At 61.4% G+C, this 53,508-nt stretch carries 45 protein-coding genes and 1 pseudogene; 21 read left to right on the top strand and 25 right to left on the bottom strand.

Annotation, left to right across the window (positions count from 1 at the left end):
• From BLJAPNOD_RS35805 to BLJAPNOD_RS20750, 5 genes are all read left to right on the top strand, one after another.
• A partial coding sequence (locus tag BLJAPNOD_RS35805; RefSeq protein WP_206750050.1) for a hypothetical protein occupies nucleotides 1-196 on the top strand: 196 nt, incomplete at its 5' end.
• A gap of 198 nt (nucleotides 197-394) precedes the next feature.
• Nucleotides 395-3,382 (top strand): autotransporter domain-containing protein, encoded by a 2,988-nt coding sequence (locus BLJAPNOD_RS20775; RefSeq protein ID WP_115420999.1) that lies wholly within the window; start codon nucleotides 395-397, stop codon nucleotides 3,380-3,382.
• A 101-nt stretch (nucleotides 3,383-3,483) separates the two neighbouring features.
• Nucleotides 3,484-3,822, top strand: coding sequence for an I78 family peptidase inhibitor (locus BLJAPNOD_RS20770; RefSeq protein ID WP_244610983.1), 339 nt, complete (start codon nucleotides 3,484-3,486; stop codon nucleotides 3,820-3,822).
• Nucleotides 3,823-4,952: 1,130 nt separating this feature from the next.
• Nucleotides 4,953-5,867, top strand: a complete 915-nt coding sequence (gene yghU / locus BLJAPNOD_RS20755) for a glutathione-dependent disulfide-bond oxidoreductase (protein ID WP_115420997.1) — start codon at nucleotides 4,953-4,955, stop codon at nucleotides 5,865-5,867.
• A 10-nt stretch (nucleotides 5,868-5,877) separates the two neighbouring features.
• A complete protein-coding gene (locus tag BLJAPNOD_RS20750) occupies nucleotides 5,878-6,255 on the top strand; it encodes a hypothetical protein (RefSeq protein WP_115420996.1) in 378 nt (125 codons plus the stop codon).
• Nucleotides 6,256-6,372: 117 nt separating this feature from the next.
• Here the strand turns inward: BLJAPNOD_RS20750 and BLJAPNOD_RS20745 are convergent, their stop codons facing one another.
• Nucleotides 6,373-6,579, bottom strand: a complete 207-nt coding sequence (locus BLJAPNOD_RS20745; RefSeq protein WP_147294564.1) for a hypothetical protein — start codon at nucleotides 6,577-6,579, stop codon at nucleotides 6,373-6,375.
• Between the two features lie 171 nt (nucleotides 6,580-6,750).
• On the opposite strand from BLJAPNOD_RS20745, the gene BLJAPNOD_RS20740 reads away from it, so the two are divergent.
• A complete protein-coding gene (locus BLJAPNOD_RS20740) occupies nucleotides 6,751-7,404 on the top strand; it encodes a glutathione S-transferase family protein (protein ID WP_115420994.1) in 654 nt (217 codons plus the stop codon).
• A 128-nt stretch (nucleotides 7,405-7,532) separates the two neighbouring features.
• Here the strand turns inward: BLJAPNOD_RS20740 and BLJAPNOD_RS20735 are convergent, their stop codons facing one another.
• The 8 genes from BLJAPNOD_RS20735 to BLJAPNOD_RS20700 all read right to left on the bottom strand — a co-directional run bounded on the left by BLJAPNOD_RS20735 (nucleotide 7,533) and on the right by BLJAPNOD_RS20700 (nucleotide 16,636).
• Nucleotides 7,533-8,336: an ABC transporter ATP-binding protein gene (locus BLJAPNOD_RS20735; RefSeq protein ID WP_115420993.1), complete on the bottom strand. Its 804-nt coding sequence runs from the start codon at nucleotides 8,334-8,336 to the stop codon at nucleotides 7,533-7,535.
• Entirely contained in the window at nucleotides 8,333-9,316 is a 984-nt protein-coding gene (locus BLJAPNOD_RS20730; RefSeq protein ID WP_115421400.1) for an iron chelate uptake ABC transporter family permease subunit, read from the bottom strand. The genes BLJAPNOD_RS20735 and BLJAPNOD_RS20730 overlap by 4 nt, the downstream gene beginning before the upstream one ends.
• A gap of 125 nt (nucleotides 9,317-9,441) precedes the next feature.
• Nucleotides 9,442-10,419, bottom strand: a complete 978-nt coding sequence (locus BLJAPNOD_RS20725) for an iron chelate uptake ABC transporter family permease subunit (RefSeq protein ID WP_199565972.1) — start codon at nucleotides 10,417-10,419, stop codon at nucleotides 9,442-9,444.
• Nucleotides 10,420-10,541: 122 nt separating this feature from the next.
• On the bottom strand, nucleotides 10,542-11,351 hold the full coding sequence (locus BLJAPNOD_RS20720) for a siderophore-interacting protein (protein ID WP_244610982.1): 810 nt from the start codon (nucleotides 11,349-11,351) through the stop codon (nucleotides 10,542-10,544).
• Nucleotides 11,351-12,202, bottom strand: coding sequence for an iron-siderophore ABC transporter substrate-binding protein (locus BLJAPNOD_RS20715; protein ID WP_244610981.1), 852 nt, complete (start codon nucleotides 12,200-12,202; stop codon nucleotides 11,351-11,353). Before BLJAPNOD_RS20715 ends, BLJAPNOD_RS20720 begins: the two co-directional genes overlap by 1 nt.
• Nucleotides 12,203-12,420: 218 nt before the next feature.
• Nucleotides 12,421-14,880: a TonB-dependent siderophore receptor gene (locus BLJAPNOD_RS20710; protein WP_115420991.1), complete on the bottom strand. Its 2,460-nt coding sequence runs from the start codon at nucleotides 14,878-14,880 to the stop codon at nucleotides 12,421-12,423.
• Nucleotides 14,881-15,100: 220 nt separating this feature from the next.
• Nucleotides 15,101-16,036: a FecR family protein gene (locus BLJAPNOD_RS20705; RefSeq protein WP_115420990.1), complete on the bottom strand. Its 936-nt coding sequence runs from the start codon at nucleotides 16,034-16,036 to the stop codon at nucleotides 15,101-15,103.
• A 90-nt stretch (nucleotides 16,037-16,126) separates the two neighbouring features.
• The gene (locus BLJAPNOD_RS20700) at nucleotides 16,127-16,636 is read right to left on the bottom strand and encodes a sigma-70 family RNA polymerase sigma factor (RefSeq protein ID WP_077502747.1); all 510 of its coding nucleotides are present in this window, start codon (nucleotides 16,634-16,636) and stop codon (nucleotides 16,127-16,129) included.
• An 822-nt stretch (nucleotides 16,637-17,458) separates the two neighbouring features.
• Here BLJAPNOD_RS20700 and BLJAPNOD_RS20690 point away from each other — a divergent pair.
• A complete protein-coding gene (locus BLJAPNOD_RS20690; protein ID WP_077502750.1) occupies nucleotides 17,459-18,337 on the top strand; it encodes an aldehyde dehydrogenase family protein in 879 nt (292 codons plus the stop codon).
• Nucleotides 18,338-18,663: 326 nt separating this feature from the next.
• Here BLJAPNOD_RS20690 and BLJAPNOD_RS20680 read toward each other — a convergent pair whose 3' ends face one another.
• The 7 genes and pseudogenes from BLJAPNOD_RS20680 to BLJAPNOD_RS20645 all read right to left on the bottom strand — a co-directional run bounded on the left by BLJAPNOD_RS20680 (nucleotide 18,664) and on the right by BLJAPNOD_RS20645 (nucleotide 24,139).
• The gene (locus BLJAPNOD_RS20680) at nucleotides 18,664-18,861 is read right to left on the bottom strand and encodes a hypothetical protein (RefSeq protein ID WP_077502751.1); all 198 of its coding nucleotides are present in this window, start codon (nucleotides 18,859-18,861) and stop codon (nucleotides 18,664-18,666) included.
• 278 nt (nucleotides 18,862-19,139) lie between these two features.
• On the bottom strand, nucleotides 19,140-19,541 hold the full coding sequence (locus BLJAPNOD_RS20675; RefSeq protein WP_115420989.1) for a CopG family transcriptional regulator: 402 nt from the start codon (nucleotides 19,539-19,541) through the stop codon (nucleotides 19,140-19,142).
• Complete coding sequence (locus BLJAPNOD_RS20670) at nucleotides 19,538-19,855, bottom strand: type II toxin-antitoxin system RelE/ParE family toxin (protein WP_077502752.1); 318 nt, start codon at nucleotides 19,853-19,855, stop codon at nucleotides 19,538-19,540. The genes BLJAPNOD_RS20675 and BLJAPNOD_RS20670 overlap by 4 nt, the downstream gene beginning before the upstream one ends.
• Before the next feature lie 3 nt (nucleotides 19,856-19,858).
• Nucleotides 19,859-20,125 carry a type II toxin-antitoxin system ParD family antitoxin gene (locus BLJAPNOD_RS20665; RefSeq protein WP_077502753.1) on the bottom strand — a complete coding sequence of 89 codons (267 nt, stop codon included), beginning with the start codon at nucleotides 20,123-20,125 and terminating at the stop codon, nucleotides 19,859-19,861.
• A gap of 537 nt (nucleotides 20,126-20,662) precedes the next feature.
• A pseudogene (locus BLJAPNOD_RS20655) lies at nucleotides 20,663-21,776 on the bottom strand (IS66 family transposase); the annotation flags it as partial.
• A 469-nt stretch (nucleotides 21,777-22,245) separates the two neighbouring features.
• Nucleotides 22,246-23,328 carry an AI-2E family transporter gene (locus tag BLJAPNOD_RS20650; RefSeq protein ID WP_199565971.1) on the bottom strand — a complete coding sequence of 361 codons (1,083 nt, stop codon included), beginning with the start codon at nucleotides 23,326-23,328 and terminating at the stop codon, nucleotides 22,246-22,248.
• Between the two features lie 97 nt (nucleotides 23,329-23,425).
• On the bottom strand, nucleotides 23,426-24,139 hold the full coding sequence (locus tag BLJAPNOD_RS20645; RefSeq protein ID WP_077502755.1) for a TetR/AcrR family transcriptional regulator: 714 nt from the start codon (nucleotides 24,137-24,139) through the stop codon (nucleotides 23,426-23,428).
• Nucleotides 24,140-24,324: 185 nt separating this feature from the next.
• On the opposite strand from BLJAPNOD_RS20645, the gene BLJAPNOD_RS20640 reads away from it, so the two are divergent.
• The 5 genes from BLJAPNOD_RS20640 (at nucleotide 24,325) to BLJAPNOD_RS20615 (ending at nucleotide 31,769) form a co-directional block, all read left to right on the top strand.
• Nucleotides 24,325-25,392, top strand: a complete 1,068-nt coding sequence (locus BLJAPNOD_RS20640; protein WP_115420988.1) for an efflux RND transporter periplasmic adaptor subunit — start codon at nucleotides 24,325-24,327, stop codon at nucleotides 25,390-25,392.
• Between the two features lies 1 nt (nucleotide 25,393).
• Complete coding sequence (locus tag BLJAPNOD_RS20635; RefSeq protein WP_115420987.1) at nucleotides 25,394-26,494, top strand: efflux RND transporter periplasmic adaptor subunit; 1,101 nt, start codon at nucleotides 25,394-25,396, stop codon at nucleotides 26,492-26,494.
• Nucleotides 26,491-29,541: an efflux RND transporter permease subunit gene (locus BLJAPNOD_RS20630; RefSeq protein ID WP_115420986.1), complete on the top strand. Its 3,051-nt coding sequence runs from the start codon at nucleotides 26,491-26,493 to the stop codon at nucleotides 29,539-29,541. The genes BLJAPNOD_RS20635 and BLJAPNOD_RS20630 overlap by 4 nt, the downstream gene beginning before the upstream one ends.
• Before the next feature lies 1 nt (nucleotide 29,542).
• A complete protein-coding gene (locus BLJAPNOD_RS20625) occupies nucleotides 29,543-30,841 on the top strand; it encodes an alpha/beta hydrolase (RefSeq protein ID WP_115420985.1) in 1,299 nt (432 codons plus the stop codon).
• Nucleotides 30,842-31,154: 313 nt separating this feature from the next.
• Nucleotides 31,155-31,769 (top strand): glutathione S-transferase N-terminal domain-containing protein, encoded by a 615-nt coding sequence (locus BLJAPNOD_RS20615; protein ID WP_115420984.1) that lies wholly within the window; start codon nucleotides 31,155-31,157, stop codon nucleotides 31,767-31,769.
• A 106-nt stretch (nucleotides 31,770-31,875) separates the two neighbouring features.
• Here BLJAPNOD_RS20615 and BLJAPNOD_RS20610 read toward each other — a convergent pair whose 3' ends face one another.
• The 4 genes from BLJAPNOD_RS20610 to BLJAPNOD_RS20595 form a co-directional block, all read right to left on the bottom strand.
• Nucleotides 31,876-33,585 (bottom strand): cation:proton antiporter, encoded by a 1,710-nt coding sequence (locus BLJAPNOD_RS20610; protein WP_115420983.1) that lies wholly within the window; start codon nucleotides 33,583-33,585, stop codon nucleotides 31,876-31,878.
• Nucleotides 33,586-33,980: 395 nt separating this feature from the next.
• The gene (locus BLJAPNOD_RS20605) at nucleotides 33,981-35,336 is read right to left on the bottom strand and encodes an EAL domain-containing protein (protein WP_115420982.1); all 1,356 of its coding nucleotides are present in this window, start codon (nucleotides 35,334-35,336) and stop codon (nucleotides 33,981-33,983) included.
• A 15-nt stretch (nucleotides 35,337-35,351) separates the two neighbouring features.
• Nucleotides 35,352-36,047, bottom strand: a complete 696-nt coding sequence (locus tag BLJAPNOD_RS20600; RefSeq protein ID WP_206750049.1) for a response regulator transcription factor — start codon at nucleotides 36,045-36,047, stop codon at nucleotides 35,352-35,354.
• A gap of 110 nt (nucleotides 36,048-36,157) precedes the next feature.
• Nucleotides 36,158-36,544, bottom strand: a complete 387-nt coding sequence (locus BLJAPNOD_RS20595; RefSeq protein ID WP_139353958.1) for a hypothetical protein — start codon at nucleotides 36,542-36,544, stop codon at nucleotides 36,158-36,160.
• Between the two features lie 204 nt (nucleotides 36,545-36,748).
• Here BLJAPNOD_RS20595 and BLJAPNOD_RS20590 point away from each other — a divergent pair, with 204 nt between their 5' ends.
• The 8 genes from BLJAPNOD_RS20590 (at nucleotide 36,749) to BLJAPNOD_RS20555 (ending at nucleotide 48,665) form a co-directional block, all read left to right on the top strand.
• Complete coding sequence (locus BLJAPNOD_RS20590) at nucleotides 36,749-39,580, top strand: PAS domain-containing sensor histidine kinase (RefSeq protein WP_158556143.1); 2,832 nt, start codon at nucleotides 36,749-36,751, stop codon at nucleotides 39,578-39,580.
• Nucleotides 39,581-39,712: 132 nt separating this feature from the next.
• Nucleotides 39,713-40,579, top strand: a complete 867-nt coding sequence (locus tag BLJAPNOD_RS20585; protein WP_115420979.1) for an AraC family transcriptional regulator — start codon at nucleotides 39,713-39,715, stop codon at nucleotides 40,577-40,579.
• Between the two features lie 91 nt (nucleotides 40,580-40,670).
• Entirely contained in the window at nucleotides 40,671-43,646 is a 2,976-nt protein-coding gene (locus tag BLJAPNOD_RS20580) for a molybdopterin cofactor-binding domain-containing protein (RefSeq protein ID WP_115420978.1), read from the top strand.
• Complete coding sequence (locus BLJAPNOD_RS20575) at nucleotides 43,643-44,470, top strand: FAD binding domain-containing protein (protein WP_115420977.1); 828 nt, start codon at nucleotides 43,643-43,645, stop codon at nucleotides 44,468-44,470. The genes BLJAPNOD_RS20580 and BLJAPNOD_RS20575 overlap by 4 nt, the downstream gene beginning before the upstream one ends.
• Entirely contained in the window at nucleotides 44,458-44,970 is a 513-nt protein-coding gene (locus BLJAPNOD_RS20570; RefSeq protein WP_077502769.1) for a (2Fe-2S)-binding protein, read from the top strand. The genes BLJAPNOD_RS20575 and BLJAPNOD_RS20570 overlap by 13 nt, the downstream gene beginning before the upstream one ends.
• Nucleotides 44,963-46,480 (top strand): AMP-binding protein, encoded by a 1,518-nt coding sequence (locus tag BLJAPNOD_RS20565; RefSeq protein ID WP_077502770.1) that lies wholly within the window; start codon nucleotides 44,963-44,965, stop codon nucleotides 46,478-46,480. The genes BLJAPNOD_RS20570 and BLJAPNOD_RS20565 overlap by 8 nt, the downstream gene beginning before the upstream one ends.
• 38 nt (nucleotides 46,481-46,518) lie before the next feature.
• The gene (locus tag BLJAPNOD_RS20560; RefSeq protein WP_077502771.1) at nucleotides 46,519-47,325 is read left to right on the top strand and encodes an enoyl-CoA hydratase/isomerase family protein; all 807 of its coding nucleotides are present in this window, start codon (nucleotides 46,519-46,521) and stop codon (nucleotides 47,323-47,325) included.
• Nucleotides 47,326-47,402: 77 nt separating this feature from the next.
• On the top strand, nucleotides 47,403-48,665 hold the full coding sequence (locus BLJAPNOD_RS20555) for a benzoate/H(+) symporter BenE family transporter (protein WP_115420976.1): 1,263 nt from the start codon (nucleotides 47,403-47,405) through the stop codon (nucleotides 48,663-48,665).
• A 448-nt stretch (nucleotides 48,666-49,113) separates the two neighbouring features.
• On the opposite strand, the gene groL is transcribed toward BLJAPNOD_RS20555, so the two are convergent.
• Both groL and groES read right to left on the bottom strand, forming a co-directional pair.
• The gene (gene groL, locus BLJAPNOD_RS20550; protein ID WP_115420975.1) at nucleotides 49,114-50,742 is read right to left on the bottom strand and encodes a chaperonin GroEL; all 1,629 of its coding nucleotides are present in this window, start codon (nucleotides 50,740-50,742) and stop codon (nucleotides 49,114-49,116) included.
• 57 nt (nucleotides 50,743-50,799) lie between these two features.
• Nucleotides 50,800-51,114, bottom strand: coding sequence for a co-chaperone GroES (gene groES, locus BLJAPNOD_RS20545; protein WP_077502784.1), 315 nt, complete (start codon nucleotides 51,112-51,114; stop codon nucleotides 50,800-50,802).
• A gap of 277 nt (nucleotides 51,115-51,391) precedes the next feature.
• Here groES and BLJAPNOD_RS20540 point away from each other — a divergent pair, with 277 nt between their 5' ends.
• A complete protein-coding gene (locus BLJAPNOD_RS20540) occupies nucleotides 51,392-51,664 on the top strand; it encodes an aspartate-semialdehyde dehydrogenase (protein WP_115420974.1) in 273 nt (90 codons plus the stop codon).
• A 110-nt stretch (nucleotides 51,665-51,774) separates the two neighbouring features.
• Here BLJAPNOD_RS20540 and BLJAPNOD_RS20535 read toward each other — a convergent pair whose 3' ends face one another.
• From BLJAPNOD_RS20535 to BLJAPNOD_RS20525, 3 genes are all read right to left on the bottom strand, one after another.
• Nucleotides 51,775-52,074, bottom strand: a complete 300-nt coding sequence (locus BLJAPNOD_RS20535; protein ID WP_077502775.1) for a DUF982 domain-containing protein — start codon at nucleotides 52,072-52,074, stop codon at nucleotides 51,775-51,777.
• 80 nt (nucleotides 52,075-52,154) lie between these two features.
• A complete protein-coding gene (locus BLJAPNOD_RS20530) occupies nucleotides 52,155-52,631 on the bottom strand; it encodes an Hsp20 family protein (protein WP_077502776.1) in 477 nt (158 codons plus the stop codon).
• A gap of 324 nt (nucleotides 52,632-52,955) precedes the next feature.
• Entirely contained in the window at nucleotides 52,956-53,258 is a 303-nt protein-coding gene (locus BLJAPNOD_RS20525; RefSeq protein WP_115420973.1) for a DUF982 domain-containing protein, read from the bottom strand.
• Between the last annotated feature and the right edge of the window lie 250 nt (nucleotides 53,259-53,508).

Below are 53,508 nucleotides of genomic sequence, written 5' to 3'. Positions count from 1 at the left end.
TCTGAAGGATCTGGCCGGCCGGCTGTACGCTGAGCGGCCGTTCGCGGCTGAAATGATCCCAACATCGCGCTTCACCGACCTCCCGCACATCCTCGCGAAACGCCGTGCCGCCATAGCCCCGAAGCTCAGCAGAACGGCCGAAACATACAACGGCGCGTTCTGCGCCCGACGTCGGTGTTTGCAGGCTCCCAAATAGACACCGTTGATACGATGGCATTTGCCTCCGACACGGGGCGCGGCTCACGCATCCGATGTTATTGCGAGCTCCGTTCCGTCGGTCGCGCCAGCTATGGTGCGCCAGCTATGGTAGAGAATCATTAACCATGGTTAGCTAGGTATCGTCACCCATACCGCTGGCTATCTCGCGAGCGTTCGATAGCATTGGCAGTCACCCATGCAGAAGACACCGCTTGCGGCACACTCCCGGCGTATCGGCTTTTTCACCGCATTGGCCTCGTTCGCTTTGACAGTGCCTTCCCTTGCCCAGTCCGTCTGGTCCGGCAGTTCGGACAATGAATTCAGCAACGGCGCGAACTGGGACCCCGCCCTGCCCGGCACGGGCGATACAGCGGTCGTCAACGACGGCTCGCCACAGGTCACCAATTCGTCGACAATTCGCGAACTCGGTGTGGACGGCGGCAATGTCACGATCACCAATACCGGTGCGCTCACCGTCAGCGGCGGCAGCACGATTGCCTCGGGCAGCATCAGCATCAACGCCGGCGGCGCCTTGAACTCGGATGTCGACCTGAGCGGTGGCGGCCTGTCCATCGACGGCGACCTCAATGGAAAATTGACGCTGAGCAACGGCAACGTATCGGTGAACGGAACACTGGACAGCGCCGCGATCGGTTCGGGGACGTCCCTTTCCAACAACGGCCAGGTCGGCGACGTGAACGTTTCTGCCGCGGGAACATTCGTCAACAACAGCGGCGCAACCGCCGGCGCCATTACCAATGCCGGCACCGGCTCCAACGCCGGAACGATCGATGCGCTGACGAACACGGCAGGAAACTTCACCAACAACACCGGCGGCACGATCACGGGGAAAACGACCGTTTCGGGTGGCACCGTGACGAACAATTTCGTCGTCACGGAAGCGGATGTCGAAGCCGCCGCCACGTTCGTCAACAACAACGGCGCGATGGCGGGCAAAGTCACGAACTCAGGCACCGTATCGAACGCCGGCACGATCGCCTCCGTCAACAACAAGGACGGAGCCTTCACCAACAATTTCGGCGGCGAAGTGACCGGCGAGACGACGGTCTCGGGCGGCAACGTCACCAACAATGCGACGCTTGCCACCGTCACCGTCGGCGCCGACGGCAGCTTTACGAACACCTCCGGCGCCACCGCCGGTGCGGTCGCAAACAGCGGCATTTCTTCCAATGCCGGCACGATCGCGTCCCTGACGAACACATCAGGGAACTTCACCAACAATTCCGGCGGCACGATTGCAGGCAAGGCAACGGTTGCAGGCGGGACGGTGACGAACAACTTCGTCGTGACGCAAGCGGACGTTGCGGCCACGGCCGCCTTCGTCAACAACAGCGGCGCGACGGTCGGCGCGCTTGAGAATGCCGGCAACACCGCGAATGCGGGCACTGTCGCGTCCCTGAACAATACCGACGGGACGTTCACGAACAACGGCGGCGGCACTGTCACCGGCACGACTGCGGTATCGGGCGGCAGCGTCGTCAACAATGCGGCGCTCGCTGACGTCGAAGTCGGCTCCGGGGGCACATTCACGAACAACAGCGGCTCCACTGCCGGTGCCGTGAGAAATGCCGGCGCGGGTTCGAACGACGGAACCATCGCCTCACTGGCGTTGAGCGACGGCCTGTTTTCGAACACCGGCACGATCAATGGCACGGCAACAGTCACGGGCGGCGCGCTCGTCAACGATGGCGTGGTCGTTGGCAGCGTCGACGTCTTCGATGGCGGGCTGTTGTCCGGCACCGGCGTCGTCGGCGGACTGGCAGTCAATGCGGGTGGCGTGTTCTCGCCCGGCCCAGGCATCCAGACCGCCACCGTCGATGGAGACGTGATATTCCGGTCTCGATCAACTTACCAAGTGGAGGTCGATACGACGGGCCTCTCCGACCGCCTTGATGTGTCCGGTGCCATCAGCATCGAAGGCGGAACGCTCGAAGTTCTGGCCGGAAGCGGCACCTATGCCTCGACGACCGACTACACGATCCTGACGGGCGGTAGCGTCACCGGTGCGTTTGACGACGTTATCAGCAACTTTGCCTTCCTGTTGCCGAGTCTGACATACCGCGCCACCAGCGTCGATCTCACCCTTGATCGCAATGACGTGCGTTTCGCCGATGTGGCGGAGACAGCGAACGGCCGTACGACAGCGAATGCCGTAGAGGCGCTAGGACCGTCGAACCCGCTGTTCCTAAACGTTGTGTCACTGGATGAGCAATCCGCCGGCAGCGCCTTTTCGCAACTGAGCGGCGAAGCCCATGCTTCTCTCAAGAGCGAACTGCTCTGGGACAGCCGTTTTCCGCGGCAGGCGGTTCTCGACCGCAAGAGCCCGGCGCAAGACCAGGGCTTACGGCAATCGGACGACGTGGTGTTTTGGACATCCGCTTATACGGCCGCAAACCAACTCTCCGGTGACGGCAACGCAGTCGGCGTCGATGGTCGAACGGCGGGCGTCGTGTTCGGGGCGGATGCCGCGATCTCCGACACATGGCGCCTCGGCGGCCTTCTCGGCTACAGCCATCTCACCATGCAACCGGAAGCACGCGCGGATTCCTATCACGCCGGTCTCTATGTCTCCGGCGAAATCGGACTGCTGGATCTGATGGCTGGGGCGATCTATTCCCACAACGAAACCTCGACCCGACGCGATGTTGCCTTTGGTTCCCTCTCCGAGCGTCTGACTGCGGACTACGACAGCGCCACCCGCCAGGTTTTTGTAGATCTGTCATGGACGTTTGCGGCAGACGATATCAAGGTCCAGCCTTTCGCCAACATCGCCTATGTCGATCTCGATACCGACGCATTCAGCGAGACGGGCGGCACCGCCGCGGTCTCAGCGGCCGAGGGCTCGGACGCGGTGGCGGTATCGACGGTTGGCCTGCGCTGGTCGGCAGACATTCCCGGCAGTGAACTGCCAATCGCTGCCTCCGGCATGTTGGGTTGGCGGCATGCCGCGGGAGACCTGACGCCTTCGGCGCGGCTTGCATTTGCCGGCGGCAGCTTCTTCACAATCGGTGGCGTCACCATGCCCCGCGATGCTCTGGTGATGGAGGCAGGCATTTCCGCGAGGCTGTCCGCAGCCGCGCAGGTGACGCTGACCTATCTGGGCGAATTCGCCGACGGCGTGCAAGCGAGCGCCGCCCGGGCAAATCTGATCGTGAATTTCTAGGCAAGCGACACACGCCAATGGCTGCCATCCCAGGTTCGCCCGCCCACAACCGGACCTTCCCGCAATGGATCATTGGTCTCGCTGCCGCCTGATTGCTCTGATTGTTCGGCATTTTCAGAAGTGAAAGGATGATCCCCTTGATTTACGCCCGTCATTTCGCAGCACTTGCAGCAAGTCTTCTCCTGCTTGGAGCCACCGGCTGCCAGAAGGAGCCGGAATCCACCGCAGCCCAAACAGCGGGGTCGTGCAAGCCAAATGCAGCAGAAGCCCTGGCAGGCAAAGACAGGATTTCCGATGAGGACGCAAAGCAAATGACGGGTGCGACGATCGTCAGGCAATTGAAGCCCGGGGATCCGGCCACCATGGACTTCCGGCAGGAGCGCGTCACCATCGAAACGGACCCGGCGACGGGCAAGATTGTCCGCGCTATGTGCGGGTAGACGTCGACGAATGGCACAAAGCAGCTGGGCCAGATCGGCTCCACCTTGAAGGTGCTCCACGGTGCCAATGCTCGCATCGACACCCGTCGCAAAAAGCAGCGTGCAAACACGCCTTTCTGCTCATCGTTCCGCTTGTCGCAGACGGGGGAACGACCATCCGCCCTCCCTTGTCCCACAGAGACGCCGTCATGCCTCGTCTTGCGCAGGGGCGCGATAGTCGGCGAACCTGCGACCCGGTGCGACGTCGCAACGGCCGATGGGACGTCCTGAACATCGCCATCAATCCGGCCGCCTAAAAACGCTCTTGTCCTGGAGATCATCTTCATCGAGGACGAGAACCATTTCCGAGCCATCGAACTCGCGGCTACCCCGATTTGGCTCTGCGCGCGACGAAGACGAAGTGACCTTCGAAGTCCCGAAACTCTGCAGGACATCAGTCTGCTCGTTCGGCTTTCGTCCTAAGCCAAACGCGTTTTGAGTGCATGGCCCGCGGCGAGAGATTATCGCGGGCTTTCGACCGCGCCGCGCGTCTCATCAGGCGGACAAATATCGCTGTAGCACTTTGACCTGCTGCATGTTTTGAACCTTAAGCCGGATAGGTTTCAAGGAAATCAGACCGCTCCCCTGATCGCGTCACCACCCTCCCATCCCAGTAGACGACGGTAGCTTCGTTCTCGCTTGCTTCATCGTGCTGATGCGCGCCGCTTCAACATCCCGCGCATGCCCAACCCACTGGCTCCGCCGGGCGGAGGCGGCAAGCATGCTTCCTGCTGCAGCTTTTTTGCGCCACAAAGTGCGCAAGCTCAGCACGGCCAGATATACCTCGACCGAGGCATCATCCGCGGATTCTGCCTCCCGCGGACGATGCTCGGTGGCCAACCAAGAGAAAACGAGGAACTGGATCACCGCGGAAGGTTGCGTCGGCATCGCTCAACCGGTAGCACGGCTCCAGGCCGTCCACGTTGCCATCTCGATGGTTCCCTCAGACTTTGCATCGTGAACACCTTTTGTTCAAAAATCCACCATATCGGCAGGTGGCGGGAGCTGGTGAAGACCGAGCGCCAACCTATATTGAGCGACGTCACACCGGGTAGCTCGGATGTGTTCTGGCAACGACAAGGATAGATTTTATGAGCGAGAAATCCCCGGCCGATAATTTTCCCGCCGGCTATGAACTCCCCAAGGTCTGGACCTGGGACAAAGGCAACGGCGGCGCGTTCGCCAGTATCAACCGCCCGATCGCCGGCCCCACGCACGAAAAGGCACTGCCCGTCGGCAAGCATCCGCTTCAGCTCTATTCCCTTGCCACTCCCAACGGCGTGAAAGTGACGATCATGCTGGAAGAGCTACTGGCGGCCGGCCATTCTCAAGCAGAATATGATGCCTGGCCGATCCGCATCGGCGATGGTGACCAGTTCGGTTCCGATTTCGTCGAAATCAATCCGAATTCCAAGATCCCGGCGCTGTTTGACCATGCGCCCAAGGGTGGCGGCGCGCCGGTTCGCGTGTTCGAATCTGCGTCCATCCTGCTCTATCTCGCGGAGAAATTCGGTGCGTTCCTGCCGGCCGAGCTTCGCGCTCGTACGGAAACCTTCAACTGGCTGTTCTGGCAGATGGGCTCCGCGCCCTTCCTCGGCGGCGGCTTCGGCCATTTCTATGCCTATGCGCCGATGCAGATCAAATACGCCATCGATCGTTATGCGATGGAGGTGAAGCGCCAGCTCGACGTGCTCGATCGCCACCTCGAAGTCAATCAGTTCATGGCCGGCAAGGAATACACGATCGCCGATATGGCCATCTGGCCCTGGTACGGCAACCTGGCACTCAATCAGGCCTATGGCGACGCCGGCACTTTCCTCGACGTCCAGAGTTACAAGCACGTCCAGCGCTGGACCGCGGAAATCGCCGCCCGACCTGCAGTCAAGCGTGGCCGCATGGTCAACCGCCTGAGCGGCGATCCGTCCGAGCAGTTGCATGAACGCCACGACGCCTCCGACTTCGATACGAAGACGCAGGACAAGATCAACCAAAACGAGACAGCGTAAGGAGAAACGAATGGCCAAGCTGCCTGATATGACGAAACACCGGGGTTTTCCCTACGCCATGCCAGGCACAGGCATACAGTTCGTTATCCGCCGCGCCAATCCCAAAGGGGCAACGCCGATCAAGGCTTTGCCCCGCCATGCCCGGCCTGGTTCGGGGGCGCACCGCATCGACGCTGCATTCCTCCACGCCCTTTGGCACCATTTCGGCGCCGAGCCATTCGAGCGCGGCAATCTTGACGCCGCCCGGCTCAATCTCCTTTTCGGCCGCGAGGTCACGGCTGTCGAGAAGGATTTCGATCCGGTGTCCTATGAAGCCCTGCTCGTCATCAACGAACGGGTCGCCCGACAGAGTTTCCCTGAATCCTTCGAAGACGTCTTCGAAGTTTGAAGCAACGGACCCCGACCTGTGCGAATCGCCCCCGCACAGGTCCCTTGGCCGAACAGGCCGCTCGCTGCGCAACACGATGGATATTCTTCCGTTGACCTGATCTGTCGGGCAGCCCGTTCAAAGTTGCGCGAATATGCGCTTGAGCTGCAAGCCCAAGGTCGCCGCACGAACCGGCATCAGCACCATCATCCCGATCCAGAACCCGTAATTGCCCCAAACTTGCTGGAAGGCGCATGCCATCGCAAGGAAGACTATCGTGGAGACAAACATGCTTTTGCGCAGTTCGCGTGTCCGGATCACGCCAATGAAGACGTCATCGAGCATGTAACTCGTGACCGAGATCGGCCGCAACACGACGACGTAGGGAAGGAAACGGGTCGCCGCAGCATCCTTCGAGTACCATGTAAAATGACCGCTAGGATTATCTAGCGGAGGACCTGTCGGAACCGCATCCCGCCAGCCGTCTTTAAGACTGGCAAGCCATGGAGAACAGCGATGACGATCACGATTACCGCTTTTGAACGATCCCCCGATCGCGGCAAGGGGATGGCGCGTGACATGCGTGTTCGTTGGGCGCTCGAAGAAGTGGGCCAGCCATACGACGTTCGTCTTGTGTCGTTCAAGGCGCTGAAGGAACCCGCCCATATCGCGCTTCAGCCTTTCGGGCAGATCCCGAGCTATGAAGAAGGCGACCTTGTCCTGTTCGAGTCGGGGGCGATCGTGTTCCATATCGCCGAGCGCCATTCGGGCCTGCTGCCGGACGATGCGAATGCCCGGTCACGCGCGATCGCATGGATGTTCGCCGCGCTCAGCACGTTGGAGCCGCCCATCGTTGAGCGCGAAGTCGCCAGATATCTGGAGAGCGACAAGACCTGGTATGAGGAGCGCCTCCCTGCCGTTGAGGAACGCATCCGTAAACGACTGAACGAACTGTCCTTCCGGCTGGGCGATGCCGAGTGGCTCGACGGCGCGTTCAGCGCCGGCGATCTCCTGATGGTGACCGTCCTGCGCAGGTTGGAAGGATCGGGTCTGCTGAACGACTACCCGAACCTTTCCGCCTACATTGCCCGCGGCCAGGCGCGACCCGCCTACCGGAGTGCTTTCGACGCGCAATTGGCCATTTTCACCGCCACCTCGACAGGCGACTAAAGATTCGCACCTCGCCGCAAAGGCCAGTCGACCGCGGGGCATCGGGCCATGCGCGGGCTGAGCAAGAACCAATAGCACGGGTCAACCTCGAACGGCGCGCAGGCCGCAACCGGTGACAGACCTCTGCCTCATCCCCTGCCCCTCGGCACGATCAAGGGCGTATCTGAAACCGGATCGGGGATGATGAGACAGGGCAGGCCAAAGACATTTTCGACCATTTTCTCGGTGACGACGTCTTTCGGCGCACCTTCCGCGACGACGGTGCCGTCCTTCATGGCAATGATGTGGGTGGCATAGCGGCAGGCATGGTTGAGATCGTGCAGCACGGCGACGACCGTGCGCCCCTTGGCATTGAGATCCTGGCAAAGATCGAGAAGTTCGATCTGGTGAGCGATGTCGAGGAAGGTCGTCGGCTCGTCAAGCAGGAGGATCGGGGTTTGCTGGGCCAACACCATCGCCACCCATACCCGTTGCCGTTGGCCGCCGGAAAGCTCGTCGACAGGGCGGCCCGAAAGCCCGGCCGTTCCTGTCGCGGCGAGCGCTGCTTCAACGGCTTCTTCGTCGGCACAGGACCATTGCCGGAACAGCGATTGATGTGGGTAGCGACCTCGGGCGACGAGATCGGCGACCGTGATGCCGTCAGGTGCAATCGAGGCCTGCGGCAGCAGGCCAAGGGTGCGAGCCAGTTGTTTACCCTGGTATTGCGCCAACGCCTTGCCGTCGAGAACAACCGCGCCTGCCGATGGAGCAAGCACGCGTGCCATGGCGCGCAACAAGGTCGATTTGCCGCTGGCATTCGGCCCGACGATGACCGTGAAGGACCCGTCTGGAATGGCGACCGACAGGTCCTGGGAAATGATCCGCTCGTCATAACACAGCGTCGCATTCTCAACGCGAAGCCTTGCCGGTCCATTGACCTTGCATTCCGTCATCGTCTTGCCTCGCGGATCAGCAACCAAAGGAAATAGAAGCCGCCGATGCTGACCGTCATGACGCCGACGGGCAGTTGAACGCCGAAAGCATGCTGGGCCACCCAATCGGCCACGGCGAGCAACAGCGCGCCCATCAGCGCCGATGGAATGAGGGCAACGCCTGCCGTGCGCGTGATGCGCCGCGCGATCTGCGGAGCAGCCAACGATATGAAGGAAATCGGCCCGGCGGCGGCCGTCGCAAGTGCAGTCAGCGCGACGCCGAGTATCATCAGCAAAAGGCGCAGGCGCGTTGCGTTTACACCTGACGTCGTTGCCGCATCGTCGCCAAGTTCGAGCTGGCGCAGCGGTCGCGACAGGGCTGCAAGAATGGGAGTGATGAAGACCAGCATTGCAAGGACGGGAAGCACCTGTTCGAACGAAAGGCCGGTCAGGGAACCGCCCCCCCAGATCGCGGCCGACATGGCGATCGGAAGATCGGCCTGCCGGATCATCCACGCATTGAAGGCGCCGAGCATGGCGGACATGCCGATACCGATGACAATCAGCCGGAAGCCCTGCACACCGCGGCGATAGGCGAGGAGATAGACGCAGGTAGCCGTGACGATCCCACCGGCGAGCGCTCCGCCCGCCGTTTGGTAGTATCCGCCGGAGAACAGCAGAATGACCATGAGTGCGCCGGTGTACGAGCCGGCGGAAAAGCCGATAATGTCGGGCGATCCGAGAGGATTGCGGGTCAGGGACTGGAAGATCGCCCCACTCAGTCCCAGCGCGCTGCCCAGCAGGCAGGCGAGCAGCAGCCTTGGCAGGCGCCATTCGGTAACGACCATGCGGATGTTCTCGTCCCCGCCGCCCAGCAACGCGCGCAAGACGTCAGCAGGCGGGATGGAAAACTTTCCGCTCGAAAGCGACACCGCGCCGACCACCGCGATCAGCAACAACAGGATCGCGCTCACGGCGAAGCTGCGCAGATCGAGCCGCACGGACAACCGCCCGCCAGACGACCTGATAACGACAACCGCCCGGCCGACATCGAGCGCTCGAGCACACGGAGCGCGTGAGTGCGCACTTGGACAGCGATTATTGGGTTGGTCCAGGCTGGTTTCGGTCAAAGTCCGCGCGCCTTCGTGCGTCGCGCCAGGAGGATCAGGACCGGCGCGCCGATGAAGGCCGTGACGATACCGACCTCCAGTTCGCCGGGAAACAGCACCAGCCTGCCAACGATATCGGCAAACAAAAGCAGACTTGGCGCGCAAAGGAGTGTGAAAACGATGATCCAGCGTTGATCAGGCCCCGAAAACCAGCGCACCGCGTGCGGCACCATCAATCCGACGAAGCCGATCGGTCCTGCGGCCGCCGTCGCGGCGCCAGACATGAGCGTGACGGCAATGACCACCAGGAAACGGGTGCGAATGACGTTTGCGCCGAGGGATCGGGAGAGATCATCGCCGAGTGCCAGGGCATTGAGGGGCCGGGCCAAGCCCAGCGCGAGCACCAGACCGCAGACGATGAAGGGCGCGACCGCGCGGACCACCTCCATACCGCGTCCCGCCACCGACCCTATGGACCAGGACCGTAGAGCGTCGAAGGCTTGAGGATTGATGAGCGTGATCGATGAGCCGATACCGCCAAGCACGGCCGACAGCGCTATACCGCACAGGACCAGCCGCAATGGGGTGGCGCCGTCCCGTCCTTGCGATGCAGCCCCATAGACCAGCAGCGTCACCGAGATTGCGCCGGCAAGCGCGAACCAGAGGTAGCTCTCAACCGCGTGCACGCCGAACATCCCGACAGCGAGCGTCACGAAGAAAGCGGCACCGGCATTGACCCCCAGGATGCCGGGATCAGCCAGCGGATTGCGCGTCGCCGCCTGGATCAGCGCGCCGGAGACACCGAAGGCGGCCCCGCAGAGAAGCGCGAGCAAGGTCCGCGGCAGACGATAGTCACGGATGATGATGTGTTCGGCTGACGTAGCGTCATAGCTGACGAGCGCATCCACAACGGTCGGCACTGCGACATGACGCGCGCCGAGCAACAGGCTGGCGGAGCAAAGGAGAACCAGGACGGCCGCGGCCAGGCCAAGCATTGCCAGACGCCATGCCCTGGACCGTCTCGCGCCGGCATGGCCGGTGGGCCGGGTTTTCAAGAGCCGCGTCGGCACCGCGTTCCCGGCCGCATCGGCGTGCGCGTGACCTCTGGCACCGGCGATCATACGCGCGCCTGTCCCTCGATCCAGTAACCGATCGCATCGATCCGGGTCTTGTCGAAACCCAGGCCATCACGAAAATGCTTGCGGCACTCGGAGGCAGCCCTCGCCTCACCGGCAATATAGATGTAGCCGGGGCCTTCGGGCAGGCGTTCGATCGCCCGCGCAATGCCAGGCAGCTGCGTGTAACCGCCATGCCGCTCACCGCCGCCATGCGTCTCGTGCCAGGTCACCGAAACATCGCCGGCGCTGTCGATCTCCTGTCGGTCGGCGGCCGACGGTATTTCCACGTGCACGATGGCGCGCTGATCCGTTCCGAGCTCCTCGAGGATCCGGCCGACGGCCGGAAGGCCGGTGATATCGGTTACTAGCAGCATCCAGCTGGTATCCTCCGGCGGCTCGAAACGGCCTTCCGGGTTGCAGATGCCGACGATATCGCCGACCTTGGCGCCCATCGCCCAACTTGCCGCAACGCCGCCCTCGTGGGCGACCAGATCGATCAGCATCTCGCGGCGGTCGGCATCCCAGCGACGGACCGTATAGGGCCGGTTCGGGCAATGTTGCGAGCCGTCGGGCCGGCCCCATTTGCCGTCCGCCATCTGCACCGGCAGGGTGACCGGCGTCTCGGGATCCGGCCGCAGGGCAAGCCGCACCCATTCGTCGGGGTGACCGGTCGAGATCAGCCGCTCGCCGCCGTCGACGCGAAGAGCAACCCGGATCATCGACGGGGTGAGGCGCATAACCGAAGTCACTTCACAGAAAAAATAATCTTCCACATAGGGTGGATGATCGTGGTCGTGATCATGAGACATCAGCGCTCCTTTCCTGCCCGTTCCGCCGCTACGGCGAGACGGGGCAGAAATGTCGGAAAACCATAGGGGATGGACAGCACGCTCAAGGCAGATGTCGACCACACCGAAACCGGGTCGTCCAATGCCACGTAGCTGCCGCGCTTGACCGCCGCGAGCGCCTTGAACAACGGCTGTGCTTCGGCAGCAGCGCGTGCGCCCTCGCCGTACCACATGATCAGGATGTCGGCATCGAGCATGCCGCTCCGCTCCATTCCGACCTCCACCGAGCCCCTGCCGGGATTGTCGGCGGAAAGTGCAACGATGCCAGGCGAAGCCTTGAGCCCCAGTTCCAAAAGGGCGGCGACGCGGGGGTCTTCCGGCAGGTAGACGACGATGCCGGATCCGCCGGCAACATAAGTTCCGAATGTGAATGTCTTGCCGCGCAGATCCGGCTGGCCGGCACCCATGGCGGATAGGGCGGCGCCTGTCTTTTCCATCAACGCCTTAGCCTCGGCACTCTTGCCGAGCGCCTGGCCCACCAGATCGATCTGCTCCTTCCAGTTCGCCGACCAGGGTGCGGATCGATAGACCACCGTCGGTGCGATACCGGAGAGCCGCTTGTACGCGAGGTCGTCAATGCCGGAATAGATGCCGAGGATCAGATCGGGCCGCAGCGCTGCGATCGCCTCGTAATCGAGGTCGCCTTCAAGGAGGTATGGTCTGACGCTTCCCAGGCGCTCCTCGTTCCAGGGAAAGATGCCGCTGTCGAAAAAGCGATAGCGCGGCATTCCAACGGGAACCTTGCCGAGCGCGATGACAGCGTCCTCGCTGCTCCAGCCGAGGGTGACGATCCGTTCCGGCGCCTTCGGCACAACAGTTGTTCCAAGGGCGTGAACGAGGTGCCGCGGAAAGTCATCGTCGGAGTAAGCAGGCGCCATGCAGGCAAATAACGACGCCAGCAGCACCAACGCTGCTTTCGCTGCGATCGATAGGAACGATCTGGCGGACGGCTTGCGCCGAGCGCCGCGCGTGCGACCCCCGGCGCTTGTGCGTACCGGCTGCGGGCTAACCAGGCTCTCCGGCACCGCTGCTACCATTGGAAGCTCAGGTTGGCGTAAACCGACCGTGGCTTGCCGTAGAAGCAGGAATTGTAGTTGCTGCAACCGTTCACATAGGTCTTGTCGAAGACGTTTTGCGCCGTGACGTTCAGCTCAAGCCCTTCCAGCTTGGGGTCCTTCTTGCCGAAGTCGTAGGAGATTGCCGCGTCTATGACCGTATAGGACGGATACTTGAACGAGTTGGCGTCATTGCCATAGCCGCTGCTCGAGTGGCGCACGCCAGCGCCGATGCCCAGTCCGCCGAGCGGTCCGTCTTCGATCCGATATTTCGCCCAGGCGGAAACATTCACCGGCGGCATGAAGCGAACCTTGTTTCCCTGCGTGCCGTCGTCTGCCTTGGAATAGACCGAGTCCGTGTAGGAGGCTGCGGCAATAAGGTCGAGGCTGTCGAATACCGTTGCCTTGCCTTCGATTTCCAAGCCCTGGACGTGAATCTCCCCGCGCTGCGACGCCAAGAACGTCAGGCTGTCGTAGGTCGGCACATTCTGCTGCTTCAGGTCGAAGGCCGAGAGGGTGATGAGCGCATCGTAGCCGACCGGCTCATACTTGAGGCCGACCTCTGTCTGCTGGCCGGTCGTCGGCTTGAATGGATTGCTCTGCCCGTCGAAACCGGAATAGGGCATGAACGAGGTCGAATAGCTGACATAGGGCGCAAGACCGTTGTCGAAGAGATAGATGAGCCCCGCCCGACCGGTGAATGCGGTGTCCTTCTTCCGCGCCACACTCGAAGCGAGCATGTCGTTGTCGGTTTGCCACGCCCAGTCATAGCGTCCGCCGAGTGTGAGGATCCAGTTGTCCCACTTGATCTGATCCTGAGCATAGAGGCCGAGCTGGCTCAGCCTGTTGTCCCAGCGGGCGCCGACTGTAGGCTCCCTGTAGGATCCGTAGATCGGATTGAACACGTTGAGAGGCGTGTTGCCGAAGGCATAGCGGCCCGTATAGTCGTTCCGGAACCATTTGTAGTCGGTGCCGATGATCGCCGTGTGCTCGATGTCCCCCGTCGAAAATTCCGCCTGCAGATTGGTGTCGGTGGCAAAGACCTGATTGTCCGAGGAATAGTTGATCGCGTTGCGCCTGATCGTCGTGTAGTCGGTCAGGCCGCCTGTCGCGACATAGCCGCCGTTGAAGAACGTCCGGTAGGAGTCGTCGACCGAGATGTATTTCGCATTGTGACGGACCGACCAGACCTCATTGAAACGGTGCCTGAAGTCGTAGCCGACAATCGCCTGCTCCCGATCATAGCCGTTATAGGCCGGCTCGCCGGTGAAGAGATCCCGGTCGATCTTTCCAAACGGACCGGCTTCCACTGTTCCGATGTAGGGAAGCGGCTGATAGTCCGGGACACCATTGTCCTTCTGGTAGTGCGAAAGGAACGTGAAGGTGGTGTCTTCGTCAGGCTGCAGCGCGAACGAAGGAGCGATCATGAAGCGCTCGTCCTTGGTGTAGTCTATGTTGGTATCGGTGCGCGTCGCCACGCCGGTCAGTCGATAAAGAATGCCGTCATCGCCGGCCACGGGCCCGGAAAAATCGAAGGCGCCATAGGCCCGGCCGTCCGTGCCGGTGCCCGCGACCACCTCATGGAACGGTTGCGCGGTTGGCCGCTTGCTGACCATGTTGATGATGCCGCCTGGGTAATTCTGGCCGTAGAGGACCGAGGATGGGCCTTTCAACACCTCTACCCGCTCGAGCAGATAGGGGTCGATCTGCGGCGAACCGCCGAGGTCGCCGATGTAGGGCAGATAGGTACCATCGAAGTAAAGCGGCGTCGGCGAGAAACCGCGAATTTCGATGTTGTCGAACGCCCGGGTAGAGGCGCTGCTGCCGCCGACGTGAACGCCGGCGGTATAGTTGACGGCCTCCTTGATCGACTCGGCACCCCGTTGCTTGATTTCATCGGCGGTGATCACCGAAATCGACTGCGGCACCTCGATGAGGGGCGTGTCGGTTTTCGTGCCGGTTGCCGATCGGCTGGCAACAATGCCGTCAACCGGCCCCCAGGCATTCTCGGCACCCTCGACGGTGATTGTCTGCAGACGCGTTGCACCGTCGACGGATACGGCTTCAGATCCCTGCGCCGGGTCGGTGATCGTCACGCTCTTCGGCCCGGTGAAGCGATAGGTCAGACCGGTATTGGCAAGGAGCGCGCTCAGCGCCGCCTCGGGTGAAAGCTGCCCCTTGATACCGGACGTTTTCAGCCCGTTCGCAACCGCACTGCTATAGAGCACCTGGATTCCGCTGGCGGCGCCAAACCGCGTCAAGCCGCGATCGAGCGAGCCGGCCGGGATGGAATAGGTGGCGCGTTCCTGCGCGAATGTCGGCGATGGGCTGATGGCAAGGGCAGTGAGTGCGATCGACGCGGACAGGCAGGCAAGCCGCCACTTGTATCCGATGTTGCCCTGACCGTGGCGCCTTGCGGCGGTGAACTGCCCCATTCCCGTGTCCCCATGCATTCGTCGCCGCGCCGTCCAATGACGCAGCCTCTACTGGGGAGAACGATCAGGAATCGCGAACCCGAAATTTTTTCGGATTTTTTTAGGGACGGAGCCACTGGCTTGCCCATTTCCAGGAAAAGTGCGAAGAAATTCCCGTCAGGAATTGCGTAAAATCAAACAGATAGTGCGTTTCTGCCGTTCCGTCTAAACCGCGAACACTCTATCTCAGCAGGACAATTCCGCCGACAAGGTTGACGGGCCGGACCTGTAGCGTCTCTTCGAGATGGGCAAGAATTTCGTCCGGGCGGCTGAGGTGAAAGACACCGGACACACGCCGCGCCCGAAGGTCGCTCCTGGCAATCACGACCTTGCCGCGGCGGTGCCGATTGAGATCGGATACCACGTCGGCCAGCGACCGATCCTTGAAGATCAGCAGTCCCTGTCGCCAGGCCGCCGCCGTTTCGGCATCCGTGGTGACTTTCTCGCCAAGACCCAGCCGTGAGTAGCTGATGGCCTCGCCATCCACGAGATCGCTGTTGGCCAGACACTGCACGCTAATCCGCCCCCTCAGGCATTCGACGGAGATATCGTCGTCGCCATGCTTCACCGAAAACGAGGTACCGATCGCCGTCGTCTTTCCATTGGCGGCAGTGACCACGAACGGCCGCGCCGGGTCGGAAACGACGTAGAAGACGGCAGCACCCGTCGTCAGCTCGAGTTGCCGGGCGGATGACGAGAAATCGACCGAAAGCATCGTCCCCCCATCGAGCGTCATCGTAGATCCGTCCGAAAGCTGAACCGTCCGCTGCTCGCCGATACCGGTCGCATAGTCCGCAAGGATCGCGCCGACCGTTGGCAGAAAGCCGAGTTCCGACAAGATGAGCCCGCCGCCCGCGACGCTCGCCGCGAGACTTCCGGTCGCCAGAAAGGTCCGCCTCGTCAAGACGGTCGATGGCGCCGACTTGCTTTTGCCAAGCGCTGGTCCCAGATTTTTCCATAGCCGTGCGGAAGCCTGGAACGCCGCCTCATGGGCGGCACTGCGCGCACGCCAGGCAAGCAACGCGTCGGCATCGTCCGTTGTTGCCGTCCCGGATGTGATACGGACGATCCAGGCCGTCGCTTCTCGTTTGAGAGCTTCGAAATCCTCGTCCAACACCCGCTCCCTTCAATAAGGTAATTCCCGACCGGGGATCGATTAACCCAGTCTCTACAGCTATCAACGATTGAAAAATGAAAAGCCGAAACGTCAGACCCGATTTATTGTGTCGAGGCGCTCGCTGCAATAGGTGACGGCCTTGCGCACTTCCAGCTCGACGGTGCGCACCGAGACGCCGAATTCTGCGGCGATATCCACATGGCGGCGCTGCTCGATCCGCGCTGCGACAAGCATTCTGCGCTGACGATCGGGCAGCTCTTGCATGATCTGCACCAGGCACCGCACTTGGTCCTGGTCCTCAAGCTTCTTGTCCGGACCAGGGCTTTCGTCGGGGGCAGACAGGAGAAGATCGATATCGCTGGAGGTCAGCCGCCGCTTTTGGCCGCGGTTGTGATCGACCGCGAGGGTGCGCGCGATGCGCATCAGATAGGGTACGGGCGCTGCCAAGGCGGCGGCACCATTGCGGGCGAACTTGATCCAGGCCTCCTGCGCCAGATCCTCCGCATCGGCCTTCGACCGTGTCTTGCCGTCGAGATAGCGCTTGATCCGGCGCTCGTTGCTGGAAAACGCCGCTACGAGCTCGTCGTCGTAACTCGCCATCGCCCGCCCTCACCTGTCTGTCGGCAATCCATTTTTGCCCCAATACCGCTTTGGCAATCGGCTGGCAATAGTGGATTAAAAAACTCATGTTAACACATGGGTGGCGACGGTGCGTGTTTTGCATGGGGCGTTGCGGGACAACGAGGTCATAAAAAATCATCCATCACGGGCCCGACGGAAACACGAATGGCTCATCCGCGAGACATGGCCCTCTCCAGGACGACAGACAGAAGTACATTCGCCCCAGCGGCAACATGCTGCGCCGACGCGTATTCGCACGGATTGTGGCTGATGCCATCCCGGCAGGGAACAAAGATCATGACCGTGGGCATCCGTCGCGCCAGATGAAAGGCGTCGTGGCCCGCTCCAGGCACCATATCGTGGGCGGCGAGGCCCAGGCGTTCGGCACTCGACCTGACCAGTTTTGCAAGGGGCGGATCGAACCGGACCACGGGCGAGTGCCAGCGAGGCTGAACGTCCAGCCCTAAAGCCGGGTGATTGCATGCCACGCATCAGTGCATCATGCATGGCGTCCAACTCCGCCTCGTCGGGATACCGCAGGTCGACCGTCATCTCTATGCGGCCCGGCACGACATTGATGGATCCGGGAAGAGCCCGTACCTGCCCGATGGTGCACCGCGCCTGCGGATCGCGACCACCGATCTCATGGACAAGGTCGATCATTCGCCTTCCTCCCTGCTTCGCTCAAAACGACATCGCCCTTATGCGAGCGGCCTGCCAGTCCCCCGCATGGGGGACTCGATGGCCCGGTCGGGCCGCACGTAGGATGGCTGATCGCACGGAGAACCTCGGGAGCAGCAGATGGATATGAAGGCGCACATAAACTGGCACGCGATCGCGCGCGCCGTCAGGCCGGAAACGCGGCTGCTGATCGACGGCAAGTTCCGACATGCGGCAAGCGGTGGCAACCTCGCCTCCGTCAATCCGGCAACCGGCGAACACATCGCCGACATCGCCTGCGGGGGCGCGGACGATGTGGATCTGGCGGCGAATGTGGCCGCCAAACGTTTCAGGGATGGCGTGTGGTCGAAGATGCCCCTGCGCCGGCGCGTCGATATCCTCACCATGTTTGCCGAACTTCTCGGCGAACATCGCGAGACGCTTGCCGTGCTGGACACGCTTGAGATGGGAAAGCCCATCTCGGAGATGTGCAGCATCGATGTCCCTGCCAGCATGTTGACCATGAGGTTCATGGCCGAGGGGCTGGATAAAATCGGCCGCACCTGCCCCGTGACCAACGACGGTGCGCTGCATTACATCCTGCGCCAGCCACTCGGTGTCGTCGGCTGCATTACCCCATGGAACTATCCCCTGATGATGGCCGTGTGGAAGGTTGCCCCGGCGCTTGCGGCGGGAAACAGCGTGGTGCTGAAGCCCGCCGAAGACGCGTCCCTGAGTGCGCTGATGCTCGGACGATTGTTTCTGGAGGCAGGTGGGCCGGACGGCGTCTTCAATGTCGTCCCCGGATTGGGCGCGGTCGCCGGCAAGGCACTGGCCCTCTCGCACGATGTCGCCAAGATCGCGTTCACCGGGTCGACGGCTGTCGGAAGGCAGATGTATCGTTATGCGGCCGACTCCAATCTCAAGGCGGTCTCGGCCGAACTTGGCGGGAAATCGCCTCAGATCATCCTTGAGGATGTCCGAAGTCTTCGGCCCCGTCGGCGCCATCATTGCCCATGATGGCCCGGAGCACGCGGTGGCGCTTGCCAACGAATGCCCGACAACGCGAAAGCCCGCGCAGCGCCACGCATCCATAAAGGCATCGACCTTGTTCCAGCCGTAGAAGCTCACGGCAAGGCCGCCGGGTTTGAGGACACGGTACATTTCCGCAAAGGCATGTTTCAGCCAATCGCCGTTCACGTCGTTGGCAATCGTCCGCCCTTGGCGGTCACGGTAGCGGACAAGATACGGCGGGTCGGTCAGGATGAAATCCACCGCCCCGCCCGGAAGGCGCTGCATCAGGGAGATGCAGTCGCAATAGAGGACGGTGTTGCGAGCTGGACGCTTTACGCGTCGTCCCGTTCGGTTTTCGGCTTGCGAATGGTCAGGCGTCCATTGAGTGGTACGGCGGAAAGCGTGAGGTTGAACGCGTCGCCATCGCTGTGGGACCAGCCCGCGCCTATTTTTGTCCAGTGGGCTTTGTCGCCCTCGCCTTCCACGACGTATACGGCGTAGTCGGCTTTGCTCTTTTGGGTCGGTTTCATGTTCGGTTCTCCCGTTGGTTATCCGGCTGCGCCTGTCGCGGCCGGTCGGGGGATTTTTGCGAACGTGTTTGCGAGCCGAAGGCGACCACAGGCAACGGCAACACGGGAGCGCAGCGAAGGGAGCGGGCAGCCGATTGCCGGCGGCGAAAACCGGGCGCATACCCCGACCGTTCCGGCCGTGTAGCGCAGACGGTAACGGGGAGCGACATGAACGTGCCAACAGCAAACGCTGGAGCCTTCATGTTAAGAAGGTGGAGGCATCTTCGGGAGGCCGAAGACTAGGAAGGATAGGGCACCTTCACCCATGTCGGGGGCTCGCGCTCCGCCCTCCGCTTAATCCGCTCTTTCAATCCCGCAAGAGCCTCGTCTCCGGGAATGGTGGGACCGTCATCATTAAGACGCTTATTAATCTCCCGGCGAAACAGTTCTTCATGCAGGTCCGGATAGGCATCCAGTTCCGTGAACACCTGCATGGCAGCAAACACCGCTTCCGAAGGATCAAGAAACCGCCCCCGTTCCACTTGCGTCAAAACCCACTCGGCAATCGATGGCACAAGGTAGGTTTCCATCCGCAAGCCATGATCTGACGCTTCGGCTTTCAAGGCCGTCGCTTGCGCTTTCTGGGCGGCACGGTATTCCGGCGGGTAAAGGTCGTCTTGCTGGATTTCTAAATCGCTCATAGTCGCCCCTCAAGAACATCAACCGTGATGTCCTGCCCGCCGTAGAATACACCCAACACCAGAACGTGCGCCTCTTCCACCACGAAGGCGATACTCACGCTTCGGCGATAACCGATGATCCGAAGGCCGGGAACAAGGCCATCTCTGACGGTTCCCCGCTTGGGGAATGTCGCCAGCTCTGAAATGAACTGGCGGATGCCGCTGATGTAATTCCAGGCAACGACCGGCCCGGCTTTTTCGATACTGGCGAGATCGCGGTAAAGCTGGAGCAATTCAGCCTCGGCCCGCTCATGCAGGATGATCTTGTATTTCATTCCCTACTTGGCTTTCGCCAGCTGGGCCTGATGTTCAGCCTCAAGGCGGGCAAAGGCATCATCAAGGGGAACGCCCTTGGAAAGATCTCGCTTCAATTCCGCATAGCGCCCCGGAATTTCCTGATTCAGCCACCGCTCACGGGCTTCTTCGTGATCTTCCAATAAGCGCAGTCCAGCGCGGACAACCTCGCTGGCATTGTTGTAACGGCCGGATTCCAGCTGCTTCTTGATGAACTTTTCGTAGTGTGCGTTGAGTGCAAAACTCGCCATGATATATAACCTCCTGATAGGTCCATTATGGGTCAGGAAGTCAAAATTAACAACTGTTATCAACTATTGATGCTTCTCTTTGTCCTGAATAGAAGCCCGGCCACGGTGAAAACGGAATCAAAGTGACCGGACAAGAGGGCTAAACCCTCATGAGCGCCCCGCCAAGCGGGCGCTGCGAACCGGCAAGCGGTTCGTGGAGACACCCGTTCGGGTGTCTTTGCGAGGCTGTGGAGCCTCGTTTCCGTGGAAGGGCGGCGGTGCCGCCGCCCTCGGCATCTTCCGTGCCCGGTTGGTCCGCTGCTTGGGCTTGCGGGCGTTGATAACGGAAGCGTCCAATGTGGTCTTGATATGCGCCGCGTAGAATTTCTCGATCATCTCGACGCTGGTGCGGCAATTTTTGGCAATCGCGTAGACGTCTGCACCTTCCATGAGCCGCAGGCATATATAGGTGTGACGTAGTCTGTATGTCAGCGCTCATTTCCATGCGCATTGACGCGTCCCGTTTGACCAGAGTGGCTGTCACCCGTTCGTCTGGGATCAGGCAGGGGCGGGTTTGGCGAAGTTGTATGGCAGCAGGTCGGTGATGTCGGCATCTGATGCGCGCTGCGGCAATTCGCTGAGGATGTGGCGTAAGTAGGCCAAGGGCTCGATACCGCAGGCGCGGCAGGTCAGCATGAGGCTGTAGACGACGACACTGGCCGTGGCTCCATCCACGGTGTCGCTGAATAGCCAACTCTTTCTACCAGTGGCAAAAATCCTGATATCTCGCTCCAGCAAATTGTTGTCGATCGACATCCTGCCGTCTTCGGTATAGCGCGTCAGGTATTCCCACTGGCTTAGGGTGTAGGACACGGCATCGCCAAGCTTGGTGTCCGGCAAGACCTTCGGTGCGATGTCGTCGAGCCATGCCTTGAGAGCATTGAGGATGGGCACGCTGTGTCGCCGGCGGAAACGGCGAATGCAATCGGCTTGTGTTTCGACGCCTGGAATGGGCCATGCATCCAATATGGGTCGCGCCGTTCAATGTGCGCCAGGCGGTGTAGCCATCGCTCATCAATATGCCGCGGTAGTCACCGAGGAAGACCTGCGGATAAATCTGGCCGCGGCCGGGTTGATAATCGAGCAGCACGATCGGCTCGCCGCTGTCTTCCCCGCTCCTGTATGCCCACATGAAGGATGTGCTGGTGGCTTCCTTGTCCTTTTCCTTCAGGACCTGGACCGTGGTCTCGTCACCATGGATGAGCGGCTGCGCCCTGAGCCGCAGCTTCAGGGCGTCATAGATTCGGGAGAGATGCCTCTCGCTCGATCCGATCACCCAATGGCTCAGAGCGCCGCGACTGACGGGAACGCCGGCACGCTCGAAGGCTTGGGCCAAGCGGTAGAGCGGCGTGCCATCGACATATTTGTGGACGAGCGCGAAGGCCAGCGTCGAGGCCGCTGCGATGCTGCCGGGCAAAGGCTGCACGGGCATCGGCGCGAGGACAACAGGCGTGTTGATACCGGTGCGGTCGCAATGGCGGCAGGCATATTTGAACCGCACATTTTGCAGGACCTTGGCCTTCACCTCGATATGAAGCTGCTCGGAGACAGCCTCACCCATGCGATGCATCTGATGACGACAGCAAGCGCAGGTCTTCTGGTCGTCGGATAGCCCAACTGACGGATCGTGGCCTTCACGCGTCTGCCAAGCTTGATGTAGAGTTGCACGGCTCTCATGCGGTCTTCGTACGATTACATGAACTATCTCCTGTTAGTCCAAGAATTCGTCCGCACCTCCCACACAGGGGTCAACATTCCATGCCGGATCACATGCTGGAACATTTTGAACGCAAAAAGGGCTCCGAGTTTCCTCGGAGCCCTTTGATAAGTCTCGTAATTTTTGGTTGCGGGGGCCTGACTGCACGGAGACTTGTAAATTCTCCGCCTCACGCCGGCGCACCGTGACAGTTCCGCATCCCGCCCAGAAACCGTTCTCGCCAATGCGCTACAGCGGTCGTTATCGCTGGGGTCCTTTTGAGGCAGGCGTAAAACATTGGGCTGACATCTTCCGCAGACCGTAGCTAATGGAAGCCCCCGCTGCGGCGCAGTGCAACCAAGATGATTCCCGAGAAATGACGCTATCAAACTTCCCGTCCATCCCTGTCGCCATTCTGGTCTTTTCGTTCGCTCATCATGGCCGGGAACACCGACCACGCCGCCAGGAACAAGGCTGCGATCATCGGACCGACGACAAGGCCGTTCGGCCCGAAGGTGGCGATGCCGCCCAAGGTCGAGACAAGGACCAGATAGTCCGGGATCTTGGTCTCCTTGCCGATAAGGACTGGTCGCAAGAGGTTGTCTACAAGACCAATCACAAGGACCCCGAAGGCAAGCAGAACTGCGCCCTTCCAGATGTCTCCTGACATCAGCAGGTAGATGGCGGTGGGTCCCCAAACGAGACCCGTGCCCACCATCGGAAGAAGCGCAAGGATGGCCATGACGGCGCCCCAAAGCGCCGGGGCCCGGATATCAAGAACCCAGAAGATCAGCCCGCCGAGTGTGCCCTGCGCGAGCGCCACGACGATGCCGCCCTTCACGATTGCGTTGATGGTGAGCGCGAACCTCCCGAACAGTGCCTGGCGCAGGCCACCGCTGAGCGGCAGTGCGTCACCGATCAGTCGCGCCAACTCGCGTCCGTCGCGCAACAGGAAGAACAGCAGGTACAACATTACGAATGCGCTTAACACGAGGTGGAAGGTCGACTGCCCGATGTTGATCGCTTGCCCAGCCAGAAACTGTCCGCTCTCCGCAAGCGCGTTCAGCAGCCGCGCGCGAAGCGCATCGGAGTCGGGCAGCCCGACGCTGTCAATCAGCGCCTTGAGCCAGTCTGGCAGCATTTCGCGAAGCGTCTCGACCTCGATGCCGGGAGCAAACTGGCCCGCCGCTATGCTCTTGTAGACGGAGGCCGCCTCGCGAACGACAAAGCTCGCAATCAGCACAAAGGGCAGGATGACCATCACGAGAACGATCACCAAGGTGAACAGAGCTGCGAGATTGCGCTGGCCTGGGATGTTCTTGAGGATACCGCGGTTCACCGGGGCAAACAGCACCGCGAGCACGGTCGCCCACAGGATCGCGCCGGACAAGGGCCATAGCATCCACGCAAAGGCCAGCGATACCGCTATGGTCAACCAGATGAAAGTGTTGTCTCGATGCTGCCGCACTCTTGGCTCCCGGTTGCGCCTGACAAGCCCACGAAAATCGAACTCTCGAGAACCTGCGACATTTCCGCCGTCGCAAAGTGCCGGAACTCTTCCGGTCTCATCCCTTCAGCGCGAGGCTTGTGACATTCGGCTCGCCAGGCGGAGGACCTATCCACACGCCTGCTGGTATCGCAGGGATTGTATTTGCCAGTCCATTGAGCATGCCTTGCAAGACGCTCTCGCTCAGCTCGTCCATCTTTTCGCGGGGGCCGACGAGGCGGTCTACCAGCAGCAATGTAAGGCCATGCATTTGCGACCAAAAAATCAGAATGGCACCGTCAATCTCACGCGTGTTTGACGCGGCGGTTGGAATGACGCGCCCGAGAGCGCCATCACTTATCGCGTTCACCAGAAGCGCTTTCATGTTCTCAGCCGCAGTTCTTTCGATTGCAGGCCGCCCATCATCCTGACCGGTAAGATAGCCGCCGAACATCAATCTGTAGAGCGCAGGATTGTTGACGCCGCCGCGCACATAAGCGCGCGCCATAGCTGCCAGCCGCTCACGAGGACTGTCGTGCTCCTTCGTCGCATCGGTCATCTGCTTTGCAAGGAGCTCGAAGCCAACCGCCGAGACGGCCGCCAGCAAATCACGCTTGTCGGCGAAGTGTTTGTAAGGGGCGTTGTGACTGACGCCTGCTCGACGGGCGAGCTCCCGAAGCGAGAACTCTGTGCTCTGCGATTCGCTGAGGACGTCGAGTGCGGCGCCTACGATCGCCCTGTGCAGGTCACCATGGTGGTAGGGGCGCGGATCTGTGGTGGTGGCTTTGGTCATACTCGTCCGTCTAGGCCCTTATGTTGCGCTCGTCAACATTTCCGCCGAAGCGATGTTGACGCCGCCCACTTTAATCTCTAAGTGGGCGATGTCAACATCTGGCGATAGGCCTTGTAGCCATCAGATTTGAAATCCGCAGGCGAACCGCCGGCTCTCTGGTGGTTGCAAATGGCAACGGAGAAAAAATGAAGCCCCTTCGAATTCTGGGAATTGGTCTCGCGTGCGCCTATCTCGCCGCCTGCGACGACAAAACTGAAGTCGCGTCGCCGGCGCCGCAACAGGTACGGGTCTTCGCGGCCGCCTCGGTTCAGTATCAGCCAAGTGCGGAAATTACCGGTGAGGTGAAGGCGCGGATCCAAACCGAACTCTCGTTTCGCGTCAGTGGCAGAGTGATCGAGAGGCTGGTTGACGTGGGTGCACACGTTCGCGCCGGCGAGGTCCTGGCGCGCCTCAACGATACCGAGCAACAAGCAGATGTCAGCGTCGCAGGAGCTGCATTGGAGTCGGCGCAGGCGGTGGTCAAACAGAAAACGCTGGCATTTGAGCGATCAAAGGCCCTCGTGAAATCGCAGGTCATTTCGCAGGAGACCTTTGATGCGGCTCGAAAAGACCTGACGAGTGCCCAAGCCTCGTCGGAAGCCGCCGCAGCCGCGCTGGCCACAGCCGAGGATGCGCTATCCTACACGGAGTTGAAGGCTGAAGCCGACGGGATCATCACCGCCCGCGGCTTGGAAATGGGGCAGGTTGTCTCGGCGGCGCAGTCGGTCTTCACGCTCGCCCATGACGGCCCGAGAGATGTCGTGTTCGATGTCTTCGAGGCATTTTTTCTGGACGGCCCACCGTTGTCGGATGTTGCGGTGGCACCAGTTGGGGATCGGGCACTCGAAGTGCAAGCGAACATCCGGGAAGTCTCCCCGGTTATCGACACCAAGGCCGGCACTATCCGGATCAAGGTGGAGCTCCAGGAAAACTCTCACTGGCCTCTTGGTACACCGGTGGTCGGCAAACTCCGCTCCGCGCCGCGCGACGGAATTGTGCTGCCTTACAACGCGATTGCCTCGGCCAAGGGTGAACCCGCCGTGTGGCTGATCAACAACGAAAACCTCTCCGTTACCCTCCGCAAAGTTTCGGTCGCCCGTTACCGCAAAAGCGATTTCGTCGTGACCGACGGCATCGCCCCGGACGACCTGATCGTCACGGAGGGCGGAAAGTTCCTCAAGGAAGGCCAGGCAGTCGCTTGGGAAGGCAAGTGAGATGATCCTTAGTCACCACCGTTACACCACTCTTCCACTCCTGCTGTCGATCTCGCTCCTTGCCGGCTGCGAGCAAAGCTCGATCGCAGCGGAAGAGGCGAGCCCCCGTCCCGTCAAATCCGTGACGACCCAAAGCAAGCGGGAAGTTGTCGAGAGTTTGCCCGGCATGGTGCGGGCCCGCACCGAGACCGACCTGGCGTTCCGAACACTTGGACGAATCGTATCCCGCAAGGTCGATGTTGGCGATCTCGTGCGCAAAGGTGACGTCTTAGCGGAAATTGATCCTGTCAGTCTCCGCCTCGCGGTCAGGAGTGCGGATGCCAATTTGCGCGATGCCAAGGCGCAGTTAGAGAACGCCGTATTGACAGAAGGGCGGAAACGAACGCTCGCCCACAAGAAAGCCTCGAGCATTGCCGATCACGAACTTGCCGAACAACAACTGAAGTCGGCTGAGGCCAACGTCGCAAAGGAGACGGCCAGTCTCGAAAAGGCACGAGAGCAGTCTGGTTACGCGACACTGAGGGCGGAATTCGACGGTGTCGTCACGGCCACATACGCAGAAACGGGCCAGACGGTCTCGACGGGTCAACCTGTCTTGAAGCTGGCGCGTCTCGAACAGCGTGATGTGGTCGTCGATGTTCCTGAAAAGCAATTTCGATCCGTTCGCCTGAATGACAAATTCCGCATTGCCCTACAACTCGACCGTACGGCGCAGACTGTTGGCGTCGTGCGCGAAATCGCCCCGCAAGCTGACCCCAATACCCGCACCCACAGACTGAAGGTCGCCATAGATGAGGCGAAGGAGGTCTTCCGCCTGGGTGCCGTGGTAACTGCGACGCCCTTGGTCGAGAGGCGAAAACAGGCACTCGCCCTGCCCGGTTCCGCCATCAGCGAGAAGGGTGGCGCCATCCACGTCTGGGTCGTCAATCAATCGACCGGCACCGTCTCACCAAGACCGGTCCAGCTCGACACCCAGGCGCGTGGTTCCCGTTGGGTGCGGGTTCTGTCCGGGCTGCAGGAAGGTGACGAAATCGTCGTCGCCGGCGTCAACGAACTTGTCGAAGGACAGAAGGTAAAACGCGTACAGGAGCGCCACCCGTGACAAAATTCAATCTTTCAGACTGGGCGCTCGAGCATCGCTCTCTCGTCTGGTATTTCATGATCATCTTCGCTGCGGCAGGCGCCTATGCCTATATGGGCCTTGGTCGTGAAGAGGATCCATCCTTCACGATCAAGACGATGGTCATCCAGGCCCAGTGGCCCGGCGCCTCCGCCCAGGAAGTGACGCAGCAGGTGACCGACCGCATCGAAAAGAAACTGCAGGAACTCAACAATCTCGAACATACCCGCAGCATCACCACCGCCGGCCAGACGATCGTTTTCGTCGATCTGCTGCCGAAGACGAATGCGCGGGATGTGAAGCCCACCTGGGCACGGGTGCGCAACCTCATTGACGATATTACGCACGAATTTCCGCAGGGCGTTATCGGGCCGTTCTTTGACGATCAGTTCGGTGATGTTTACGGCAACATCTATGCCTTTACGGCCGACGGGCTAAGCTTCAGGGAACTGCGCGATTTCGCTGAGGACGCGCGCACGCAGATCCTCGGGATTCCGGATGTGGGCAAGGTTGACATCGTCGGAGCGCAGGAAGAGGTCATCTATCTCGAATTCTCCACCCGCAAGATCGCCGCCCTTGGCATCAATCGCACCGACATCATTTCCACGTTGCAGGCGCAGAACGCCGTCACCCAATCCGGTTTCGTCCAGACTGGACCGGAACGCATCGCCTTGCGCGTCGGCGGACGTTTCATCTCCGAAGACACATTGCGCGGCATCAATCTCAGGGTAAACGACCGCTTCTTCCCGTTGACCGACGTCGCCAACATTACGCGCGGCTATGTCGACCCGACACGCTCGCTCTTTCGCTTCAATGGCAAGCCTGCAATTGGGCTCGCGATCGGTATGAAGACGGGCGGCAACGTGCTTGCCTTCGGGGAAGCGCTCGAAAAGACGATGGTGAGGATCATTCAGGATCTTCCGGTCGGTGTCTCCGTCGAACAGGTTTCGGACCAACCAGAAGTCGTTCATGAGGCCGTGGGGGGCTTCACCAAGGCCCTGTTCGAGGCCGTCGCCATCGTGCTCGCGATCAGTTTCATCAGTCTAGGGTTCAGGGCCGGCCTGGTCGTGGCGATCGCGATCCCGCTGGTTCTCGCTATCACCTTTATGGTGATGCTCTATTCAGGCATTTCACTGCAGCGAATCTCGCTCGGTGCGCTCATCATCGCACTCGGTCTTCTCGTCGACGACGCCATGATCGCAGTCGAAATGATGGTGGCGCGGCTGGAAATGGGTGACAGTCTCAGGAAGGCCGCCACCTACGTCTACGCCTCCACGGCCTTCCCGATGCTAACCGGCACGCTTGTGACCGTCGCGGGCTTCATACCCGTCGCATTCAACAAAAGCAGCGCCGGCGAGTTCACCTTCACCCTCTTCGTCGTCATCGCCGTATCGCTCGTCGTCTCATGGATCGTTGCCGTCTTGTTCACACCGCTCATCGGCGTGACCCTGCTTCCCAAGACAATGAAGAAGCACTCCGACAACAAGGGACGTTTCGCCAAAGCGTTCGCCAGCACGTTGCAATTCTGCCTGCGCTGGCGCTGGATGACGATTATCGCCACGATCGCCCTCTTCGTCGGATCGCTCGTCGGCTTGTCGATGGTGCAACAGCAGTTCTTTCCAAGCTCCGACCGACCGGAACTGATCGTTGACTGGAACCTGCCGCAGAACAGCTCGATCGCGGAAACCAGCAGGCAGATGGCTCAGCTCGAGCGTGAGGTGCTGACCGACAACCCTGCGGTCGAGCATTGGTCCACATACGTCGGAAGGGGCGCACCGCGCTTTATCCTTTCGTTCGACGTACAGCCGGCTGACGTTTCATTCGGCCAGACCGTCATCCTGACCAAGGGGCTCGAGGAGCGCGACAAGCTGAAGAGGCAAGTGGAAGCCTACCTTCAGAAGACTTTTCCTGGAACTGACGCCTATGTAAAGCTTCTGGAAATCGGCCCCCCGGTCGGCAAGCCAATTCAGTACCGCGTATCCGGCGAGAATCTCCAGACGGTACGCGACCTGGCACAGAAACTGGGGTCTGTTGTAGGCACCCACCCTTCACTCAAGAACCTCGCCTTTGACTGGAATGAACCGGCGCGCGTCGTGAAGATCGACGTTCTGCAGGACAAAGCACGTCAGCTTGGCGTCTCCTCCCAGGATATCGCGATGGCCCTCAACACCGTTGTGCAAGGGGACGCGGTAACGCAGGTCCGGGACGACATCTATCTGGTCGATGTGGTCGGTCGAGCCGCGGCGAAGGAGCGTGAGTCGATCGACACGCTGCTCGACCTGCAACTGCAGAGCAGCAGCGGCCAGTCGGTCCCATTGTCATCGGTCGCAACCTTCCGATACGAGCTCGAACAGCCGACGATCTGGCGCCGGGATAGGGTTCCAACCATCACGGTCAAGGCGGGCATCGCCGATGCGACGCAGCCGGCGACCATTGTGAAGGCGCTCAGCGACAAGATTGCGGCGTTCGAAAAGACGCTGCCGGTCGGCTACTCCGTCGCAGTCGGCGGCGCGGTCGAGGAAAGCGCCAAGTCGCAGGGTCCCATCGCGCAAGTGGTGCCGGCCATGCTCCTGGTGATGGCGACGCTCCTGATGGTTCAGCTTCAGAGCTTCCACAGGCTGTTCCTTGTCTTCTCGGTTGCCCCGTTGGCGCTCATCGGTGTCGTGGTGGCTCTGGTCGCCAGCAATTCGCCGCTTGGGTTCGTCGCACTCCTTGGCGTGCTTGCACTCGTCGGCATCCTCATCCGCAATTCCGTCATCCTGATCGTGGAGATCGAAGAACTACGGGCAGCGGGTAGGTCGCCATGGAATGCGGTCGTGGAGGCGACAGAACACCGTATGCGGCCGATCATGCTGACCGCCGCGGCAGCAACGCTGGCGCTGATCCCGATCTCGCACGAGATTTTCTGGGGACCCATGGCCTACGCAATGATGGGCGGCATCGTCGTGGGAACGGCGCTGACGCTTCTCTTCCTGCCGGCGCTATATGTCGCCTGGTTCCGGATCCCGCGTGAAGTCGAGCAAAACTGATATGACGATTTCCAGCTTCCCTTTCCCCGGGCGAAACAACGCCCGGGGACCGCAACGGACTGCCCGACCGTACCGGATCGATGCATTACATGCGTTCCCGCGCAGCGCGCTTGCTTCCCTGCTCGTGCTGTGCATCCTCGCACCCGGCTGCGCGACGCGGGTAGAAAATGTCCTTCAGCCTCCTGAGGTGGTCGCCCGCGACGCCAGCAGGGTGAACATGCTGGTGGCTACAACACGCAAGCCTTCGGAAAGCCCCGGCAAACTCTATACCGGCGAGCGCGGAACGGCGATCTCGCTCAACAGCGTCGCCGTCTCCATTCCTCCGGATCGGAACCGCAAGATCGGCGAGGTGCAGTGGCCTTCCCGCGTGCCGCCGAATCCGGAAAAGGAATTCGCGGTACTCGAGGTTACCAAGGCCGACACCGAACGTCAGGCGCTCGATTGGTTCCGCAAAAATCGAAACTCCAAGCGTCAGGTGCTCATCTTTGTACACGGATTCAACAACACCTATGCCGACGCCGTCTTTCGCCTGGCGCAGATCGCCCACGACTCGGGAACGGATGCAGCGCCGATCCTGTTCACCTGGCCATCACGAGGGCGCGCGTTCGACTACCTGTACGACAAGGAGAGTGCCAACTATTCGCGCCGCGCCTTGGAGGATCTAATCCTTCAGGTCGCAAAAAGTCCCGATGTTCAAGACGTGACGATTCTCGCTCATTCCATGGGAGGTTGGCTCGCGGCAGAGGCGCTGCGGGGCGTTGCCATGCGCGAAAAATCAATCCCGTCGAAGGTCAGGAATGTCATTCTGGCGTCGCCGGACATCGACATCGACGTGTTTCGTCGCCAATTCGTCGAGATGGGGCCAAAGCGACCGCACTTTGCGATCTTGACGTCCACACGCGACAAGGCGCTCGAGGTGTCTGGCTGGCTTTCGGGCGGCGTTGACCGTGTCGGTGGAACCGATCTCAAACCCTATGCCTCTGTGCTTGAAGAACTGGGCGTTTCGATCATCGACACCAGTGCCGTCGCGACTAAAGATCCCCTCGGTCACAATGCCTTCGCCGACAGTCCAGATATCGTAGGCATGCTTGGGCGACGTCTGGCTGGTCAGAGGCTGACGGGTGGAAAGGCGACATTCGCGGATCGTGTAGGAGTGGCCGCCGCCAATTTCGCCGGATCGGCAGCGCGCGTCGCCGTCGCGGCTCCGGTCTCGGTCATCAGCGGCGAGGCTCGCGAGGTCTTGAAGCGCGAACTAACCCCATCGACCGGCGAGATGGTGGACGGGCAGATCGCGTACTAGGCCAGGACTGGCCGGGCAAGGCGGTCAAGGTTGGCCCTCGCTTTCGCGGGGGCCGGCATTCCGTGGTCCTGCTCTCGGTCGCCTTGATCCATGACGGATGACCGTTGTGCAAAGGCGTCGGAGTTGTGTGCCGCCTCGTCGGCCCGTCGCGCCGCGTCGTCTGGTGTGCATCCCATCGCACGCAAAGCGGCACGCACGATGTCCGGCACCGCCGCGGCGACGGAACTCGCTGCCTGGAAACTCGGCTCGCCTTCAGCTCGCACAGACCTGAGGCCACCGGTCAAGTCAACTTCAAAAGCAAAGGTTAGATTTCATGCAACTTTTTCACGCTTCCAGATCCTGTTCGCTGGGCATCCGGATTCTTCTCGAGGAGATCGGCGTCCCGCATCAGGTCGCGACGGTCGATCTGTCATCTGGTCAGCAGCGCGACGCTGCCTTTCTCGGTGTCAATCCCAAGGGCAAGGTGCCCGCCCTGCTCCGCGACGACGGAACGGTGTTGACCGAGTTTCAGGCCATCGCACTTTGGCTTGCGTGGCAATTTCCCGAGGCCGAACTCCTTCCCGACGATCGAGATTCCGCGGCACGCGTGATCGAGGCACTTGAGTTCATAGTCGGCACCGTTCACATGCGCGGTTTTGCACTGGCCCTTATGCCCGGCAAATTCGTCTCGTCGCCATCCGCTCAGAAAGAGTTGCGCGCCTATGGACTAAGGGTCGCGACAGACGGTCTGCACCACGTCTCCACTCTTCTGGGGGAGGCCCCGTGGCTATCGGGCTCCCGGCCCGGTGTGGCCGATGCTGCGCTATTTTACGTCACATACTGGGCCAAAGCCCTGAACATCGATCTGTCCACCGCGCTGGTTGCTTTCTACGACCAAATGCTGAAGCGCCCGAGCGTGATGCGTGCGATCGACGCCTCCCCCACTTAACTTTATCCCCGAAGGAGCCGGTGGGCGGCCGCGTTCGCGCTCGCGCGCGCCTTGCACGAACAACACAACAATGAAGATCCCTCGACGAGCTTGCACAGCACGGTCATCAGATGCCGACCCGTTCCCTCAACTCCGGATTTAGCTCAGCGCGAAGCGTGGTAATGATCCGCCCTGCTTCTTCCTGTGTGAGACCACACAGCAGAAGCGATTGGTCGGCGAGCGCAAGACCGGCCGCAAGATTTTCAGGGAAGACAACGTTCGCACCGGCTTTGACAAGAGCCGTGATATCGTGATCATCGGCCGTACTGACGACACAGGGGATTGCCACCTGCTGCTCGCTCACAAACTTCAGGATCCGTTCGACGGCGGAGTGCCTATCGAAAGTGATGACGACCAGCCTGGCTTTCGCGAGGCCTGCGGCGGACAATATCCGGCGATGCGCGGCATCGCCGAGGACGATAATGTGGCCTTGTCGTTGGGCTTCCTTGAAACGCGCAAGATCGGACTCAATGGCGATGTGCGGTATCTTCGCCTCCTCAAACGCGGTCGCAACGAGGCGGCCGACACGTCCGCATCCACACAGCACAACATGTCGGTCGAGCGACTCGCTTGTTGTGCTGATAGCAGTCTCGGTTGCGGCCACACGGGCGCGCCGATCGCCGACAAGATGTTCGACAAGCGCCGCGCTGTGCTGAATCAGAACTGGGGCCAGGCCCATGGTGAGCGCAAGGGCAATCAGGACCGGTTGACCGACCTCGGAGGGCAGCAGGCCGCTGTTCATGGCCAGGGTCAACAATAGCAGGCCGAATTCTCCGCCGTGGGCAAGTATGACTGCGACGCGGAGAGCGATCGCGGCGGGCCTGCGCAACATAAGCCCGACAAAGAAGGTAATGAGCGCCTTGCCGAACAGAAAGACCGCACACCAAGCGAGGATCGCGTAGGGAAACACCACGATCAGTCGGAGATCTATCTGCATGCCTACGGTGACGAAGAACAGACCGACGAGCACGTCGCGGAACGGGCGTAAATCGTCCTCGACTCGGTGTTGAAAGTCGCTCCCGCCGATTACCATGCCGGCTATGAAGGCGCCGATCGGCAAAGCCAGACCAGCGAGATGGGCGAGATAAGCGGCCCCGAGAGCGACGAAAAGCGCCGCCAGGAGAAACAATTCGTTCGAGCGGGACTTGGAAGCACCGGCAAGAACAGTGCGGACGAGCGGGCGGGCGATAATGGAAACTGCGACGAGTGCGACCGCCGCTAGGCCGAGACGCCCCACGAGATCGAATGGGTTGACAGATGCCTGCCTCGACCAACTGTCTACGGCGACGAGAAGGGGGATGGTCGCGATATCCTGAAATAGCAGGATACCGAGGGCAAAGCGCCCATGCTGGCTCGAGATCTCTCCCTGCTCTGCGAGTTGCTTCATGGCAACGGCCGTCGATGACATCGCCACAGCACCACCAAGCAGAATGGCGATGCGGGGATCGAGCCCGAACGACCAGAGCGCGGCGGCGATCGTTGCAAGTGTCCCTCCTACCTGCAGGCCGCCTGCCAAGAGGACGGCGGTGCGCGCTGCCAGTAGGGTGGGCAGCGAGAACTCCAGCCCGACCATGAACATCAGGAAGATCAGGCCGAGTTCGGCGAGGAAGAGCGTATCGTCACCGAGTGCCACGAGATTGAGACCATAGGGACCAATCGCAAGACCGGCCAGGAGGTAGCCCATGGCGGCAGGCATTCGCAGCGCGGCGAAGAGGCCCACGGCAACGGCCGAGACCATGATCATCGACAGACTTTCAGTCAGCAGGTGTTCGGTCATCGCATGACTCGGCGGAGCGGACGGGCGGTAACAAAACTCTACCACATGAACGCCGGATTGCCTGGTATGGCGGAGTAAAACCCAACAATGTGAGGCTTTCCTCCTTTTTGAGGTCTGCCGGGGTGATTGTTGTGGAGCGTTATGCAGCGGTTCGCAGTTTCCTTTGGTTGAAGGTCACAGCCGACGTGACGCGTCTCGGATCTTCCGTTTGAGCCGCGAGACGGTTTCGAAGAATGTCGGTTCTCGCTGCCCCCGAGCGGTGCGCGGACGAAGCCGGCGGCTAAGCCGACATTTGAGCGGCTTTGCGACGAGCATGACTTATCCGGCGGCTACACACAGATCAACAACCGCACCCCGCATCAGATGCGTGGGGAGGCATCCCGTGTTCCCGTCCATTAATCGGGAGAAATTCGTAAATCAGACGCGCTGGCGGGCCGGCCGAAAAGGAACCCCTGACCATAGCTACAGCCAAGCTCTCGTAGTGCGTGGAGTTCTGTCACCGTTTCAACACCCTCGGCGACGACCTGCTTTCCTAGTGCATTTGCCATATCAATAATGGCTTTCACAATGGCATGATCGGCGCTCGAGCCGGTCATCGCACGCACGAAGGAACCGTCGATTTTAATCTGGTCATAGGCAAATTCCTTCAGATGCACGAGCGAAGCAAAGCCAGTACCGAAATCGTCGAAAGCCACGACAAAGCCTGCTGTACGCAGCGCCTCAAGCTGCGTGCCGATATCGCCACCCTGCTCCGAAAGCATGACACCTTCCGTGACCTCGATCTGGATATGGCGAGGTGACAGTCCTGCTGAGCGGGTTGCGCCAAGGATTTCATCGACAAGGCAAGGGCTGTCGGGCAATGCGATAAACTGTGACGACGAAACGTTGATCGCAATGTGCCCGAAATCGACACCGGCCGTCGCCCACGCCTTGGCCTGAGCCACGGCGCACCGCAGAACATGGCTGCCAATACGTCTGGATAATATCGGCTCGTCGAAAGCCGCGGAAAACGCAGCAGGGCCGATTACCGATCCGTCGGGCTTCTTGAGCCTCAGCAGCGCCTCAAATCCAATTCGCCTTCCCGTATCGAGCGCCATCTTCGGCTGGTAGTGGAGCACGAAAGAACCATGCGCGAACGCTTCTTCGGCCAGCGCCAGCGCCGCTTTGTCGGCATTTGCCCGATCCAGCCGACCTGAGTCGATCCGGGACAACAAATAGCGGTCTTCGGATTGCAGGAGACGTTCCACGGCGCACCGCGCCAGTCGATCCAGTAAGCCACGCACGTCGGCCCCGAGGCGTCGCGGCACCCGATCGAGCACGCAGAGCGAGCCGAGCCGAAGCCCCGGCTCGATCTCCAGCGGCACGCCGGCATAAAAGCGGATCCCGTCGCTTCCTGCAACGAAAGGGTTGTCGACAAAGCGGACATCGCGAATGGCATCCGGCACGACGAAGGGCCTCGACGATCGGATTGTGTAGTCGCAGAAGGCGTCCGCCCTGCAAGAGCCTTCCCCTTCTATTCCCCGTTTGGACTTGAACCATTGGTATTCACCGTCAAGCAACGTGATGAGGCCGATCGGCGTACCCGCCGCAAGACAGGCGGCATCGACCAGCGCATCAAGCACCGGATCCGGGCCGGACGACACACTGGACAGTTCTCTCAGACGTTTGAGACGAGCCGCTTCGTCCGGCGGGGGGCCTTCGGGTCCGAACGTTTCCGCGGAAATCACATGACGGTCAACACACTCAGGCATATGGCTCTTCTGCTCTCACCGTTGTTGGATTTCGCTCAGGCGATAGCCCACACCTCGGATCGTCTTAATGACCTCACCGCTCGCGGCATCCAGTTCCGCAAGCTTGCCGCGCAGCCTGTTGATGTAGACGTCTATCGTCTTGTCGCGCGGGTCGTGTTCACGAAAGAGCGCCTGGCGTGCAATGCACGACTTTGAGCAGTCTTCTCCCACACTGTTGAAAAGGACCTGCAGTATCCTTCCTTCGAGTGCCGTCAGCGGCTGACTGACGCCGTCGAAATCCATCGACAGCCGTCCGATGTCGCAATCGATATTGCCGATCTTGAAAGCAACACTCTGCCGCAAAGCCCTGCGGCCCATCCGCGCCTCGTGCAGGCGATGGACGCGGGCGCGCAGTTCCTTGACGCTGAACGGCTTCATCACATAGTCGTCCGCACCGACACTGATGGCGTCCGCCCGGCTATCGGCGTCTCCAGCGCCCGAGATCATGATGATAGGGACGTCGGAGCGTGAGCGCGCCTCGCGAAGCACTTCCAGCCCGCTACCGTCTGTCAGGTTGATGTCGATGAGGATGCAGTCATAGGCAGCGAGCTCGTTTGAATGAATGAAGCGGTTCGCTTGCCTCACGGATGCAAGACAATCCAGCCTGTCCCGAGAATCCGACCAGTTCAGCCGCAACATATCAACGACATCTCGCTGATCTTCGATGATCATTATGTTCATAATCTCTTCGATTGTTTGGTGGCGTGGCCCAAGCCCCTTTCCTGCGCGCCATAGAGCGGGGATGGGATTGGGCGCAGCATTGGCTGCACATTTTCGCAAACTTATATGGTTCTCGCGTTGAGACTTTCCAAGGTGGAAAACGGGGAGCTCATGTGTGCCAGCCGGTTGACGAAGTCCGGCCTCAACTGTTTTACAAAGCAAAGATGCAGGTGCCCCGGATCGCGCTGAACGACGATGCTGCCGACTACGACGTCAAACTTGCCGAAAACAAGGTAAGCGTGATCTGGAATCAGCGACTTTCCGATGCGCACGGTCGCCCCACCCTCGCTGATCTCCACAACGAGGCAGCGCACGATCTGCGTCTTGCGCATCCATTTTCCCGTGAAGAGCAGATTACAGAAGAGCGTGACGCTTCGGCGGCACCATTGACGGCTGAAGTAGTCGGATTCGACACGGCTCAGATAGGTCGTTCTCTTTGTGGTTTTCACAGGGTGACCTCGATGCTTGCCGAGGTCCCACCCCATCGGTAGGGCAGGAACGCGGCAGTTGGATGCATCGATTAAACCGGCGCACCGTTAAGCGACCGCGGCGCCAAATTTAAATAAGGTAAATTTAAGCGATCTCTCATGGATTGCGGCATCGCTTGAGACTATCGAGGTTGAAATCAACGGCGGCTGAGGACGATGCAAATCATGCGACGGGAAAACGCAAATGCTGGCAATGGCTTTCGCATCCTGGTGACCGGTCTCAGGCAACGTGCGACGGATCTGTTTTCCGCTGGAATTCTGGTCGGCGGCATCTCCGCCTTCGTCGTCGCCTGGCTCCCGACAACTGCATGGCTCTGGGTCGTCGGCGCAACGCTGATCATCGCTTGGCGACTCCGTCAAGATCGGGTCGTGCCTCGCGACGCTCGCCGACAGTCGCAAGATCTCTATGGAAACCAGGCTCTTATCGAGATCGCCGGCAAGGCCGCGAAGCTCGGCGGATGGGTGGTGCACCTGCCCGATCGCAGAATCGAATTGGCGGATGAAACCTGGGCGATCCACGAGAGACCAAGGGGCAAGACAATCGCCTTCGAAGAGGGGATCGGCTATTTTGCGCCGGAGTGGCGAGATGCGATCACTCGGCATTTCGAAGCCTGCGTTGCGACCGGTCTGCCCTACGATATCGAAGTGAAAATCATTGATGGCACGGGTCGGCGGAAATGGGTTCGCGCAATCGGCGTGGCGATCCGCGACGACATGGGCCAAATCTTCCGAATACAGGGCGCCCTCCAGGATATCGATGAGCGCAAGCGGCTGGAGAATACCGCCAGGGATCTTGAGCGGCGCTTGGCCGAGTCGATGGAGAACATCAGCGATGCGTTTTTCCAGCTTGATACCGATTGGCGCTTCACCTACCTCAACCGTCAGGCCGAGCGTCTGCTCGCGCGCCCGCGATCGGCGCTTATGGGCCGCCTGATCTGGCAGGAGTTCCCGGAGGCATCCTCGGGGATCATCCGGCAGCACTACGAGCGTGCCGTCCGCGAAAGCGAGACAGCCGATTTCGAAGTGTTTTACGAGTCCCTGAACGCATGGTTCTCGGTCACCGCCTATCCGGGGCCGGGAGGGCTGACCGTCTATTTCCGGGATGTGACGAAGCGGCATGCTGCCGACCAGCACTTGCACCTGCTGGAAATGGCGATATCGAGAATCGACGACTTCGTCATAGTCACAAAGGCTGCATCGCACCCCGGGGGCAGACAAACGATCGTCTACGTCAACGACGCCTTCATCAGGATCACCGGCTATTCACGGCCTGACGCACTCGGCCGATCTCCCGGCTTTCTGCAGGGTCACGGCACCGAACTCGCCACCATTGAAGCGATTGACCGCGCGATCACGCGGTCAAGGGCGATTCGGGCCGAACTTCTGAACTACGCCAAGGACGGCCGCGAATACTGGGTGGACATGAGCATCGCACCCATTGTCGGCTCCGATGGACGCGCGAGCCATTTCGTCGCAACCGGTCGCGACATCACCGACAAAAAGCGAGCGGCGGAACGTCTGACAGAAAGCGAGGAACGCTTCGCAATTGTTGCCATGATGACGACGGACGCGGTCTGGGACTGGGACATTGCGACCGGCCGTGTGCAATGGAACAGCAACATCAAATCCGTCTTCGGGCACGACGACGTGCCGATCGAGGATGGTTTTCGGGAATGGGAATCCAAGATCCACCCGGACGACCGCGCACGTGTCGTGTCCACCGTGCTTGCCGCGATTGAAGATGGGGTCGACACATGGCTGGAAGAGTACCGCTTCCGTCGCGGAACGGGGACATATGCCGAGGTTCTCGATCAGGGGCACATCATCCGCAATCCCGCAGGCATGGCAACCCGAATGGTCGGTGGTGTCCGCGATGTCACCGAGGCACGACTGAACGAGGCAAAACGGCTGCAGGCACAGCGGCTTGAAGCCATAGGCCAACTGACGGGCGGCGTCGCCCATGATTTCAACAACCTGTTGACGGTCATCATCGGGACAGCGGAGACGCTGGTCGACGAAGTTGCCGATCCGCGACTTTCTGCAATCGCACAGTTGAACCATAAGGCCTCGCGGCAAGGCGCTGCCCTCACACGCCAGCTACTCACCTTCGCAGGACGGCAACCCCTCGAGCCGGCGTCCCTGAACATCAACAGGACCATCCGGGCCATGGAGGGATTGCTGTCGACTGCTCTTGGCGAAACCATCATCCTGCACCTCGCGCTTGATCCGGCGGCAGGTCACGTCAGAGCGGATGCTGCCCAACTGGAAGCGTCCATCATGAACCTCTGCATCAATGCACGCGACGCAATGCCGGATGGCGGCACGGTGACAATCTCGACGACGCAAAGCGGTGATGACGCGGTGATCCGAATCTCCGACGACGGCTTCGGAATGGATGCGGAGACGCGCGCAAAGGCCTTCGAGCCGTTCTTCACCACGAAGCCCTTCGGCAAGGGCAGTGGGTTAGGTCTCAGCATGGTGTATGGCTTCGTGCGGCAATCAGGGGGCCGGATCGATATTGAATCGGAGCCGGGCAAGGGAACAACCATTTTCCTGTCCTTTCCTCGACTGGCGTCTACGGAAATACCCGCGGAGCCCATCTCGAACGGGGTGCTGGAAGGTGGCAGTGAGCGCATTCTCGTGGTGGAGGATGATCCAATGGTCCGTGAATTCGCCGCGGGCACACTCGTTTCGCTCGGCTATTGCGTCACATGCGCGGACGACGCAACGCAAGCGTTGCAGATACTCAAAACGGACGGACCGTTCGATTTGGTTTTCTCCGATGTCGTCATGCCCGGCCCAATTGACGGCGACGCTATGGCGGCCAGGATCATGACGCTGTATCCGAATGTCCCGGTTGTCCTGGCGACCGGCTACGCCGATGTCGAACGCATCGGCGCCACGTCGCGTTTCCGGCCACTTGCAAAACCCTATACGCGACGGCAGCTCGCCGAGACTTTGCGGCAAGCGATTGGCGCTTCGCAGGATAATCGATGAACTCCCGGGCACAATGTGGCGCGTGCCCGCGATACATCAGGTTCTTCGACGCTCGGTCTCGTCGGCCTACGGCCTTGAGGCCTGAAACCCCGCCGGACTTGCGGTTTCTGCGAAAAGACCAATATTTAAGCGATGTCGAATGCTCTGCGCATCGCACGTGGCCGCTTCGGGAGAGTGGCGCTGCTGGATATGGATCGGCCCCTGGTGCGGCACGCGCACCCGCATTGCCATGTCCTGCTGAAGGTCGAGGGGGCCGATACGCAGTTTTCGGTGCGCGATCGGCTCGTCCCGCTTACAGACGAAAGCGCCGTTCTTATCAACGCCTGGGAACCGCATGCCTATGCGCACGACCAGACGCGCCCGAAGACGGTGATCCTTGCGCTCTATATCGAACCGCAATGGCTCGGTCATTTCCGGCCGAACTGGGCGACGAGCCACGCGCCCGACTTTTTCGCCTGCAATGTAGGCTCGATCACCCCCGACATCCGTTCGCGCGCGCGCACGCTTGCGGAGACCATGGTGCAGGAGCCGAACAGCGCCGAAGTGCACGAGGTGCTTCTCGGCGAACTGATGATTGCCGTCATCGAGCGTTTCGCCGACTGGCGCGCGGTGCCGAATTCGATCCGCGACCTCGCATCGCGCCCCATTCTCGACTTCCGCATCCGCAAGGCCGTCGAGCACATGAAGGCGGCACCGGGCGAGATCGCCGATCTCGACCGGCTGGCGATCGACGTCGGCCTCTCGCGGGCGCATTTCTTCCGGCTGTTCGAGACGTCGATGGGGGTGACGCCACGCGTCTTCCTCAACGTGCAGCGGCTCGAACGGGCGGTTACGGCCGTCGCGGACGGCACCGAGAGCTTCGCCACGATCGGCGACCAGCTCGGCTTTTCCGTACCGGCGCATTTTTCACGCTTCTTCCACGATCATGCCGGGTCGTCTCCGAGTATCTTTCGGAGCGTCACCCGGCTCTCGGCTCAGGAATTTGAGACTCCTCGGTAAGGTCTGATACGCGTCGGTATCGCCCGATCGCGCACCCTTCTCCACTCTTTGCTCCACGGCACCCCTTCACCAACGGGTGCGGGAGGAGCGAATGACGAGATTGGAAACGACGGGAGGCCTGATCGGCCGGACCGTCGAACGTGTCGAGGATGCCGGACTTCTGACCGGCCGCGGCCGCTACATCGACGACCTGCCCGTCCGGCGCGACACCGCGCATCTGGCGATCCTGCGCTCGCCGCATGGCCATGCCGAGATCAGGGCGATCGATACGAGTGCCGCCCGCGCGCTGCCCGGCGTCTTTGCCGTCATGACCGGCGCGGACGTGGCGAGGCTCACCCGCAGCATGACGGTGGGAGTCAAGGCCAATGTCGAATGCTGGCCGATTGCCCGCGATCGGGTGCGCTATGTCGGGGAGCCCGTTGCCCTTGTCGTCGCCGAAAACCGCTATGTCGCCGAAGACGCGCTCGACCTGATCGAGGTCGACTATGAGACACTGGCCGCCGTCGTCGATCCCGAGAAGGCGGTAGCGGCGGACGCACCAGTGCTGCATCCGTCGCTTGGCACCAACCTTATCAACGAGCGCGCCTTTCGCTATGGCGACCCGGAAGCAGCGCTCGCGGCGGCCGCCCACCGCGTTTCCATCCGCATCGCCTATCCGCGCAATTCCTGCACGCCGATCGAAACCTACGGCGTCATCGCGGAATACGATCCAGGCGAGGACGCCTATGACGTCACGGCGAATTTTCAGGGTCCGTTCTCGATTCATGCGGTGATTTCCCGCGCGCTGAACGTGCCCGGCAACCGTATGCGGCTGCGCACGCCGCCCGATTCCGGCGGCTCCTTCGGCATCAAGCAGGGCGTGTTTCCCTATGTCATCCTCGCCGCCGTCGCCGCCCGCGTTTCCGGGCGGCCGGTGAAATGGGTCGAGGACCGGCTCGAACACTTGACGGCATCCGTCTCGGCGACAAACCGCGTCACGACGCTGGAGGCGGCCGTTGCCGCCGACGGCCGCATCACCGCGCTTTGCTGGGATCAGTTGGAAGACTGCGGCGCCCATCTGCGCGCTCCGGAGCCGGCGACGCTCTACCGCATGCACGGCAACATGACCGGCGCCTATGCGATCGAAAACGTCGCCATCCGAAACCGCGTCGTGCTCACCAACAAGACGCCGACCGGGCTGAACCGCGGCTTCGGAGGACCGCAGATCTATTTCGCGCTCGAGCGGCTCATTCACAAGATCGCCGACGAACTCGGCCTCGACCGGCTCGATATCATTCGCCGCAACCTCGTGCCGGCCGACGCCTTTCCCTATCGCACCGCGACCGGCGGCCTGCTCGATTCCGGCGACTACCAGACAGCGCTCGATCGCGCCTGCGCAGAAGGCGGCCTCGAGGCGCTGCAGCAGCGGCGGGACGCAGCGCGCGCCGAAGGGCGGCTCTATGGCATCGGCTATGCGGCGGTGGTCGAGCCGAGCGTCTCCAACATGGGTTACATCACGACCGTGCTGACGCCTGAGGAGCGGGCAAAGGCGGGGCCGAAGAACGGCGCGCAGGCCGTCGCGACGGTGGCCATCGATCCGCTCGGTTCCGTCACCGTCAAGGTGGCCTCCGTGCCACAGGGCCAGGGTCACCGCACCGTCCTGGCGCAGGTGGTTGCCGAGCGGCTCGGGCTTGCCATGGAGACGGTGCGCGTCAACACGGAACTCGACACGGCGCGCGACGCCTGGTCGATCGCGTCCGGCAATTATGCAAGCCGCTTCGCTCCCGCCGTCGCGGGCGCTGCAGCACTTGCGGCCGACCGCATCCGGGCTCGACTTGCAACGATCGCCGCTCGCCAGCTCAACATCACGCCTGACCGCGTGGACTTCAGGGCCGGCAAACTCCTCGATCGCGACAATCCAGACAACGCCGTCACCTTCGGGCGCGTCGCGGCGGCCAGCCACTGGGCACCCGGCACCCTGCCCGAGGGTACAGGCCAGACGATCCGCGAGACGGTCTTCTGGACGCCGGACGAGCTTCAGGCGCCGACAGCGGCGGACGGCATCAACTCGTCGCTCTGTCACGGCTTCATCTTCGACTTCTGCGGCGTGGAAATCGACCGGAAGACCGGCCAGGTGCGTATCGACCGCTACGTGACGATGCACGATTGCGGCCGCATCCTGCATCCCGGCATGGTCGACGGCCAGGTGCGCGGCGGCTTCGCACAGGCGGTCGGCGCCGCGCTCTACGAGGAGTTTGCCTATGGCGGCGACGGAAGCTTCCTGACCGGAACGCTCGCCGACTACCTGATCCCGACCGTCATGGAGACGCCGGAGCCGCTGATCCTCCATCACGAGACGCCCTCGCCCTTCACGCCGCTCGGCGCCAAGGGCGTCGGCGAGGGCAATTGCATGTCGACGCCCGTCTGCATCGCCAACGCCGTCGCCGATGCGCTCGGCGTCGAGGACATCCGGCTGCCACTGTCGCCGAGCCGTGTCAGTGAATGGCTCTATGGCGAGGAGCGACCGCCGTCGAAGCCGCGAGATCCGAGCCCCGTTGCCACCGGCGCCTCGGGTGAGCGGATGCTGACCGGTTCGGGCTCGGCTGAGGTCACCGCCACCCGCGATTCGGTCTGGGCGATGCTACTCGACCCCAACACGCTGAAGGCGATCATCCCCGGTGCGCACGAGGTCCGGAAGGTCTCCGACACGCATTTCCGCGCCGAGGTCACACTCGGCATCGGGCCGGTCAAGGGCCGCTACCGCGCCGACATCCGCCTGTCCGACATGGTCGAGCCGGAAGCCGTTACGCTCTCCGGCGGCACGGAAGGCGCGCTCGGCTCCGGCCGCGGCACGGGTCGCGTCACGCTGACCGAAACCAGCACCGGCACCCGCATCGACTATCGCTACGAGGCGGCGATCGGCGGCAAGGTCGCCTCTGTGGGCGGCCGCCTTCTCGACGGCGCGGCGCGCGTGGTGATCGGCCAGTTCTTCCAGGCGCTCGCCCGTCATGCCGGCGGCGGCGCGCCTCCCAGCGCCGCCGCCGGCTTCATCCAGCGGCTTTTCAACCTCTTCGGGAGGCGCCGTTGAAACCCGCATCCTTCGATTTCCTCTGTCCGGAAACGCTCGAGGAAGCGCTGGCCGCGCTCGCCGAGGGCGGCAGCGAAGCACGCGTGATCGCCGGCGGACAGTCGTTGGTGCCGATGCTCAACATGCGGCTCGCCCGCCCTGCCCTGCTCGTCGACATCATGCGACTTGAAGCACTGCGCCGGATCGAGACATCCGGCGAGGAGATCGTTGTCGGCGCGGGCGTGCGGCAGGCGGAATTGGAAGCTTGGCCAAGCCTTTTGCGCGACCTGCCGCTTCTGGCCGCCGCCTTCCCCTGGCTCGGCCATGTGCAGACGCGGGCTCGCGGCACGGTCTGCGGCTCGGTCGCCCATGCCGACCCGAGCGCGGAGCTGCCGCTGTCCCTGGTGACGCTCGGCGGCACGGTCAGCCTGCGCAGCCGCAAGCAGAAGCGCCGGGTCAAGGCGGACGACTTCTTCATCGGCATGATGGCCACCGACCTTGCCGAGGGTGAGATGATCGAAGCCGTGCATTTTCCGAAGGCCCGGCCCGGCAGCGGTTATGCCTTCCGCGAGGTCGGACGCCGACATGGCGATTTCGCCATCGTCGCCTGCGCCGCCGTCGCCGACGACAGGGGCTTGCGGCTCGGCATTGCCGGCGTCGACGACCGGCCGCGCGTCTTCCCGCTGCCGGCGCTTAACGACGATCAGTTCGACGATGCGATCAACGACATCGCCTGGTCGCTGAACGCCCGCGACGACATTCACGCAAGCGCCCGCTACCGGCGCGAACTGGTCCGCAGCCTTGGCCGCGAGACCCTCAAGGAGGCAAGCCGATGCCGCGCATGAACGCTGCCCGGAGGCATCCGGTCGACTTCACCCTGAATGGCAGAACGGTCCGCGCGGAAGCCGAGAACCGCATGCTGCTCTCGGACCTGCTGCGCCACGAGGTCGGGCTGACCGGCACCCATGTCGGCTGCGAGCACGGCGTCTGCGGGGCCTGCACCGTGCAGATCGACGGAAAGCCGGCACGCGCCTGCCTGACACTCGCCCAGCAAGTGCGCGGCAGCGATGTGCGGACCGTGGAAGCGCTTTCGCCCGACCCGGCCGAGCTCTCCCCGCTTCAGGCGGCCTTTCGCCGCCACCACGGCCTGCAATGCGGCTTCTGCACGCCCGGCATCCTGATGTCGCTCGACGCCCTTCTGCGCGAGCGGCCGGACGCGGGCCGGGAAGAGATTCGCGAGCACCTCTCCGGCCATCTCTGCCGGTGCACGGGCTACGCGACCATCGTCGAGGCGGCGCTCGCCGCCGCGGAGGAACAACGGAAGGAGGAGAAACCGAATGTTTGATCTTGGAACGAGTTTCCTCGCAAGCGTCGAGCGCGACCCGGACCGGCTCGCGATCGTCGACGGGGGGATGCGATTGAGCTATCGCGACTGGTACGGCAAGGTTTCGGCGCTTGCCGCAGCCCTCGACGAGACCGGCCTGAAGCGGGGCGACCATGTGCTCACCGCCATGCAGAACCGCTGGGAAAACGCGTCGCTGCACTGGGCCTGCCAATTCCTCGGCCTGATCGTCACGCCGCTCAACTGGCGGGCCAAGGCCGACGAAATCGACTTCGGCATCGCGGACGCCGGCGCAAGGGCCGTGTTCTACGAGGCAGCAACGGAAGAGGTCGTGCGCCTGTCGCGCCTCGCGCGCGACCTGCCGCAATTCTCCGCCGATGCGCTCGCCGGCATCATGGATGGCAGCGCCCGCGGTGCGGTGCCCCGGGCGGACGCTGCCGACTGGTCGCTTATGCTCTATACATCAGGCACGACGTCGAAGCCGAAGGGCGTGCCTCGACGGCATCGGGCCGAACGCGCCGGTGCCGTCGCCCATGTCGCACAGAACCTCTACCGGCATGGTGAGCGCACGCTCGGCGTCATGCCGCTCTACCACACGATGGGCGTGCGTTCGCTGATTGCATCCTCGCTGATCGGCGGGACCTTCGTTTGCCTGCCGCGTTTCGACGTGGCGAAGGCGCTCGACCTGATCGAGGAGGAGAAGATCACCAACCTCTATCTGGTGCCGACGCTCTACCACGATCTCGTGCATCACGAGGCCTTTTCGCCCGAGCGCGTCGCTTCCGTCCGCAAGCTCGGTTATGCCGGCGCTTCGATGACCGACGGGCTCTTGAAAAGACTTGATCAGACTTTCGAGCCCGAACTCTTCGTCAATCATTACGGCTCGTCGGAAATCTACACCTTCACGATCGAGCAGAAGGCGGCGAGCAAGCCCGGCTCCGCCGGCCGCGCCGGCATCAACCAGATGATCCGTGTCGTCAAACTGGGCAGCCGCAACCCGGACGAGCGAGCGGCTGTCGGCGAGGAAGGCGAGATCATCGCGCTGATGAAGAGCGACGAGGCCTTCGAGGGCTACTGGAACCGGCCCGACGCGGATGCCAAGGCGCTTCACGGTGGCTGGTACTTCACCGGCGACACCGGCTTCGCCGACCAGGACGGCGATCTCTTCGTCACCGGGCGGGCCGACGACATGATCATCACCGGCGGCGAGAATGTTTCGCCGGTCGAGGTGGAAAGCTGTCTTTCGCTGCATGAGGGCGTCGCCGAAGTCGCCGTCGTAGGCCTGCCCGACGAGCGTTGGGGCAAGATCGTCGTCGCCTTCGTCAAGCGGCGCGGCACTGTTACGGCTGAGGACCTCGACCACCATTGCCGCGCTTCCGGCCTTGCCAATTTCCGCCGGCCGCGCCGCTTCGTCTTCGTCGAGGCTATCCCGAAATCCCCTGTCGGCAAGCTGCTGCGCCGCCTTCTGGTGGCCGGTGAGTACACCGAGGAACGCATTCCCGAACATCAGTAAGCGGCCAGAACGCCGCCAGACCAACGAAAGGAAAATCCATGACCGAACAAGCCGCATTCCAGGACCCGCGCCTCGCCGAACTCGACGGCTTCACCGTCACGATCGATGCGGCCCGCCAGCGCGCCGACATCACGCTCGACCGTCCGCCCTACAACGTCGTCTCCATGCTGGCACGCGACCAGTTGCGCCTCGCCTTCGAGGTCCTCGACGAGGACGATCGCGTGCGCATCATCGTCGTTGCCGGCAAGGGCGAGCACTTCTCGTCCGGCGGCAATATCAAGGGCTTCCTCGAGGCAAGCCCCGAGCACGTCTCGCACCTCGCCTGGAACATCGCGGCACCGGCCCGCTGCTCCAAGCCGGTGATCGCTGCCAACCGCGGCTATTGCTTCGGCGTCGGCTTCGAACTGTCGCTCGCCTGCGACTTCCGCATCGCGACGGATACCACGCGCTATGCCCTGCCCGAGCAGAAGCTCGGCCAGATCCCGGGCTCTGGCGGCTCGGCCCGCCTGCAGAAGATGGTGGGCGTCACCCGTACCAAGAACATCGTGATGCGTTCGAAGCGGATCACCGGCCAGGAGGCCTACGACTGGGGCATCACCTCGGAGATCGTCGCGGATGCCGATCTTGAAAAGGCCGTCGATGCGCTCGTCGAGGAACTGATCGGCTTCTCGCCGCTCGCCCAGCGCACGGCGAAGAAGCTCCTGAACGACACGGACGACGCGCTGCTGTCGACGGCCATCGAACTCGAGGGCCACTGCTACAGCCGGCTTCGCACATCGGAGGATTTCCGCGAAGGTGTGCTCGCCTTCCACGAAAAGCGCGCACCGGCCTTCGTCGGCCGCTGAACCATCGGCCGGGCGGGAACCCGGCCCCAGTTCCACGAGGAGGGAGCGGCCTCGGATCCGCTTCGGGAGGATTGAGAATGGATACGACACAGCAGACGACACAGGAAAAACGCCTTGTCGAACGGGGACCCGGCCTTGCGTCGGGTCTGGGCGACCTGCCGAAACACCTCGGCATCAAGACGATGAGCGCCGGCCTCGTCGCCGCCATCTTCGGCTGCTCCGGCCCAGCCCTCATCGTCATCGGCGCGGCCGAGGCGGGCCATCTGACCAACGGGCAGACCGTCGCCTGGCTCTTTGCGATCTACGTGCTCGGCGGGCTCATCAGCCTGCTGCTTGCGCTCTATTACAAGCAGCCGGTCAACGGCGCCTACTCGATCCCGGGTGCTGCCCTCGTTGCCGGCTCGCTTGCGACCATTCCGTTCAACGAAGCCGTCGGCGCCTTCATCCTGGCGGGACTGCTTGTCCTGCTGCTCGGCGTCACCGGGCTCATCGGCAAGGTGATGCGCTGGCTGCCGATGCCGATCGTCATGGCGATGATCGCCGGCGCCTTGATCCGCTTTGCGACAGGCGCCGTGACTGCGCTCGGCACGGCACCGCTGATAGCCGGCGCCGCGATCCTCGCCTTCTTCGTCTCTATGCGGCTGACCAGGACCATCCCGCCGGTGCTGGCCGCTCTCGTCGCCGGCCTGATCGCGGCGCTCGCGACCGGTGCGGTCGGAGGCGCTGCGGCAAACATCGCCTTCGCCGCGCCTGAATTCACGATACCGGTGTTCTCCATCGATGCCTTTTTCGCGATCGCCATCCCGCTCGCCCTTCTCGTGATCGGTGCCGAGAACGCGCAGGCGACCGGCGTGCTCATGGCCGAGGGCTATCGGCCGCCAGTCAATGCGATGACCATCATTTCCGGCATCGGCGGCGTCGCGGCCGGCTTCCTCGGCGGCCACAATGCCAATATCGCAGGCCCGATGACAGCCATATGCTCGTCCGAACAGGCCGGCGAGAACAAGGAGGGCCGCTATGCCGCGACGGTGGTCAACGGCGTGCTCTTCGCCGCCTTCGGCCTCCTCGCCGGCGCCGCCGTTCCGATCGTGCTCAGCCTGCCGTCGGCTCTCATCGGCACCGTCGCCGGCCTTGCCATGATCGGCGTGCTGCTGTCCGCCTTCCAGAACGCCTTCGGCAAGTCGCTCGGCAACCAGACCGGCGCTTTCGTGGCACTTGCAGTCGCCATGTCGAACGTCTCGCTTCTCGGCATCAGCGCGCCCTTCTGGGCCCTAGTCGCCGGCGTCATCGTCTCGGCCTTGGTCGAAGCCGGAACGCTCGAGGCAAAACAGGCTACGTGACGCGACGTCCAGCGCTGAGCGGTCGCGGCATATGGAGGGAAACACTGCCCCGGTGCATCCGTACCGGACCCTTCGGGGCAGTGAGATTTCCGGCTCTTGAGTGGCACCTGACCGTTGTATCCTGATGGGAATACCACAATGAGCGTACTAGCGCCGGCGGCAACGCTGTCAGATCCCGTTCACGCGCAGCTCCGCCAGCCCCCGAAGCGAGGCGGTTCATTTCAACCGAAGAAAGTATCGTTCGGGCCAAAGGGCGCCAGCAGGGCACTGGGTCAGCATTTCCGATGGAATTTTCAATGAATGCTATGTCAACAAGATCCTAGCAGATCACGATGACCGCCTTTACGCGTCATGGGTAGCACGTGGGTAACGGTGGCAGACGACAGGACGTGTCTTGCTAACCCTCGGGGGCCCGCCTTCGCAAGCGGACCCCTTCTTCGTCAGGGCCTCAGAAATCCATGCCCGCGCCGGCTGGAAGCGCAGAAGCCTTCTCCTGCTTGGGCTTTTCGGCAATCATGGCTTCCGTGGTAATCAGCAGACCCGCCACGGAGGCTGCGTCCTGGAGAGCCGTCCTTACAACCTTTGCCGGGTCGATGACCCCCATTGCGAACAGATCGCCATACTCTCCAGTCTGCGCGTTCCAGCCGAACTGCAGATCAGACTTTTCCCGAAGTTTGCCGACCACGATGGACCCCTCGGCGCCGGCGTTCTCCGCGATTTGGCGAACCGGGGCCTCCACCGCGCGCCTGACGATTTCGATCCCGACACGCTGGTCGTCGTTGCCGAACGCGAGATTGTCGAGGGCCTTGGTGGCGCGCAGCAGCGCCACGCCGCCGCCAGGCAGGATGCCTTCCTCGACGGCAGCACGGGTTGCGTGCAATGCGTCGTCGACGCGATCCTTCTTCTCCTTCACTTCGATTTCCGTCGACCCACCGACCCGGATGACGGCCACGCCGCCGGCGAGCTTGGCTAGGCGTTCCTGCAACTTCTCGCGATCGTAGTCCGAACTGGTCTCGTCGATCTGCGCTCGGATCTGGGCGACGCGGCCGTCGATTTCCGCCTTTGAACCGACGCCGTCGATGATCGTCGTGTTTTCCTTTTCGATCACCACCTTCTTCGCCCGACCAAGCATATTGAGGGTGACGTTTTCCAACTTGATACCGACATCTTCGGAAACGACCGTGCCGCCGGAGAGGACGGCGATGTCCTCCAGCATCGCCTTGCGCCGGTCGCCGAAACCGGGGGCCTTGACCGCTGCGATCTTGAGGCCGCCGCGCAGCTTGTTGACGACGAGGGTTGCCAATGCCTCGCCTTCGACGTCTTCTGCGATAATCACAAGCGGCTTGCCGGACTGCACCACTGCTTCGAGAACCGGCAGCATGGCCTGCAGGTTGGACAGCTTCTTTTCGTGGATGAGGATATAGGGATCTTCAAGCTCGACCCGCATCTTGTCCTGATTGGTCACGAAATAGGGGCTGAGATAGCCGCGGTCGAACTGCATGCCTTCGACCACCTCAAGCTCGGTTTCAGCCGTCTTGGCTTCTTCGACGGTGATTACCCCTTCATTGCCGACCTTCTCCATCGCTTGGGCGAGATATCGGCCGATCTCCTCGTCGCCGTTTGCCGAGATAGTTCCAACCTGGGCGATCTCCGAATTGTTCGAAATCTTGCGGGCGTTGGCTTTCAACTCCTTCACGACGGCGTCGACGGCAAGATCGATGCCACGCTTCAGATCCATCGGGTTCAGCCCGGATGCGACAGCTTTTGCCCCCTCCTTGACGATTGCCTGGGCGAGAACGGTTGCGGTGGTTGTGCCATCACCGGCAAGATCGTTGGTCTTCGAGGCGACCTCGCGCAACATCTGCGCGCCCATATTCTCGAACTTGTCTTCAAGCTCGATTTCTTTGGCAACCGAGACACCGTCCTTGGTGATCCGTGGGGAGCCAAATGATTTGTCAATCACGACGTTGCGGCCCTTTGGGCCGAGCGTGACCTTTACGGCGTTGGCCAGAACATCGACCCCACGCAACATGCGTTCACGGGCATCGACATTGAATTTGACGTCTTTCGCAGCCATGTGTTCACTCCTTCAATAGGCAGCTAGATTTGACTGATGGGTTGTAGCGCCGGCCGATCAGGCGGCCTTCTTCTGTGCCGCCTCTTCTTCGATGACACCGAGAACATCGCTTTCCTTCATGATCAGCAGGTCTTCGCCGTTGATCTTGATCTCCGTGCCGGACCATTTGCCGAACAGGATACGGTCGCCGGCCTTGACATCGAGCGGCTGCACCTGGCCAGCCTCGTTTCGAACGCCGGAACCAACGGCGATGACCTCGCCTTCCTGCGGCTTTTCCTTGGCGGTATCGGGGATGATGATGCCGCCTTTTGTCTTTTCCTCGGACTCGATGCGGCGCACAAGAATGCGATCGTGAAGCGGTCGGAACGTCATGTTTTCCTCCATGGACAAACGATGATGATCAATAGTTCCCGTTCCGGGTCGGGAGACCAATCCGGAACGGGTGCCGGACCCATAAGGCATCCGGCGGCGATCGATTTAATTTTGCGGAATTCCGGTTTCAAGGGTCTCGGGCAAAAAAATAGCAGTCAAACTTCTTTGCTGCCAAGCGACTGTTCCGGAACGGAAATTCGCCCGAGCAACCGATTTTTGATTGCACAGCGAGTCCACCTTTGGCAGCATTGTCCGGTTCTTTGGATGGAGATGGAGCATGACGTTTTCATCAGACCTGGAGCAACAACTCCATGGATATGGCCTGACCACAGCACATATTCTCTACCGCATTCCCGATTTCGAATCCGTGCTGCAGACCTATGTCTGGCAGCACTATGACGTTGCGCCAGAGTTTCCGGAGATGAGGAGGTTTCTCAATTTCTGGCAGCAGACGCTCGATGGCCCACTCCATTCCATACGCTATTCGCACAGACGGCTGATAGGCCCGAACGAATGGCGTCAGATCGATGGGGAGTTCGATCTGCACTAACGAAGTGTCTCGTGGCAGACATTTAGGTTATCACGCTGCAGGGCATCCTCGACGCCCTGCAGTATCATTGATCCAAGCGCCGCTGTTGCAACGCTTAGACGTTCTCGGAGCTATAGAATTTGCTGGTTGCTGCCGCGCGTGTTGCGCCCCGCGACGGCGATGTCGACTGTTGGGGCGATCAAATCATGTTTTTCCGCGAAGGCAACAAAAACGCCTCGGGCGGTCTCCGCCTCGATTTCGCCCCTCAGTGCGGCTCGGCATGCTTTCAATGCGAATGCGCGGGCTGGATCATGAGGGGAAGCTGGCCAGTCCATGAGAAGCTGGTAGGCATGCATCACCGAGCGTACTTCCGTCGGGATACCGAGGCCTGTCAGAATGGTTACGGGTGCTTCGAACATATCGGGTTTCATCGTGCTCTCCTTTCATAAGCCCGATCGTTGAGCGGAAAAAAGGGGCGCCGACAGCGACACCCACGCGTGCACTGATCATCTCAGGCGGCCGGTCGGCTCCCGATCTTTGTAGCGTTCTGCGTCTCTGCGAGAGTTGCGTTCGTCTGGATGTCGATTTTCCGCGCCTTCATTGCCTCGGGGATTTCCCGGACCAGATCAATGGACAGCAACCCGTTTGTCAGATCGGCGCCGGAAACCCTGACGTGGTCCGCCAACTCGAAGCGGTGCTCGAAGGGACGGCCCGCGATCCCACGATGCAGATAGCCTTCGCCCTGAGCTTCACCCTTGTTGCCGGCAATCGTCAGCAGGTTCGACTGAAATGTGAGGTTGAGATCATCCTGCGAGAAACCGGCGACGGCGACCGTGATGCGGTAGGTATCGTCACCCGTTTTGACGATATCGTAGGGTGGCCAGTCGCTGACGGTGCGGGCACGCTGCGCATTCTCGAGAAGATTGAATACGCGATCGAAGCCTACGCTCGAGCGGAAGAGTGGTGCGTAGTCATAAGATGTTGCCATAGCCATATCCTCCTTTAAGCCACATGGATACGGGGGCGCCAAACGCCCCAGCATTTGCTAGCGCTTAGAGCCACCAGCGATATTGAGTTGGTTTTTGTCTCCTGCGGTTTCAACAATCTGAACGAAAAAATGCAGGCTTTCAAAGGCCCTTTGAAAAGTCTCCGACAGCCAACGGCATGAACTGGAAATCCTTTGGAAGATGACACCGCACAACAAGATTCGTATCCCCGGTCATCAACCGGAGATACTATGGCGCACAGTGTAGGTGGTCGCGCATTCTGAAGGCTGATTGGGGCATACATCGTGCCCCAACCAAAGCGCTTGTTAAGCGATTGACCGCTGCCCGCCGGAGCCGGAGCGAATGACTTTTGGTTCCATGACATCGACGGTCATGCCTGCCTCAAGGCAAGCGTCAATAAACGCCTCTCTAGCGATCGCAACAGGCGTCACTCGGTTAAGGGCCCGACGGCAGGCCTGGACAGCGCGGTTATGCTTCCTGCCGCGGCGTAAAGACCAGTCGGCTTCCAGGAAATCGAGCGCGTCGTTGACTGTTGAGAAGATATGCTCGGTTCCGTCTCTTGGGCGGAGTGAGACCGGCAGCATCCAAAACATTTCCGGATTGAACATGGGGTCCTCCTTTCGCAAACAACACCCGGATGAAAAAGAAGTACCAAAAATATCGGTGAAAGCTGCCTCGATTTCAAGGCGGTCTTGTTGTTTTTCTTTGCTGCAGAACGCCTGGATCTGGTGATACGCGCCGGCCGCGGCGAAACGTGCTCCGTGTTCGTGACCGGCTAATACCAACCGTCATTGATCAGAACCCTTGCGCCCATTGCCGTCGGCCAATTGACATGATTTTCCATGGCCGCTCCTGTAG

The organism is Ensifer sp. M14 (genome assembly GCF_003355565.1).
GTDB lineage: Bacteria > Pseudomonadota > Alphaproteobacteria > Rhizobiales > Rhizobiaceae > Ensifer.
Note: the sequence above shows the minus strand (reverse complement) of the source record. Positions and strands in the feature narration are given on the sequence as shown.

Bases quoted from the DNA above. Each gene is read 5' to 3' on its own strand.
- BLJAPNOD_RS20775 (WP_115420999.1), top strand. From the start codon at position 395: ATGCAGAAGACACCGCTTGCGGCACACTCCCGGCGTATCGGCTTTTTC.
- yghU (WP_115420997.1), top strand. From the start codon at position 4,953: ATGAGCGAGAAATCCCCGGCCGATAATTTTCCCGCCGGCTATGAACTC.
- BLJAPNOD_RS20750 (WP_115420996.1), top strand. From the start codon at position 5,878: ATGGCCAAGCTGCCTGATATGACGAAACACCGGGGTTTTCCCTACGCC.
- BLJAPNOD_RS20745 (WP_147294564.1), bottom strand. From the start codon at position 6,579: ATGCTCGATGACGTCTTCATTGGCGTGATCCGGACACGCGAACTGCGC.
- BLJAPNOD_RS20740 (WP_115420994.1), top strand. From the start codon at position 6,751: ATGACGATCACGATTACCGCTTTTGAACGATCCCCCGATCGCGGCAAG.
- BLJAPNOD_RS20735 (WP_115420993.1), bottom strand. From the start codon at position 8,336: ATGACGGAATGCAAGGTCAATGGACCGGCAAGGCTTCGCGTTGAGAAT.
- BLJAPNOD_RS20725 (WP_199565972.1), bottom strand. From the start codon at position 10,419: ATGCTTGGCCTGGCCGCGGCCGTCCTGGTTCTCCTTTGCTCCGCCAGC.
- BLJAPNOD_RS20720 (WP_244610982.1), bottom strand. From the start codon at position 11,351: ATGTCTCATGATCACGACCACGATCATCCACCCTATGTGGAAGATTAT.
- BLJAPNOD_RS20710 (WP_115420991.1), bottom strand. From the start codon at position 14,880: ATGGGGCAGTTCACCGCCGCAAGGCGCCACGGTCAGGGCAACATCGGA.
- BLJAPNOD_RS20700 (WP_077502747.1), bottom strand. From the start codon at position 16,636: ATGGCGAGTTACGACGACGAGCTCGTAGCGGCGTTTTCCAGCAACGAG.
- BLJAPNOD_RS20690 (WP_077502750.1), top strand. From the start codon at position 17,459: ATGGATATGAAGGCGCACATAAACTGGCACGCGATCGCGCGCGCCGTC.
- BLJAPNOD_RS20680 (WP_077502751.1), bottom strand. From the start codon at position 18,861: ATGAAACCGACCCAAAAGAGCAAAGCCGACTACGCCGTATACGTCGTG.
- BLJAPNOD_RS20675 (WP_115420989.1), bottom strand. From the start codon at position 19,541: ATGAGCGATTTAGAAATCCAGCAAGACGACCTTTACCCGCCGGAATAC.
- BLJAPNOD_RS20670 (WP_077502752.1), bottom strand. From the start codon at position 19,855: ATGAAATACAAGATCATCCTGCATGAGCGGGCCGAGGCTGAATTGCTC.
- BLJAPNOD_RS20665 (WP_077502753.1), bottom strand. From the start codon at position 20,125: ATGGCGAGTTTTGCACTCAACGCACACTACGAAAAGTTCATCAAGAAG.
- BLJAPNOD_RS20645 (WP_077502755.1), bottom strand. From the start codon at position 24,139: ATGACCAAAGCCACCACCACAGATCCGCGCCCCTACCACCATGGTGAC.
- BLJAPNOD_RS20640 (WP_115420988.1), top strand. From the start codon at position 24,325: ATGAAGCCCCTTCGAATTCTGGGAATTGGTCTCGCGTGCGCCTATCTC.
- BLJAPNOD_RS20635 (WP_115420987.1), top strand. From the start codon at position 25,394: ATGATCCTTAGTCACCACCGTTACACCACTCTTCCACTCCTGCTGTCG.
- BLJAPNOD_RS20625 (WP_115420985.1), top strand. From the start codon at position 29,543: ATGACGATTTCCAGCTTCCCTTTCCCCGGGCGAAACAACGCCCGGGGA.
- BLJAPNOD_RS20615 (WP_115420984.1), top strand. From the start codon at position 31,155: ATGCAACTTTTTCACGCTTCCAGATCCTGTTCGCTGGGCATCCGGATT.
- BLJAPNOD_RS20610 (WP_115420983.1), bottom strand. From the start codon at position 33,585: ATGACCGAACACCTGCTGACTGAAAGTCTGTCGATGATCATGGTCTCG.
- BLJAPNOD_RS20605 (WP_115420982.1), bottom strand. From the start codon at position 35,336: ATGCCTGAGTGTGTTGACCGTCATGTGATTTCCGCGGAAACGTTCGGA.
- BLJAPNOD_RS20600 (WP_206750049.1), bottom strand. From the start codon at position 36,047: ATGATCATCGAAGATCAGCGAGATGTCGTTGATATGTTGCGGCTGAAC.
- BLJAPNOD_RS20590 (WP_158556143.1), top strand. From the start codon at position 36,749: ATGCGACGGGAAAACGCAAATGCTGGCAATGGCTTTCGCATCCTGGTG.
- BLJAPNOD_RS20585 (WP_115420979.1), top strand. From the start codon at position 39,713: ATGTCGAATGCTCTGCGCATCGCACGTGGCCGCTTCGGGAGAGTGGCG.
- BLJAPNOD_RS20580 (WP_115420978.1), top strand. From the start codon at position 40,671: ATGACGAGATTGGAAACGACGGGAGGCCTGATCGGCCGGACCGTCGAA.
- BLJAPNOD_RS20570 (WP_077502769.1), top strand. From the start codon at position 44,458: ATGCCGCGCATGAACGCTGCCCGGAGGCATCCGGTCGACTTCACCCTG.
- BLJAPNOD_RS20565 (WP_077502770.1), top strand. From the start codon at position 44,963: ATGTTTGATCTTGGAACGAGTTTCCTCGCAAGCGTCGAGCGCGACCCG.
- BLJAPNOD_RS20560 (WP_077502771.1), top strand. From the start codon at position 46,519: ATGACCGAACAAGCCGCATTCCAGGACCCGCGCCTCGCCGAACTCGAC.
- BLJAPNOD_RS20555 (WP_115420976.1), top strand. From the start codon at position 47,403: ATGGATACGACACAGCAGACGACACAGGAAAAACGCCTTGTCGAACGG.
- groL (WP_115420975.1), bottom strand. From the start codon at position 50,742: ATGGCTGCGAAAGACGTCAAATTCAATGTCGATGCCCGTGAACGCATG.
- groES (WP_077502784.1), bottom strand. From the start codon at position 51,114: ATGACGTTCCGACCGCTTCACGATCGCATTCTTGTGCGCCGCATCGAG.
- BLJAPNOD_RS20540 (WP_115420974.1), top strand. From the start codon at position 51,392: ATGACGTTTTCATCAGACCTGGAGCAACAACTCCATGGATATGGCCTG.
- BLJAPNOD_RS20535 (WP_077502775.1), bottom strand. From the start codon at position 52,074: ATGAAACCCGATATGTTCGAAGCACCCGTAACCATTCTGACAGGCCTC.
- BLJAPNOD_RS20530 (WP_077502776.1), bottom strand. From the start codon at position 52,631: ATGGCAACATCTTATGACTACGCACCACTCTTCCGCTCGAGCGTAGGC.
- BLJAPNOD_RS20525 (WP_115420973.1), bottom strand. From the start codon at position 53,258: ATGTTCAATCCGGAAATGTTTTGGATGCTGCCGGTCTCACTCCGCCCA.